Source organism: Candidatus Brocadiaceae bacterium (assembly GCA_012728835.1).
Lineage (GTDB): Bacteria > Planctomycetota > Brocadiia > SM23-32 > SM23-32 > JAAYEJ01.
This window is the reverse complement of the sequence record JAAYEJ010000012.1, coordinates 114597-171470: the sequence shown is the minus strand read 5'-3', so window position 1 is coordinate 171470 and position 56874 is coordinate 114597. Positions and strand designations below refer to the sequence as shown.

General features: G+C 70.5%; 50 protein-coding genes, 3 tRNA genes and 2 pseudogenes (2 of these 55 running past the window's edge). 28 read left to right on the top strand and 27 right to left on the bottom strand.

Annotation, left to right across the window (positions count from 1 at the left end; translation table 11 throughout):
* Nucleotides 1-924, bottom strand: partial view of a GAF domain-containing protein gene (locus GXY85_02420; GenBank protein ID NLW49682.1) — the 5' portion only. Its footprint begins 114 nt before the window's first position; only the first 924 of its 1038 coding nucleotides appear in the window; the start codon lies at nucleotides 922-924; its stop codon lies beyond the left edge, outside the window.
* 300 nt (nucleotides 925-1224) lie between these two features.
* Here GXY85_02420 and GXY85_02415 point away from each other — a divergent pair, with 300 nt between their 5' ends.
* On the top strand, nucleotides 1225-1962 hold the full coding sequence (locus GXY85_02415) for an ABC transporter ATP-binding protein (protein ID NLW49681.1): 738 nt from the start codon (nucleotides 1225-1227) through the stop codon (nucleotides 1960-1962).
* Between the two features lie 20 nt (nucleotides 1963-1982).
* Nucleotides 1983-2948: a SufBD protein gene (locus GXY85_02410; GenBank protein NLW49680.1), complete on the top strand. Its 966-nt coding sequence runs from the start codon at nucleotides 1983-1985 to the stop codon at nucleotides 2946-2948.
* Here the strand turns inward: GXY85_02410 and GXY85_02405 are convergent.
* Together GXY85_02405 and GXY85_02400 are read right to left on the bottom strand one after the other, a co-directional pair.
* The gene (locus GXY85_02405; protein NLW49679.1) at nucleotides 2912-3343 is read right to left on the bottom strand and encodes a SoxR reducing system RseC family protein; all 432 of its coding nucleotides are present in this window, start codon (nucleotides 3341-3343) and stop codon (nucleotides 2912-2914) included. The genes GXY85_02410 and GXY85_02405 overlap by 37 nt on opposite strands.
* 48 nt (nucleotides 3344-3391) lie before the next feature.
* Nucleotides 3392-6001, bottom strand: a complete 2610-nt coding sequence (locus GXY85_02400; GenBank protein NLW49678.1) for a serine/threonine protein kinase — start codon at nucleotides 5999-6001, stop codon at nucleotides 3392-3394.
* Between the two features lie 356 nt (nucleotides 6002-6357).
* Here GXY85_02400 and GXY85_02395 point away from each other — a divergent pair, with 356 nt between their 5' ends.
* The 4 genes from GXY85_02395 to GXY85_02380 all read left to right on the top strand — a co-directional run bounded on the left by GXY85_02395 (nucleotide 6358) and on the right by GXY85_02380 (nucleotide 11910).
* Nucleotides 6358-8721 carry a PAS domain-containing protein gene (locus tag GXY85_02395; protein ID NLW49677.1) on the top strand — a complete coding sequence of 788 codons (2364 nt, stop codon included), beginning with the start codon at nucleotides 6358-6360 and terminating at the stop codon, nucleotides 8719-8721.
* A gap of 120 nt (nucleotides 8722-8841) precedes the next feature.
* Complete coding sequence (locus GXY85_02390; protein ID NLW49676.1) at nucleotides 8842-9990, top strand: hypothetical protein; 1149 nt, start codon at nucleotides 8842-8844, stop codon at nucleotides 9988-9990.
* 115 nt (nucleotides 9991-10105) lie between these two features.
* Nucleotides 10106-10426, top strand: a complete 321-nt coding sequence (locus tag GXY85_02385; protein ID NLW49675.1) for a Rubrerythrin — start codon at nucleotides 10106-10108, stop codon at nucleotides 10424-10426.
* A 245-nt stretch (nucleotides 10427-10671) separates the two neighbouring features.
* On the top strand, nucleotides 10672-11910 hold the full coding sequence (locus GXY85_02380) for a phenylacetate--CoA ligase family protein (GenBank protein ID NLW49674.1): 1239 nt from the start codon (nucleotides 10672-10674) through the stop codon (nucleotides 11908-11910).
* 9 nt (nucleotides 11911-11919) lie between these two features.
* Here the strand turns inward: GXY85_02380 and typA are convergent, their stop codons facing one another.
* The 5 genes from typA to ilvN form a co-directional block, all read right to left on the bottom strand.
* Nucleotides 11920-13800, bottom strand: coding sequence for a translational GTPase TypA (gene typA, locus GXY85_02375; GenBank protein ID NLW49673.1), 1881 nt, complete (start codon nucleotides 13798-13800; stop codon nucleotides 11920-11922).
* A 190-nt stretch (nucleotides 13801-13990) separates the two neighbouring features.
* Nucleotides 13991-14078: transfer RNA gene (locus tag GXY85_02370), tRNA-Ser, on the bottom strand.
* A gap of 97 nt (nucleotides 14079-14175) precedes the next feature.
* Nucleotides 14176-15219 (bottom strand): butyrate kinase, encoded by a 1044-nt coding sequence (gene buk / locus GXY85_02365; protein ID NLW49672.1) that lies wholly within the window; start codon nucleotides 15217-15219, stop codon nucleotides 14176-14178.
* A complete protein-coding gene (locus tag GXY85_02360) occupies nucleotides 15216-16151 on the bottom strand; it encodes a phosphate butyryltransferase (protein ID NLW49671.1) in 936 nt (311 codons plus the stop codon). The genes buk and GXY85_02360 overlap by 4 nt, the downstream gene beginning before the upstream one ends.
* Nucleotides 16148-16630: an acetolactate synthase small subunit gene (ilvN, locus tag GXY85_02355; GenBank protein NLW49670.1), complete on the bottom strand. Its 483-nt coding sequence runs from the start codon at nucleotides 16628-16630 to the stop codon at nucleotides 16148-16150. The genes GXY85_02360 and ilvN overlap by 4 nt, the downstream gene beginning before the upstream one ends.
* Before the next feature lie 309 nt (nucleotides 16631-16939).
* Here ilvN and GXY85_02350 point away from each other — a divergent pair, with 309 nt between their 5' ends.
* Together GXY85_02350 and GXY85_02345 are read left to right on the top strand one after the other, a co-directional pair.
* Nucleotides 16940-17608 (top strand): MBL fold metallo-hydrolase, encoded by a 669-nt coding sequence (locus GXY85_02350; protein ID NLW49669.1) that lies wholly within the window; start codon nucleotides 16940-16942, stop codon nucleotides 17606-17608.
* Nucleotides 17609-17683: 75 nt separating this feature from the next.
* A tRNA-Thr gene (locus tag GXY85_02345) sits at nucleotides 17684-17758 on the top strand.
* Here the strand turns inward: GXY85_02345 and GXY85_02340 are convergent.
* Nucleotides 17737-20190: a hypothetical protein gene (locus tag GXY85_02340; protein NLW49668.1), complete on the bottom strand. Its 2454-nt coding sequence runs from the start codon at nucleotides 20188-20190 to the stop codon at nucleotides 17737-17739. The genes GXY85_02345 and GXY85_02340 overlap by 22 nt on opposite strands.
* A 287-nt stretch (nucleotides 20191-20477) precedes the next feature.
* On the opposite strand from GXY85_02340, the gene GXY85_02335 reads away from it, so the two are divergent.
* Complete coding sequence (locus GXY85_02335) at nucleotides 20478-21890, top strand: sigma-54-dependent Fis family transcriptional regulator (GenBank protein NLW49667.1); 1413 nt, start codon at nucleotides 20478-20480, stop codon at nucleotides 21888-21890.
* Nucleotides 21887-23017: an alanine--glyoxylate aminotransferase family protein gene (locus GXY85_02330; protein NLW49666.1), complete on the top strand. Its 1131-nt coding sequence runs from the start codon at nucleotides 21887-21889 to the stop codon at nucleotides 23015-23017. The genes GXY85_02335 and GXY85_02330 overlap by 4 nt, the downstream gene beginning before the upstream one ends.
* Nucleotides 23018-23032: 15 nt before the next feature.
* Here GXY85_02330 and nadC read toward each other — a convergent pair whose 3' ends face one another.
* Together nadC and GXY85_02320 are read right to left on the bottom strand one after the other, a co-directional pair.
* Complete coding sequence (nadC, locus tag GXY85_02325) at nucleotides 23033-23887, bottom strand: carboxylating nicotinate-nucleotide diphosphorylase (GenBank protein ID NLW49665.1); 855 nt, start codon at nucleotides 23885-23887, stop codon at nucleotides 23033-23035.
* A complete protein-coding gene (locus GXY85_02320; GenBank protein NLW49664.1) occupies nucleotides 23868-24830 on the bottom strand; it encodes a hypothetical protein in 963 nt (320 codons plus the stop codon). The genes nadC and GXY85_02320 overlap by 20 nt, the downstream gene beginning before the upstream one ends.
* A 159-nt stretch (nucleotides 24831-24989) precedes the next feature.
* Between GXY85_02320 and GXY85_02315 the strand changes: the two genes are divergently transcribed.
* From GXY85_02315 to GXY85_02275, 9 genes are all read left to right on the top strand, one after another.
* Nucleotides 24990-25066, top strand: a tRNA-Val gene (locus tag GXY85_02315).
* Nucleotides 25067-25182: 116 nt separating this feature from the next.
* On the top strand, nucleotides 25183-27420 hold the full coding sequence (locus tag GXY85_02310; GenBank protein NLW49663.1) for a hypothetical protein: 2238 nt from the start codon (nucleotides 25183-25185) through the stop codon (nucleotides 27418-27420).
* 63 nt (nucleotides 27421-27483) lie between these two features.
* Entirely contained in the window at nucleotides 27484-28086 is a 603-nt protein-coding gene (locus tag GXY85_02305) for a hypothetical protein (protein NLW49662.1), read from the top strand.
* Between the two features lie 96 nt (nucleotides 28087-28182).
* Complete coding sequence (locus tag GXY85_02300) at nucleotides 28183-29460, top strand: DUF1570 domain-containing protein (protein NLW49661.1); 1278 nt, start codon at nucleotides 28183-28185, stop codon at nucleotides 29458-29460.
* Nucleotides 29461-29463: 3 nt separating this feature from the next.
* The gene (locus tag GXY85_02295; protein ID NLW49660.1) at nucleotides 29464-29874 is read left to right on the top strand and encodes a helix-hairpin-helix domain-containing protein; all 411 of its coding nucleotides are present in this window, start codon (nucleotides 29464-29466) and stop codon (nucleotides 29872-29874) included.
* 1 nt (nucleotide 29875) lies between these two features.
* Complete coding sequence (gene uvrB / locus GXY85_02290; GenBank protein ID NLW49659.1) at nucleotides 29876-31849, top strand: excinuclease ABC subunit UvrB; 1974 nt, start codon at nucleotides 29876-29878, stop codon at nucleotides 31847-31849.
* Between the two features lie 126 nt (nucleotides 31850-31975).
* Nucleotides 31976-32521: a DUF4416 family protein gene (locus tag GXY85_02285; protein NLW49658.1), complete on the top strand. Its 546-nt coding sequence runs from the start codon at nucleotides 31976-31978 to the stop codon at nucleotides 32519-32521.
* Nucleotides 32522-32545: 24 nt separating this feature from the next.
* Nucleotides 32546-33016 carry a nucleoside-diphosphate kinase gene (gene ndk / locus GXY85_02280; protein NLW49657.1) on the top strand — a complete coding sequence of 157 codons (471 nt, stop codon included), beginning with the start codon at nucleotides 32546-32548 and terminating at the stop codon, nucleotides 33014-33016.
* A 26-nt stretch (nucleotides 33017-33042) separates the two neighbouring features.
* Nucleotides 33043-33897 (top strand): hypothetical protein, encoded by an 855-nt coding sequence (locus GXY85_02275; protein NLW49656.1) that lies wholly within the window; start codon nucleotides 33043-33045, stop codon nucleotides 33895-33897.
* Between the two features lie 9 nt (nucleotides 33898-33906).
* On the opposite strand, the gene GXY85_02270 is transcribed toward GXY85_02275, so the two are convergent.
* The 3 genes from GXY85_02270 to hslV are packed head-to-tail and all read right to left on the bottom strand — an operon-like array spanning nucleotide 33907 to nucleotide 36109.
* Complete coding sequence (locus GXY85_02270) at nucleotides 33907-34194, bottom strand: hypothetical protein (GenBank protein NLW49655.1); 288 nt, start codon at nucleotides 34192-34194, stop codon at nucleotides 33907-33909.
* 47 nt (nucleotides 34195-34241) lie between these two features.
* The gene (gene hslU, locus GXY85_02265; GenBank protein NLW49654.1) at nucleotides 34242-35573 is read right to left on the bottom strand and encodes an ATP-dependent protease ATPase subunit HslU; all 1332 of its coding nucleotides are present in this window, start codon (nucleotides 35571-35573) and stop codon (nucleotides 34242-34244) included.
* Entirely contained in the window at nucleotides 35570-36109 is a 540-nt protein-coding gene (hslV, locus tag GXY85_02260; protein ID NLW49653.1) for an ATP-dependent protease subunit HslV, read from the bottom strand. Before hslV ends, hslU begins: the two co-directional genes overlap by 4 nt.
* A 174-nt stretch (nucleotides 36110-36283) precedes the next feature.
* On the opposite strand from hslV, the gene GXY85_02255 reads away from it, so the two are divergent.
* The 5 genes from GXY85_02255 to GXY85_02235 all read left to right on the top strand — a co-directional run bounded on the left by GXY85_02255 (nucleotide 36284) and on the right by GXY85_02235 (nucleotide 41563).
* Nucleotides 36284-37282: a hypothetical protein gene (locus tag GXY85_02255; GenBank protein NLW49652.1), complete on the top strand. Its 999-nt coding sequence runs from the start codon at nucleotides 36284-36286 to the stop codon at nucleotides 37280-37282.
* Nucleotides 37272-38396: a hypothetical protein gene (locus GXY85_02250; protein ID NLW49651.1), complete on the top strand. Its 1125-nt coding sequence runs from the start codon at nucleotides 37272-37274 to the stop codon at nucleotides 38394-38396. Before GXY85_02255 ends, GXY85_02250 begins: the two co-directional genes overlap by 11 nt.
* A gap of 108 nt (nucleotides 38397-38504) precedes the next feature.
* A complete protein-coding gene (locus GXY85_02245; protein NLW49650.1) occupies nucleotides 38505-39542 on the top strand; it encodes a hypothetical protein in 1038 nt (345 codons plus the stop codon).
* A 33-nt stretch (nucleotides 39543-39575) separates the two neighbouring features.
* The gene (locus tag GXY85_02240) at nucleotides 39576-40547 is read left to right on the top strand and encodes a glycosidase (protein ID NLW49649.1); all 972 of its coding nucleotides are present in this window, start codon (nucleotides 39576-39578) and stop codon (nucleotides 40545-40547) included.
* Between the two features lie 32 nt (nucleotides 40548-40579).
* Nucleotides 40580-41563, top strand: a complete 984-nt coding sequence (locus GXY85_02235) for a Gfo/Idh/MocA family oxidoreductase (protein ID NLW49648.1) — start codon at nucleotides 40580-40582, stop codon at nucleotides 41561-41563.
* Nucleotides 41564-41586: 23 nt separating this feature from the next.
* Here GXY85_02235 and GXY85_02230 read toward each other — a convergent pair.
* The 9 genes and pseudogenes from GXY85_02230 to GXY85_02190 form a co-directional block, all read right to left on the bottom strand.
* Nucleotides 41587-41754, bottom strand: a pseudogene (locus tag GXY85_02230) (arsenate reductase ArsC).
* Nucleotides 41735-43498, bottom strand: coding sequence for a hypothetical protein (locus GXY85_02225; GenBank protein NLW49647.1), 1764 nt, complete (start codon nucleotides 43496-43498; stop codon nucleotides 41735-41737). Before GXY85_02225 ends, GXY85_02230 begins: the two are co-directional and overlap by 20 nt.
* Nucleotides 43499-43506: 8 nt before the next feature.
* A pseudogene (locus GXY85_02220) lies at nucleotides 43507-44056 on the bottom strand (cytochrome C biogenesis protein).
* A 26-nt stretch (nucleotides 44057-44082) separates the two neighbouring features.
* Nucleotides 44083-44316, bottom strand: coding sequence for a thioredoxin family protein (locus GXY85_02215; GenBank protein NLW49646.1), 234 nt, complete (start codon nucleotides 44314-44316; stop codon nucleotides 44083-44085).
* A 52-nt stretch (nucleotides 44317-44368) separates the two neighbouring features.
* Nucleotides 44369-44788, bottom strand: coding sequence for a zinc-binding protein (locus GXY85_02210; protein ID NLW49645.1), 420 nt, complete (start codon nucleotides 44786-44788; stop codon nucleotides 44369-44371).
* Nucleotides 44789-44895: 107 nt separating this feature from the next.
* Nucleotides 44896-46191, bottom strand: coding sequence for a hypothetical protein (locus GXY85_02205; GenBank protein ID NLW49644.1), 1296 nt, complete (start codon nucleotides 46189-46191; stop codon nucleotides 44896-44898).
* Nucleotides 46192-46251: 60 nt separating this feature from the next.
* Entirely contained in the window at nucleotides 46252-46569 is a 318-nt protein-coding gene (locus tag GXY85_02200; GenBank protein ID NLW49643.1) for a winged helix-turn-helix transcriptional regulator, read from the bottom strand.
* Between the two features lie 79 nt (nucleotides 46570-46648).
* Nucleotides 46649-47197: a hypothetical protein gene (locus GXY85_02195; protein NLW49642.1), complete on the bottom strand. Its 549-nt coding sequence runs from the start codon at nucleotides 47195-47197 to the stop codon at nucleotides 46649-46651.
* A gap of 164 nt (nucleotides 47198-47361) precedes the next feature.
* Nucleotides 47362-48735, bottom strand: a complete 1374-nt coding sequence (locus tag GXY85_02190; GenBank protein ID NLW49641.1) for an aspartate aminotransferase family protein — start codon at nucleotides 48733-48735, stop codon at nucleotides 47362-47364.
* Between the two features lie 160 nt (nucleotides 48736-48895).
* Here GXY85_02190 and GXY85_02185 point away from each other — a divergent pair, with 160 nt between their 5' ends.
* Both GXY85_02185 and GXY85_02180 read left to right on the top strand, forming a co-directional pair.
* Nucleotides 48896-49696 carry a creatininase family protein gene (locus GXY85_02185; protein NLW49640.1) on the top strand — a complete coding sequence of 267 codons (801 nt, stop codon included), beginning with the start codon at nucleotides 48896-48898 and terminating at the stop codon, nucleotides 49694-49696.
* A 31-nt stretch (nucleotides 49697-49727) separates the two neighbouring features.
* Complete coding sequence (locus tag GXY85_02180; protein NLW49639.1) at nucleotides 49728-51221, top strand: D-aminoacylase; 1494 nt, start codon at nucleotides 49728-49730, stop codon at nucleotides 51219-51221.
* Here the strand turns inward: GXY85_02180 and GXY85_02175 are convergent.
* Complete coding sequence (locus GXY85_02175; protein NLW49638.1) at nucleotides 51208-52614, bottom strand: sigma-54-dependent Fis family transcriptional regulator; 1407 nt, start codon at nucleotides 52612-52614, stop codon at nucleotides 51208-51210. The genes GXY85_02180 and GXY85_02175 overlap by 14 nt on opposite strands.
* A 151-nt stretch (nucleotides 52615-52765) precedes the next feature.
* On the opposite strand from GXY85_02175, the gene GXY85_02170 reads away from it, so the two are divergent.
* Both GXY85_02170 and GXY85_02165 read left to right on the top strand, forming a co-directional pair.
* On the top strand, nucleotides 52766-53215 hold the full coding sequence (locus GXY85_02170) for a D-tyrosyl-tRNA(Tyr) deacylase (GenBank protein NLW49637.1): 450 nt from the start codon (nucleotides 52766-52768) through the stop codon (nucleotides 53213-53215).
* Between the two features lie 20 nt (nucleotides 53216-53235).
* Entirely contained in the window at nucleotides 53236-53940 is a 705-nt protein-coding gene (locus GXY85_02165; protein NLW49636.1) for an N-acetylmuramoyl-L-alanine amidase, read from the top strand.
* 2 nt (nucleotides 53941-53942) lie between these two features.
* On the opposite strand, the gene ligA is transcribed toward GXY85_02165, so the two are convergent.
* The 3 genes in view from ligA to GXY85_02150 are tightly spaced (at most 30 nt apart) and all read right to left on the bottom strand, a layout consistent with a single transcriptional unit that may run on beyond the window.
* The gene (gene ligA / locus GXY85_02160; protein ID NLW49635.1) at nucleotides 53943-55976 is read right to left on the bottom strand and encodes an NAD-dependent DNA ligase LigA; all 2034 of its coding nucleotides are present in this window, start codon (nucleotides 55974-55976) and stop codon (nucleotides 53943-53945) included.
* 30 nt (nucleotides 55977-56006) lie between these two features.
* Nucleotides 56007-56729, bottom strand: a complete 723-nt coding sequence (locus tag GXY85_02155; protein NLW49634.1) for a hypothetical protein — start codon at nucleotides 56727-56729, stop codon at nucleotides 56007-56009.
* Nucleotides 56726-56874, bottom strand: partial view of a nitroreductase gene (locus GXY85_02150; protein ID NLW49633.1) — the end only. Its footprint extends 355 nt past the window's final position; the window shows 149 of its 504 coding nt (coding positions 356-504); the start codon falls outside the window, past its right edge; it ends in the stop codon at nucleotides 56726-56728. Before GXY85_02150 ends, GXY85_02155 begins: the two co-directional genes overlap by 4 nt.

Sequence of the window (56874 nt, the reverse complement as noted above, 5' to 3'; positions counted from 1 at the left end):
GCCCTGCACCTCCAGGTCGCACCGGACCGCCTCGCGCTGCGAGAGCACGCGGCTGACGCCCGCGCGCGCGTCGCCGCGACGGAAGGCCGCCAGGTCGCGCAGCGCACGCGGCCGCTCCTCCCCCTCGGCGCCCAGCAGCCCGCGCACACAGCCGTTCAGGGCGGTGATGTTGCCCTGGGCGTCGGTCACGATCAGGCCGATCGGCGCGTAGTCGAAGGCCGCTCGGGCCGGCGCGCACTCACGCCGCATGGCGGCCAGGTCCTGCTCCAGCCGGATGGAGGCCAGGGCATAGGCAAGGTGATCGGCCACCTCCTGGAGGACGCCCACCTCCTCGATGCCGAAGGCCTCGGGCTGTTCGGCATAGACGCTGAGCGCGCCGAGGACGTCGCCCTTGAACCGCAACGGGATGGCGGCACAGGAACGGTAGCCGCGCTTGAGCGCCTCCTCGCGCCAGGGTCGGAACTCCGGGGCCGTCTCGATGTCGCGCATGACCGTCGGCCCCCCCGTCTTGATGGCGCGCCCCACGGGGCCCTCGCCCGTGGGCGAGTCGTCCCAGGTGATGACGATCCGGTCCAGGTAGCCGTTCTCGAACCCGGCCTGGGCGACGGGGTGGACGCGCAGGTCCCCCGCGCGGACCAGCCCGATCCACGCCATGCGGTACCCGCGGGAGGCCGTGAGCAGATGGCACGCCTTCTGGGCCAGGGACTCGCCCTCGCGCTCCGCAACGATCAGGCTGTTCATGGCCCGGATGGACCGCAGCAGGCGGGTGAGGTGCCGAAGGTGCTGCCCGGGAGACCCCCGCATGCCATCCGGAGCATCCCAGGCCGACTCCTCCGGCTCGCGGTTCAACAGGAGCAGCACGCAGGCCATCAGCAGCACGCCGAACGCCAGGATCGCGATCGCCCAGACGAGCGTCGCCGACATCCCCTCCACCACCGACGGCAGAGACCCCGACGCCGCCGCCCCAACGGATGCCGCCGGAATCGAGCTGGGCCACAGGAGCATTCCAGTCATAGCGGGGGCTCGCCCATTCCGGTCGATCACAAGAGGACCTGCGCTCACAGTCCCATGCACGGACTCCATTGTAGTTTCGCTGTCACGCCCCGCCCGGTCAAGTGAAACGCCCGACCGGCCGGCACCGGCTTCCCGTTGTCGGACCCGAGGCGTTCTGCTATCCTCAGCTGGAAGACGTCATCGCGTCGCACATGCGCCGGAGGACTCGTCTTGACCGAAACGCTGCTGGAGGTGCGGGACCTCCGCCTGGCCCTGGACGGGCAGACGATCCTGCAGGGCCTGAATCTGACCGTCCTGCGCGGGGAGGTCCATGCGCTGGTCGGGCCGAACGGCGCGGGCAAATCCTCGCTGGCCTACGCCCTGATGGGGCTGTCCGGCTATGAGCCCGAAGGCGGCACGATCCGCTTCGCGGGGCAGTCGCTGGCCGGCCTCTCCGTGCACGAGCGGGCGCGTCTGGGCCTGAGCCTGGCCTGGCAGGAGCCGGCGCGCTTCGAGGGGCTGTCCGTCCGCGACTTCCTGAGCGCGGGCGCCGCCGAACCGGGCGAGGACATCCTGCGCGGCGCTCTGGCCGAGGTGGCCCTGGACCCGGACCTCTACCTGGGCCGACTGGTCGACAAGGGGCTCAGCGGCGGCGAGCGCAAGCGCATCGAACTGGCCTCCATCCTGGTGATGAAACCCCGGATGATCGTGGCTGACGAGCCGGATTCGGGGATCGACGTCGATGCCCTGAGCCGGATGTTCGACATGTTCGCCGCCTTGCGGGCCCAGCGGACGACCGTCCTGCTGGTCACCCACAGCGCGGAGGTGATGAAACACGCCGACCGGGCCACCCTGGTCTGCTGCGGGCAGACGGTGGAGGAGGGACCCGCCGGGCGCATCCGCCGCTACTTCACCGATCGGTGCGTCCCCTGCCCACACCACGACCCCCGCAGACGGGAGGATGCCTGATGGTCGGCGATTTCGAGCAGATGCTGGCCGTCTACGGCCACGTGGGGGAGGATCCGTCGGTCTTCGCAGACTCCCAGGCCGCACACCTGGTGATCCACGAGAACAGGGTCATCGGCGCCCACCTGGTGCCCGGGCTCGTCGTCGAGCCGGACGAGATGGCCGACGGCGTGCGCGTGCGCGTGTGCGTGCGCGAAGGAGCGCAGTTGCGCAACCCCGTCCATCTCTGCTTCGGCGTGCTGCCCGAGGCCGGCCTGCAGCGGATCCTGCTGGACGTGACGGCCGAACCGCGCAGCCGGGTGACCCTGCAGGCCCACTGCGTCTTCCCGAACGCCCTGGACGTCACCCACGAGATGGAGGCCGACATCCGCATCGCGGAGGACGCGCGCTACACCTACTTCGAGCGGCACGTCCACGGACCGGCCGGCGGCGTCGTCGTCGTACCCCGCGCCCGCGTCACTCTCGCACCCCGCGCGTCGTTCGAGACGGAGTTCGAACTGCTGGAAGGGCGCGTCGGCCGCATGGACATCGACTACGAGGCGCGTTGCCGGGAGCACAGCTCGCTGCGGATGGTCGCCCGCATGTCCGGGAGCGACGATGACGAGATCCGCATCCGCGAGGTCGCCCACCTGCAAGGACCCGGCGCGGCCGGCGTGCTCCTGAGCCGCATTGCCGTCAAGGACGATGCCCGGGCGGACGTCTACAACGAGCTGACCGCCTCGGCCCCGCACGCCGTGGGCCACGTCGACTGCAAGGAGATCGTCATGGATCGGGCCATCGCCCGCGCCACCCCGATCGTCGACGTGCGCCATCCGCTCGCGCGCGTGACGCACGAGGCATCGATCGGCAGCGTGGATTCCCGGCAGATGGAGACCCTCATGGCCCGGGGCCTGACCGAAGAGGACGCCGTGGACATGATCGTCCGCGCCATGCTGAGCCCGGCGCGCCGGGCTCAGGAGCCGGCGTCCGAGACGCGCCGCACCTCGTAGGACCCGGCCCCGATGTGCTTCTCCGCCAGCAGCGACAGCCCCACGCCGGCGGCCAGCCCGCAGAAGCTGCCGACGATGATCGGCATGCCGTGCGCCTCCTGGTTCCCCTCCACAGCCAGCCCGATCAGCGCACCGGCAAGAAAGCCGATCGCTGGCAGGCCGAAAGCGGCCAGCGTGGCCAGGTAGGTGACGTAGACGGGGATGGAGACGGTCACCGCGTCCCCTTGCACCAGATCGGCGCGCGGCACCCGGATCCGACGCGGCTCCTGCTGCCCGGACCCGCAGCACGCACACCCGAACTTGCCCGGCTGACAGGCCTCCGAGGCCACCAGCTGCACAACCGCACGCTCCCCCTCCAGGGCCACGACCGACCCGCTGTGAACGATTCGCCTCATGTCCGAAGCCTCCGCCGTCGATCCGTCCGGAACGCCCTTGTCCGACCCTCATCGCCGCTTCGGCGGCTCGTCCTCCACGGAGACCTCGCGCATCCGCACCGCCCGCCGCCCACCATCCCCGTTCAGGGCCGCCGTGTGAGCCGTCCGGGACGGACTTGGTCGGTCCGCCGCCGTTCCACGCCCCGCCCTGAACGTCCAGCGCACGAACAGCCCGCCGGCAAGGGCGGCAACCGCCAGAAGCGGGATCATGAGCAGCGGAAGCTGCAGAGCCAGCCGCGAAAGCACCCGCTGACCCAGCAGGCCGTCCGCCAGGCAGAGGCCCAGCATCGTGCTGCATACAAAGGACGTGGTGGCGACCAGGATCCGCCACCCCAGCAGCCCGGCCGAGGGCGCGTCCCCCCGGAACTGATGGCCCGCCATCGTGCCCGCCACCGCCGCCAGCACGCCGACGGTCAACAGGAAGTCCAGGTAGTGGGGCACCGTCGTCAAAACCATGAACAGGAACACGCACAGCGCGGTCGCGCCCGCCATGCCGCCCACAATGGCCTGCGACCGCACGCCTGCCAGGTCGGCCATGGACACCACCGGGGGCTTGCGTCGCGTGGAGACCAGCAGGCGGGAATAGGCATGCCGCACCAGCGCCATCACCTCCCGGGCCGGATGCCCTTCGCCCTCGGCCGCCGCCAGACGGCGGATCCGCCGCGCGGCCGACGGCCCACGGGACAGCAGCCCGAGGGCGGACGTCCACACGTCCGCGCCGGTGAGCGGACCATCGCCCGGCTCCAGCAGGCCGCGCAGGATGCGCTCGCGCTCCTCCCCCGAGAGCGCCCCCGCCGACGCGGCCGCGGCCGCGGCCGCGCCCAGACCATCGCGCAGCAGCCGGCCGCGCTCCGGGCCGGCAAGGCCGCCGAGCAGGATCACCGACTGCACGGGCTCCGGGTCCTCGACCACACGCGCGGCGAAGTCGTCGGCCGCCTGCACGCTCTCTCGCTCGAACGCCGCCGTCAGCATCAGCACGCCGAGGAACAGCAGCCCCAGGAACCCGGCCGCCGGGGACAGCACGAGCAACGCCAGCGGAACGACGGCGGCCAGCAGCAGGCCGGCAGCCGCCCTGGCCGTCTCCTTGCGTCGCCCCGGGAGACACCGGGCGACCACTCGCGAGACGCGTTCGATCAGCCCCAGCACCGAGACCGGCACCGCCAGGGCCGTGCGCAGGTCGGCCGCGCCGCTGTAGACGCCGGCCAGGCCCTGCGCGAGCAGCGCGTCGGTCTCGGCGGCGCCCGGGGCGGCGTTTCGCAGCCAGGCACCCGGCAGGCAGATCACGGCACGCCCGCCGAAGCGGCCATAGACGAGGCACAGGGCGTCCGACCGCCGCGTCATGCGCACGCGGGGCACCGCCAGGCTCAACCGGTCGCACAACCGGCCCAGCGCCAGCGCGATCAAGTCCTCGACCGCATCGCGCTCTCCGGCCCGGTCTCGCTCTCGAATGCCGCCCGCCATCCGCACGGCCCATCCCACGGAGACCGCCAGGAAGGCCAGCATCACGGCGAGCCCGGCCACCGAACCCAACGGGATGCGGACGGCCAGGTAGAGGCAGACGCCGAAGACGGCGTACAGGATCGCCGACAGCGCCGCGAACGCCCGGGCATGCGCGCAATGGACGGTTGCAGGCAGGCACTCCGGCTCGATCCGCTCGGCCTGCGCCTCCTCCTGCAGGGGCACGGTGGCCGCGTACGCGGCCGGCACGGGCACCCGCGCGTCCGGCGGCGGGACGACGGGTGCGCCCGCGCGCCCGAACGGCCCCGCGCCCGCGTCGGCCTCGCCGAACCCCAGCGCGTCCAGATCGCGGATCAGGTCACCGTAGCTCTGATAGCGGCTCTGGGGCTCCTTCGCCATCATCCGCATGATGACGTCGCACAGGGCGGGGCTCAGGTCCGCCCGGCGCGTCTGCGGATGCGGCACGGGCTCGTTCAGATGCATGGTCATGATCTCGAACGGCGTGGGCGCCTCAAAGGGCACCACCCCGGTGACCATGTGGTAGAACGTCGCGCCGAGCGAGTAGATGTCGCTGCGGAAATCCACGTCCGCCGGCTGGCGGACCTGCTCGGGACTCATGTAGTAGGGCGTGCCGAGGACGTCCCCGTCGGCCGTGGCCGACGCCCTCGGCGTGGCGACCTCCTTGGCCAGGCCCAGGTCGGCGATGCGCACCGCGCCGTCGCGGTCGATCATTATGTTCTCGGGCTTCAGGTCCCGATGGATGATGCCCTTGGTGCTGGCGTACCGGAGGCCGTCGGCCACGGAGCGGATGATCCCCACGGCCGTCTCCGCGTCGAAGGCGCCCCTCCGGCGCATCCGGTCCTTGCAGCTCTCGCCGTCGATGAACTCGAGCACCAGGTAGTAGTCGTCGCCCCGTTCCCCGCAGTCGTAGACGCGCACGATGCTCGTGTGCGTCAGTTGGGCGGCGATGCGCGCCTCGCGCATGAAGCGCTCGGAGAACAGCCCGTCGTCCTCGGCCCGGCTGCTCTGCAGCACCTTGACGGCGACGGGGATCTGGAGCCCCTCATGCCGGGCCAGATACACGATGGACCGGGCACCTCGACCGATCTCTCGTTCGATGAGGCACTTGCCGAACCTCTGCGGCCCTGTAGCCTTGCCCATGGCGTTGAGACCCCGGCGTCCGCGCTCCCAAGGCCCGTTCCATCGCGGTGGACTCCGCCCCAGACCGAGCCGCAGCCATTGTAGCGCGGGACCGCCCCCGGCGACCAGAGGATTCCAGGCATCGCCGCCTGCGGCGCGCCCGAAAACGCCCCCGCTGCGTCCTTCGGGGCTCGGTTGCGCCCCGGCGAGCCCCGGAAAACGGCCGACGGCTTGACTTCGAGTGCCTTATTTGCGTACAACTGCCCACCGGATCGCGGGCCTGTGAAGGGCCGCGACCCGTGGACCGGCCGGGCGCCCGGGACCGCATGGGCCTCGGCAACGGGTGTCGTGCCTCAAGTCTTCGGGGAGCGAAGTCCATGGCCAAGGCAACCTACCTGCTGAAGAAGGCGGGTGAACTCGTCAAGGACCGCAGATACCAGGAAGCCGTTGAGGTCTACTTGCAGGCCACGGAGACCGACTCCAGCGACGCGCGCGCCTGGTTCGGGCTGGGAGTCTGCCTCTACAAGGTGGACAACCTGGACGTCTCGCGCATTGCCCTGGAGCGCGCACTCAAGATGGGATACCCCCGCGCCCAGGAAGCGCTCCTGCGGGTCGACGAGGCCGAACGACGCCGCTCCGCCGAGGGCAAGGGCGCCAAGCCGACCGTCGCCCCGGCCGACGTGCGCCAGCGGGTCACGGCCCGGTCGCCGGCCAAGGAACCCCCGCCCCGCCCCGCCAGCCGCCCCGACGAAGACAAGATCGCGCTCGACCGGTTCCTGCGCATCATGCTCATCGAGAACATCGAGTCGGACCGCGCCGCCATCATCCAGGCCATCGAGGGGAGCCTGCGCGACGTGGAGGTCAAGGCCGTCGACTACGGAGTCTCCACCTCCGACACGATGAGCGGCACCGTGCATTACGACGTCGCCGTGCTGGACTGGGACGCCGGGCCCGATGCCGCCGCGGGACTGATCCAGATCCTTAAGATCAAACGCCCGACCCTGCTGGTCATCTGCCTGACCGAACGGTGGGACCCCGAAAGCGCCGTGGAGATCCTGGAGGCGGGCGCCGACTACCACCTGGTGAAGGAACCGCACTTCGCCAGCGCAATCCCGCTGGTGCTCACGCAGTGGACGCGCAGGGAGCGCGCCGTCATCCTGGCCGCCGAGGCGCGCGCAGCCACCGGCGGATCGGCCGGGCCGGAGGTCCTCAACGCCTTCGGAGAGGCCGTGATGCTCGTCGACGCCGACCTGTCCGTCCTCCAGGCCAACCCGGCCGCCATGAAGCAGTTCCGCAGGGGCGACGACGAAACGGTCGGCCGCCCCTACTGCCGGCTGCTGTACAACGAAGACGAACCGCCGTACTCCTGCCCCATCGCCGACGCCCTCGAACGGGGACGTCCGGCCGACTCCGAGGTCGTGCACAAGGCCACCAACACGCCCCTGCGCGTGAAGGCCTGGCCCGTCCGCAACGCCGTGGGCAAGGTCACCAGCGCCATCGTCCTGCTCCGCCCCGCCCAGGCATCCGAGGCCGCCTCGGAGAACCTGCGCGCCCGTGAATGGCTCTACCGCACCCTGACCGAACGGGCCAACGCCGGCGTGGTCATGGTGGGGCCGGACGGCACCATCCAGTACGCCAACCCGAAGCTCTGCGCCTTGAGCGACCAGACCGAGGAGGAACTGCAGGCCCGGCCCGTCGAAAGCCTGGTTCCCGCCGAACACCAGGAGGGCCTGCGCCGCTGCCTTGCGGCGGCCGTCGACCGCGGCGAAGCCGCCGAACGCATCGCCGTGCAGAAGTCGAACGGCGACTCCGTGCCCGCCGACCTGCGCGTCGCCCGCTTCGCCGGCCAGGACGGCAACTGCCTCGTCCTGACCATCCTCGGCGCCACCGAACAGGAGCAGGCCGAACGGGAACTCTGGGCCGAAGCCCGCAAGGTGGCCGCCCTCCTGGACGAAGGCATCGACCGCCTGGAGGGCGCCGTGGCCGTGCTGGACGGCCAGGGCCGGATCACGTGGGCCAACGCAACCGCCGCACACCTCCTCGGCTGCAGCAAGGAAGACCTGCTCGGCAGCAACTACCTCGAGGTGGCCCGGAAGGGACTGGCCGATGCCGTGGAGGATCCGGAGGAGTTCATCGACACGCTCGCCTCCGTCTTCGAGACCGGCGTCCCCCTCGAAAACCGTCGCCTGGCCCTGCGCGACGGCAACGGCGCGCTCGCCTACTGGAGCACGCTCGTCGAGAGCCGGTCTCCGGCCGTCTGCCGTGTCGAACAGGCATACCCCGCCCCGCCGGCCCCCGCCGGCGCTCCGGCGGCCGCCGATGCCTCGGCGGCCGCATCCGACCGGCTGAGCCAGCTGGCCGCCATCCTGCCCGAGATGGTCTTCTGCACCGACCGCAACGGCACCATCCGCTGGTGCAACCCGGCCGCCCCACAGGTCTGCGGCTACGCGCCCGAACGCCTGATGGGCATGGCCCTGAGCGACCTGGCGGCGGATTCCGCCAGGAAAGCGCTCTCCAAGCTGCTGCAGAAGGCCTGCCGAACGCCGGCGGCGGTCCAGACCGCCGACCTGGAGATGGCCCGCGAAGACGGCGGACGCTACTGGGGAGAGGTGACGCTCATCGCCGTCGACGGCGGCGGCGAGGCGGACGACGCGGTCGTCCAGGGCTTCCTGCGCGACACAACCGGACAGCGCATCGCCGACGCGGTCCGCCGAATCGTCCAGGGAGAACCGGCCGGCTGAGCCGGCCCGTCCGGACCATCGCACGCGCGTTCCCGCCTTCCCGTTGCAGCCGGGCGGCCCATCCCGTATGTACATCGGGTCCGAGCCCTTCCGCACCCGTCATGGGAAGAGGAAGACGCCATGCTGCCGAAGGAACGAGTCCGCAACGCGTTCGACACGCGGGAGGTCGACCGGGTCCCCGTCTGTCACGTCGGCTTCAGCTCCGCCGTCGCCTCCATGATCCTGGGCCGCGATGCCTGGGTGGGGGGAGGCATCCAGCAGTTCCGCGAGGCCCGTGCGCTGTGGGAAGGCGAGGAGGCCCACGCCGAGTTCCTGGCCCGCTCCCGCCGCGACGCCTTCGACCTGGCCGTCGCGACCGGACAGGACATCGTCCGGATGGAATACTGGCGCATGCCCGTCCGGCCCGACAGGCGCATCGATGAACGCACGTTCCTCTACGGCGACCCCGACGGCGACTACAAGGTCTACCGCTTCGACGCCGACACGGAGCTGTTCAGCATCATCGACCAGCGTCCGGAGACACGCGGCATCGCCGACTACGAGGCCCTGGAGGCCTTCATCGCCCGGGAGGAGGCGGCGCTCGCCGGCTTCCGTCCGACCGACGCCGATTTCCAGGAGACGCGCCGCCTGATCGCCCGCTACGGCGGCGAGCGCACCGTGCGCACCGACGCCGGCTACATCGGCCTGCCCTACGAGGCCATCTGGCTGGAAGCGACCATGCTGCGTCCGGACCTCGTGCGCCGACATCTGGAGACGCAGGCGGAGCGCCTCGTCCTCAGCGCGCCGTTCCTGGCCGCCGCCGGAGCGCAATACCTGTTCGGCGGAGGCGATTTCGCCTCCACGACGGGGACCTTCTTCTCTCCGCACGTCTTCCACGAACTGCTGCTGCCCCCGCTCAAGCGCATGACGGACGCCTGCCACAAGCACGGCCTGCTCTACCTGTTCGCCAGCGACGGCCGCCTCTGGGCCGTGGCCGACGACCTGTTCGGTGCGGCCGGCGTGGACGGCTACTACGAGATCGACCGCCGCGCGGGCATGGACCTGGAGACGCTGCGGGACCGCTTCCCCCGCCTCATACTCCTGGGCAACCTGAGTTCGCAGGCCCTGCACACGGGCACGCGGCAGGAAGTCGCCGACGAAGTGGCCTCGTGCATGGACGTCGCCCGGCGGCGCAGGGGCGTCATGGTCGGCCTCTCCAACTACGCCCTGCCCGGCACCCCCGAAGCGAACCTGCAGACGATGCTGGACGAGATCGAGCGCCTGCGTTGACATCCTGCGCGGCGACGGTTGACATGCCGCCGCACCTCGACTACAAGGAGGAGACCGGCAGAGCCCGGCGGAATCGGCGGGCGCCCAGCCCGTCCACACAGGAGGAGGCATAGCCATGCCGGAGTTCATGAACCCGTTCAGCGGCGTCGTTCCCGAACGCAAGATGAACAAGGCGGAGTTGGTCCGTGCCCTGAGGCTGGGCCTGGCCGCCGAGCAGGAGGCCGTCCATCTCTACGAGTCCCACGCGGACGCAACGGACGACGAACTGGCCAGGGCCGTGCTGCTCGACATCGCCAATGAGGAGCGCGTGCACGCCGGGGAATTCCAGCGCCTGATCAGCATCCTGGTCGAGGACGAGGCCGACCTCCTCAACGAAGGCGCCGAAGAGGTGGACGAGATCGCCGAGGAGATCCGCAGAGGCGGGTCCAAGACGTAGCCCCGGCATCCACGGCGCGGGAGGCATGCGCGGCCTCCCGGGTCGGCAGGCAAGCCGCGTCGCAGACGGGCCGACGGAGCCCCCCCCCGCCCGGGGCGGCTCGGCGCAACCGTGCGTGGAGGATCGTGAGGGCGGCCATCTCCTGAAGTCCGTCCCTTCGCCGGAGACGTCGGTTGACCGGTCGGCCTGATCGCCTGTGTGCGCTGCGTGCCGCAGTGGGCGCCCCGCTGCCGTCGCCGGGAGCCATGGCCGCGTTTCGCGACCGCGCTCTGCGCAACCTCGTGGCGCACGCATACGGCCGCGTGCCCTACTACCGCCGCCTGTTCGACTGCCACGGGCTGCGCCCGCGCGACATCCGCACGGTCGCCGACCTGCCCGCCATCCCGATCAGCGACAAGAACGACCTGCGTGCCGTCCGCGCGCGGGACCTGGTCGCCGGCGGTCTCGATCCGGAACGCCTCCTGCGGGTGACAACAAGCGGCGTCTCCGGCGAACCGTTCACCGTCCGCCGCACACGCCTGGAGAAGCGCCTGATGGCGGGCTTCTGGATGCGTGCGCATCGGCACCTGGGCGCGCGCACGTCCGACCGCGTCGCCGTCGTCCGGTTCCTGCGCACCGGCGTCGGGCACGACCCGACACCGGACCGGCGCCTGGCGAACGCCTTCGGGCGGTTCCGCCACCGCATGGTCGACTGCACGCGCGAGGCGTCCGACATCCTGAGGGTTCTTCGGGACTACCGGCCGGACACGCTCATGGCCTACGCCGGCGTTCTCATGCGCCTGGCCGAGGAGATGACGGACGCCGACCGCCGCGTTCTGCGCCCCCGCCTCGTGATGGCGGGCGGGGAGGTGCTCACCCCGGCCATGCGCCGGCACATCCGGCAGGCATTCGGGGCGCCTGTCTACGGCCTCTACGGCGCCCACGAGCTGAACCTTATCGCCTGGGACTGCCCGCCCACCGGGGAGATGCACACCTGCGACGACGGCGTGATCCTGGAGGTGATCAGAGACGGCCGCCCCGCCGCCCCGGGCGAACAGGGCGAGCCCGTCGTCACAAACCTGCATTCCTACGCGATGCCCTTCATCCGCTACCGGCTCGGCGACATCGTGACCCAGGGCCTGCCCGCATGTGCCTGCGGCGCGCCGTTCGCGACGATCCGCGCCGTCCTCGGGCGCACCATCGACTACTTCCCCCTGCCCGACGGCCGCCGCATGCACCCCAATCAGATCACGCGTGCGCTGTACCGCGACGCCCCGTGGCTGTACCACTACCAGGTCGTACAGAAGAGGAAGGACCTGGTCGTCCTGCGCGCTGTGGCGCGGCCCGCGCCGGCGCCCGAGCAGCTTCGGCTTCTCGAGGACCGGGTGCGCAGCGTGCTGGGACCGACCGTCACGTTCCACACGGAGATCGTGTCGGCCCTGCCGGCCAGCTCCGGCGGCAAGACCCGGGCGCTCGTCTCCGAGGTCCCGCGCGACGAGGCGTGAGCGGCCGCGTCACGTGTTCAGGGCCGGCTCACGGCGCCGGTCGCGCTTGCGCTGCTGGGCGCACAGCACGGCCTTGCGCAGGCGGATGGACTTCGGCGTCACCTCCACCAGCTCGTCGGCCGCAATCCACTCCAGCGCCTGGTCCAGCGTCATCTTGCGCGGCACGTCCAGGACGACGGCCTGCTCCTTGGACGCGGAGCGGTGGTTCGTCTGCGCCTTGCGCTTGGTGGGGTTGCAGGTCATGTCGTCCGGCCGGGAGTTCTCCCCGACGATCTGGCCGGCGTAGACGCGTTCGCCCGGGTCGACGAACATCACGGCGCGCTCCTGGAGCCCCTCCATCTGGTAGGCGGTGGCCGGGCCGGTCGCCAGGCTGACCAGCGAGCCGCGCACGCGCGACGGGATATCGCCCCGCCACGGCCCGTAGGCCGCGAAGCGGTTGGTCATGATGCCCAGGCCGCGCGTGTCCATGAGGAACTCGCTCCGATAGCCGATCAACCCGCGCGTGGGCACCTCGAACTCCATGCGGAGCACGCCCGTGCCCGGGTTCTCCAGGTGCTTCATGACGCCCTTGCGGCGGGCCACCTTCTCGATGACTACGCCCTGGAACTCGGCCGGCACGTCGACCACCAGGCGCTCGATCGGCTCCAGCCGGCGGCCCGCGTCGTCCACGTGCACGATCACCTCCGGGCGGGACACGCAGAACTCCAGCCCCTCGCGGCGCATCTCCTCGATCAGGATCCCCAGATGCAGCTCGCCCCGGCCGCTCACCTTCAGCCCGTCCGCCCGGCCCACGTCCTCCACCCGCAGGGCCACGTTCGTGCGCAATTCGCGCTCCAGACGGGCGCGGATCTGGCGCATCATCATCACCGTGCCCTCCTCGCCGGCGAACGGACCGTCACTGACCACGAAAAACATGGAGACGGTCGGCTCCTCGATCTCCAGCGGCATGCAGGCGGGCAACTCCACCTCCGAAGCCGACAGCGTGTCGCCGATGCCGATCTGCTCCGGCCCGGCCACCCAGACGATGTCGCCCGCGCTCGCCTCGTCGACCGGCACCCGCTCCAGCCCGCGCGTCACCCAGACGTGCAGCAGCCGGTCGGGCGTGGACGACACCACGTCCCAGCCCTCCTCCGGGCGGCCCGCCTGGCGCCAGCGGGTCACCGTGCGCACGATGGGGTCGCCCTTGCGCAGCGTGCCCGACAGAACGCGTCCGCAGCCGATCTGCCCCAGGTAGTCGCTCCAGGCCAGCGTGCTGACCTGCATGCGGAAAGGGGCGTCCACGTCCGCCCGGGGGGCCGGCGCGGACGCGATGATGGTCTCGAACAGGGCGTCCATGCCCGAGCGCGCGTCGGCATCCAGGTCCCGCACGGCCCAGCCGTCCAGCGCGGAGGCGTAGAGCACCGGGAAGTCGGCCTGTGCGTCGTCGGCGCCGAGTTCCAGGAACAGGTCGAACGTCTTTCCCAGGGCCGTTTCGGGGTCGGCATTCGCCCTGTCGACCTTGTTGATGACGACGATCGGGCGGAGGCCCAGGCGCAGGGCGCGCATCAGCACGTAGCGGGTCTGCGGCATCGGCCCCTCGCCGGCGTCCACGACCAGCAGGCAGGAATCCACCATGGACATCACGCGCTCGACCTCGCCCGAAAAATCGGCATGGCCGGGCGTGTCCACGATGTTGATGAGGTGGTCGCGCCAGGTGACCGTGCAGTGCTTGGCGCGGATGGTGATGCCGCGCTCGCGCTCGAGTTCGTAGTTGTCCATCACGCGCTCGGCCACCTGCTGGTTCTCGCGGAACACGTGCGCCGCGCGAAAGATCGCATCGATGAGGGTCGTCTTGCCGTGATCGACGTGCGCGATGATGGCGAGGTTGCGGATTCTGTCTACACGCGTCATGTGCGGATCCTGCTCGTATGGCAACGCCCCGCCCCGCCGGCACAGCATGACCGCCTGCGCCGACACGAACCCCGGGGGCCGAAGGAGAGGTAAGCAATGATGATAGACGAAGTTCCGACCGTTTACAACGCCCGGCCGCGACCCCCGTGGTCGCCAACCGGGCAGACGACGGCCGGCAACGCCACGGAACTGGCGGAGGGGGAGGGATTCGAACCCCCGGTCCCCGAAGGGACAGCGGTTTTCAAGACCGCCGCTTTCGTCCGCTCAGCCACCCCTCCGGCCGGTACACCATCATAGCGGGGCGCCCACCCCGCACGCGAGCGGCCCGTCTGCGAAACCGGGCGCCTCTGCCCATACTGCACGGCCGGCCAGGCGTCAGTAGGCCCGGGCGCGGCGCTCGCCGGTCAGCACCGAGAGCGCGGCCGCCGCCAGGGCGGGGATCTCGCGCGTGCCGGGGTAGGCGTGCACGGGCGCCAGCCAGGCGAGTCGCTCGCGCAGCCGATCTACCAGGCCCTGCCAGCGCGCCAGGCCGCCCGTCAGGCCGATGCCGTCCACGCGGCCCTCCAGCGGCACGGCCAGGGCGGCCACGGCCTTCGCGATGTTGTAGGCGAACGCCTCGAAGACGGCCGTCGCCCGCGCGTCGCCCCCCTGCACGCGCCGCTCGATCTCCCGCCCGTCCTGCGTGCCCAGGTGTGCCAGCAGCCCGCCCGTCTTGCAGACGGCCCGCGTGACCTCGTCCGCCGGCTTTCCCTGCGCCCACCGCACGAACGCCAGCGCGGGCAGGCCCCCGCTGCGGTTCAGGGCAAACGGGCCGTCGCCTTCCAGCGCGTCGTTGACGTCCACCACGCGCCCGCGAAGGTGCGCGCCGACGCTCAGCCCGCCGCCCATGTGGACCACGACGAGGTGCGCGGCGGCGCAGGTCGTGCCCAGGTCGGCGGCCAGCGCAGCGGCCACCGCCTTGTGATTGAGGGCGTGGAAGATGCTGCGCCGGCCGATCTCGGGCAGGCCGGTCAGGCGAGCCTCGTCGCACAACTCGTCGGTCGTGGGCGGGTCGGCGATGAAGGCGCGCGCGCACGCTTGCTCGGCGAGCATGCGGGCAGCCGGCGGCCCCAGATTGGCCGCATGGCGGCCGTATCGGTGCTCCAGGCAGTCGCGCACGAGCGCGTCGTTGATCTCGTAGACCCCGCCGGCGACGGCGCGCAGCAGCCCGCCGCGCGCGATGACGGCGGCCAGGTCGGCGGTGCGGTGCCCGAGATCCGCCACGACGCGCCGCCCTCCGGCCACCACGGCCTCGACGCTGCCCTCCGTGGGCCGGTCCGACTCGCCCAGGCAGACCGCGCCCCGGAACAGGCCGTACTGGCTCGTCGTCGAACCGGGATTGACGGCGAGGATCAGCGGCGCGTCCGAAGGTCCGGTCATTCGGGCTCCTTGCTCAACAGCGCCCCCAGCGCGATGCTGTAGAGCTTCGTGCGGACGGTATCGGCACGGCTGGGCACGACGATCGGGCGCACGGCGCCGACCACGGCCGAGGCGAGGTCCTGGCCCGCGATGCAGGAGATGGACTTGTAGAGCACGTTGCCCGTCTCGATGCTCGGGGCCACCAGCACGTCGGCGGCGCCCGCCACGGCATTGGGTGTGCCCTTCAGGTCGGAGCGTTCGCGCGAGAGTGCGGCGTCCAGCGCGATGGGACCGGCCACGGCGCAGCGGCCGAAGAACCCCGACTCGCCGAGGCGGCGCAACATCTCCGCGTCCAGTGTCGCCGGCATTGCCGGCAGTTCGAGCGTCTCGACGGCGGCCAGAACAGCCACCTTCGGTTCGGCCACGCCGAGCCGGCGGGCCACGCCGACGGCGTTGGCAATGATCTCCATCTTGCGGTGGAAACGCGGGTTGACGTTCACACCCGCGTCGGTCAGCAGCACGAGCCGCCCGCCGCCCGGCGCCTCGAAGGCCGCCACCTGCGAGAGCAGCCCGCGCGACCGCAGCCCGAACTCGCGGTTGAGCACCGCCCGCATCAGCACCTTGGTCGGCAGCGACCCCTTCATCAGAAGGTCCGCCCTGCCGTCGTGCACCATGCGCACGGCCCGGGCCGCACAGTCCGCCGCGGCGCCGGACTCCACGATCTCCAGGTCCCCGACGTCCACCCCGCCCTGCTGGGCGGCCCGGCCGATGCCGTCGGCGGCGCCAATCAGAACGGGCGTCGCGACACCCAGGCGCGCCGCCTCGACGGCCGCCTGCAGGCAGTGGGGCTCGTCGGCCGCCGCGATGGCCATGCGAACGCCGCCCCGGCGCCGGACGACCTCCAGCAGGGCCTCCAGGCTGCGCGGGTGATCGGGCCGGGGGGCGGCTGTCATCCCCTGTCTCCCGCCGCAACGGCGATGCGGCCGCTGCGGGCCACGCTGATGATCTCCATGGGCTCCAGCAGGCGGAGCATGGCGTTGATCCGCTGTTCGTCCGCCGCCAGTTCGAGCGTCATCGTGCGCGCGCTCACGCCGATCACGCGCGCGTCGAACATCTCCGCCATCTGCATCAGACGGCCGATCGACGCCGGGACGACGGCCACCTTGACCAGCAGCAGCTCGCGCGCGAAAAACTGCTCGCCGGCCAGGTCCTGCACCTCCAGCACGTTCGGCAGGCCCTGGATGATCTGCTCCACGTGGGCCACGGTCGCATCGTCGCCGTCGACGACGATCGTCATCCGGCTGATCGCGTCGTCTTCGGTCGTGCCGGCCGCCAGGGAGTAGATGTTGATGTGTTCGTCACCGAAACGGCGCGCAACATGCGCCAGGACGCCCGGCTCGTTGCGTACAAGGCATGAGATCGTGTGCTTCATTGCGGCACGCTCCTGTCACTACGGGCCACCCCGCCAGAAGCATACCGCCCTGCCGCCGGCCGGTCAAGGACCCTCCGCGCCGCCGGGCGAGAACGCCGTGGGACGCGCACAGCCGGGGCGTCCGTGCGGTCCTCGCTTGCGGCGGAGGATGCCTCGGGCTATCGTGACCTCGAAGCGCGTTCGAAGGAGGAAGCCGTGAGACTCGCCTGGACAACACTGGCCATCGTGCTGGCGGCGTGCGCAGGGTGCTCGGGCGGCGGACGTCGCGCCCGGGGGACACCGCCGGCGACAGAGGAGAGGAGGACGGTCATGTTCGAGGAAGACGTCATCCGGACATCCGCCGGGGAACTGAAGATCACGTTCATCGGGCACGGGACCCTGATGCTCACCTGCGGGGGCAAGGTCATCCACGTCGACCCCGTCTCTGGGGAAGCCGACTACTCCGAACTGCCCCCTGCAGACATCATCCTGATCACCCACGAGCACGGCGACCATCTGGACGCAGAGGCCGTGGAGGCCATCCGCAGGGCGGACACGACCGTCGTCCTGACCGAGCGGGCCGCCGCGACGCTCCCGGGCGGCCTCGTGATGAAGAACGGCGACTCGCAGACGGTGGGCGGGCTGCCGATCCGGGCCGTGCCCGCCTACAACATCGTGCACATGCGGTCGCCCGGCACGCCCTTCCATCCGAAGGGGCACGGCAACGGCTACGTCATCGCGTTCGGCGACACCCTCGTCTACGTGGCGGGCGACACGGAGAACATCCCGGAGATGGCGGATCTGCGCGACATCGACGTGGCCTTCCTGCCGATGAACCTGCCCTACACGATGACGCCCGAGATGGCCGCCGACGCCGCCCGGGCCATCCGCCCCTCCATCCTCTACCCGTACCACTACGGCGACACGGACGCGACCAGACTGGCCGTGCTGCTGGCGGACGAAGAGGACATCGAGGTGCGGATCCGGCAGATGCAGTAGCGCCGAGGGCCGCGGGAACTGGACACGACGGCCGCCCCGTGATACGATGGACCGGTCCCTGAGGGGGGACGCCGGGCCAGCGTAGCTCAATGGCAGAGCACGGCTTTCGTAAAGCCGGGGTTGAGGGTTCAAGTCCCTCCGCTGGCTCCATCCGTTTCGCCGTGCGTCGCCGGATGCGTTCTGAGCCCGCGCACCTTCTCCTCCAGCGCCCACTGCCAGAGCCGCGGCCCCACGACCCGGTACAGCCGCTCCGACCGGGCCGGTTCATGCAGGGCCGGCCAGTCGCGCAGCAGCGGCCGGCCGCCGTCCAACCCGTCCGCCAGCGCCGCGACCGTCTCCGCCTCGTCGGCCGCCGGCCCCACGGCCCCGGCGTGCACGGCGATCGCGCGCGCCAGTTCCGTCACGGAGCCCGGGCGCGCCGTCGGACCGGCCCAGAAGCGCACCAGCTCGTCGCCATCCCCCGGGACGCGGTTGCGCGGATGATACTGGCGGGGCAGCAGCGCGAGCATCCGCTCGTAGGCGGCCGCCGCGTCGTCCGCCCGGCCCGCCTGCTCGTATGCGCGCGCAACGGGGTACCACGCCGCCGGCAGCGAGGGCTGAAGTTGGGCCGAGCGAACGATGGCGTCCAGGGCGCCCTCGGCGTCCCCCGCCGCCCTTCGGGCCTGCGCCAGCACGGTCCAGTTGGCGGCCGCCAGGGGGTTCCGTTCGACCGCCCGCCCGGCGGCATCCAGGGCCTCGCGGCCCGTCTGCCCGCCGGGAACGCCGCCGGCCAGCCAGAGCAGGGCCGAGGCCCGCTCGCGCCAGGGGCCGTCGTCCCACGGGACCGCCCGACATGCGCGTTCGTGCTCGTCGAGCAGGCGCCGGACGGCCGCCGGCCCGTCGCCGCCACCGGGCCGCCCGCTCAACAGCTCCAGACGGAGGTCTTCGGCGGCGGCCAGGGCCCGCGACTGCTCAAGCGCCGGCCGCGCGACGGCCAGCGCCCAGACCGCCGTCAGGAGGGTGCCGGCCGCCAGGGCCGCCCTCGCCCCGCGCCGCCCGAGCTGCAGTTCGGCCCACGGCCGGCCCGCCGCCGCCGACAGCCCGGCCAGAACGGCCGCCGCGAGCCCGATGGCGGGCACGCGCACGGTGAAATCGCCCGCGCTGTGGACCAGGAAGACGACCAGCGCGGCGGCCACACCGACCCGCGGCCCGCGCGCCCGGGCCTCGCCCCCGGCCGTCAGCCCGGCGGCGAACACGGCCGTCCAGACGCACCAGACGAGGGCGTACGGCAGCCAGGGCGCATCCGCCAGCCAGGGCGGCACGTGGCGCGGCGGATGCAGCGTGCCGAGCAACGCGGCGTCCACGCCCAGGGCGACGGCCGCCAGGGCCGCCATCGCGACGGCCGTCCCACGCCCGCCCGCGCCGGACGGCGAGGCATCGTCCGGCGGCGGCCCACCCATCCACGACACCAGAAGCGCCGCCCACGTCGCACACCAGAGCAGCAGGCCGACGACGCCCGTCTCGGCCAGGACCTGCAGGTGCGCGCTGTGCGCAGCCCGGGCATCCTCGTGCTCGGGTTCCTTCCGCATGGCGTACCGGTCCGCCCAGCCGTCCGGCCCGACGCCCGTCAGGGGCCGCTCGGCGGCCATCCGGAGGCTGACCTGCCAGTAGCCGAGGCGCACGCCCACGGACGCCCGCAGGCGATCGCGCGCACCGGCCAGGCCGATGCCGGCCGCCAGGACCGCCACGGCGGCCGCCGCGACCAGGACCGCCCGCGTCCGGCGACTCCCCCCCGACCGGACGCCGGCGCCGACCGCACAGGCGGCCGCTCCGCAGGCGAAGGCGACCATTCCACCCTTCGAACGGCTCGCCAGCAGCGCGCCGACGCACAGCGCCACGGCGCCGGCCAGCACGCTGGCGGCGGCCAGAACGCTGGCCGCACGCCGTCCGCACGCGCGCCGACGGGCCGCCGCCAGCAGCCCGGCCAGCGGGAAGCAGCCCATCGCCGCGAAGCAGGCCATCTGGTTCGGCGTGATGAAGCTCCCGTAGGCCCGGTCGGCGCGGACCCGGTCGGCCAGGTCGCCGGCCAGCGCGCCGGCCGCACCGGTGGCGGCCTGCACCAGATCCGGCTCGATCGCCAGCCAGCGGCGGATGGCGGGCACGTAGATCGCGTAGTGCCACAGCGCGTAGGCGGCCAGAGCGGCGCCGGTGGCCGCCAGGCACGCCGTCAGGAAGAGCCGCCGGGCGGGCTCTCGGGCCAGTTGCAGCGTCAGCAGCGCGGCCAGCCCGTAGACGGCCATCAGCAGGCACCAGCGGAGGCCGGCGAAGCGGTTCGCCGCGCACAGTGACGAGATGACGCCGAACGCAAGGAACGAAAGGTAGAAGCCGACCGACCGGCAGAGCCGCACCCGCAGCCCGTCCGCCCGCACGCCGGCGGCCAGCCAGAGCAGCGTGCCGACCGCGAGCAGGAGGCCGAGCACCGCCGTCTGGGCCAGGGAGTGAAGCAGGCCGCCCGCCACCGCGACGGCGATCAGCGCAGCGCCCAGCACACACGCCGCCGCCCCGCGCAGCGCGTCGGCATGCGTCGGATCCGCAGCATCCACAGGGCGTGCACGCGGTGTGTTCAGGACGACCCCCGCAGTCTGAAGGAACGGCCCGCATTATAGAGAACAGCGCGCCCGGCCGCCAGACACATGGCCCCCTGGAGTGGCTTTGCTTCCGCGCACGAGACGGTTATAATCGGGCGACCGCCGGGCCGGCCGACGCGGGGCGCCCGGGGACGTTCATCGTCATACGGAAGAACCTCATCGACATCGCCATCCACCCCTCAACGGGGCGGCCTCTGCCCCCGGCAGCCGGCTGAGGCCCGGGGACGCCGCGGACCGCGAATATGGCTCGGATACTGGTTGTCGACGACGAACAAGCCGCCCGGCTGGGCATGCGCAAGGTGCTGGAACGCGCCGGGTTCGACGTTCTGGAGGCGACCGACGGCCCCGGCGCCCTGGAATCCGTTCGTCGCGACGCGCCGGAGATCGTCCTGCTGGACGTCAACATCCCCGGCCCCGACGGTCTGGAGGTCCTGCGCCGCATATCCGGGGGGCCGGACGCCCCGCTGGTCATCATGATCACGGCCTACGGGTCCGAACGCATGGCGGCCGAGGCGATCAAGCAGGGCGCCTACGACTACATCCCGAAGCCGTACGAGCTGGAGGAACTGCGCGCGGCCGTGCGCCGCGCGGCCGAGACCATCGAGTTGCGCCGCGAGACGCTGCGACTGAGGGCCGAACTGGAGCGCCTCGGCTCCTACGGCGAGATCCTGGGCGTCAGCGCCCCGATGAGGCGCGTCTTCGCACAGATCGACAAGGTCAGTCAGGCCGACGTCACCGTGCTGATCCGCGGCGAGAGCGGCACGGGCAAGGAGATGGCGGCCCGGGAGATCCACCGCCGCAGCGCGCGGCGCGACGGGCCGTTCATCGTGATGAACTGCGCGGCCATGCCGGAGACGCTGGTCGAGAGCGAGCTGTTCGGCCATGCGAAGGGCGCGTTCACAGGCGCGGACACGAACCGGATCGGCAAGTTCCAGGCCGCCGACGGCGGCACGCTGATGCTCGACGAGGTGGGCGACATGAGCCCCGGCACGCAGGCGAAGGTGCTGCGCGTGCTGCAGGAGAGCGCCTTCGAGCCGCTGGGCAGCGTGGAGCCGGTGCGCGTGAACGTGCGCATCATCAGCGCCACCAACCAGGACCTCGAACGCGGAATCGAAAACGAGGAGTTCCGACGCGACCTCTACCACCGCCTGAAGGTCGTGGAGATCGTGCTGCCGCCCCTGCGCGACCGCGGGGAGGACATCGCCCTGCTGGCCGAGCACTTCCTGGAGCTGTTCCGTGCCCGGTATCCCGACGGCCCGCGCCGCTTCGCCCCCTCCACGGTGCGCCTGCTGCATCGCTACCACTGGCCGGGCAACGTGCGGGAACTCAAGCACGTGGTCGAGAGCGCGCTGGTCCTGGCCGCCGGGCCGGAGATACTGCCCGAACACCTGTCGCTCGAGCAGGAGCCGGCTGCGGCCGTCGCGCCGGAGGCCATCCGCACGGACCTGTCTCTCCCCTACAAGGAGGCACGGCAGGCGCTGCTGGAGGAGTTCGACCGCCGCGCGATCGAGCGCGCGCTGGATGCGTGCGACGGCAACGTCTCGCATGCGGCGGAACGACTGGACATGTATCGTCAGAGCCTTCAGAGCAAGATGCGGAGGCTCGGCATCCGCCGCGACGCCTCCGCCCCCCCCACCCGGAGAGAGGACGAATGAAGAAGAACTGCATGCTGACGCCGGGCCCGACCATGGTCCCGCACGAAGTGCTGCTGGCTGAGGCCGCTCCCATGGTGCACCACCGCACCAAGGAGTTCTCCGCCTTCATGGCCGAGACCGCCGAAGGCCTCAAGAAGCTCTTCGGCACCCAGCAGGACGTCTACATACTGGCCGGCAGCGGCACGGCCGGCATGGAGGCCGCTGTGGCCAACGTCTGCTCGCCGGGCGACAAGATGATCTGCGCCGTCGGCGGCAAGTTCGGCGAACGCTGGGCGGAACTGGGGCGCGCCTTCGGCTGCGAGGTCGTCGAGATACCCATCGAATGGGGCCGGTCCTTCGAGCCCGAACAGGCCCGGGACGCCCTGCGCGCCCATCCGGACGCCCGCGCGCTCTACGTGACGCACAGCGAGACGTCCACCGGCGCCCTCTCCGACGTGAAGGCCATCGCGCAGTTGACCCGGGAGACGCCCACACTCCTGGCCGTGGACTCCATCACGGGCGTCGGCGTGCATCCGGTCAAGATGGACGAGTGGGGCCTCGACATCGTCGTCAGCGGCTCCCAGAAGGGCTGCATGATGGCCCCCGGGCTGGCGTTCATCGCCGTCTCCCCGCGCACCTGGGACGCCGTCAAGGCCTGCCAGTCGCCCCGCTACTACCTGGACCTGACGGCCGCGCGCCGCAACTGGGAGAAGCTCGGCACCGCCTTCACCGCCCCGGTCTCCCTGGTCCACGCCCTCCGCAGGGCCCTGGAGATGATCTTCGACGAAGGGCTGGACCAGGTGTTCGAGCGGCACGCGCGCCTGGCGCGCGCCGCCCGCGCCGCCGTGCAGGCCCTGGGGCTGCGATTGCTGGCCGAGCGGCCGGCCAACGGCGTCACCGCCGCCTATGTGCCCGACGGCATGAGTTCGTCCAGGCTGATCGCCCTGATGCGCGACAAGCACGGCGTGACCATGGCCGACGGCCAGGGCGACCTGAAGGGCCGGATCATCCGCATCGGTCACATGGGATACGTCAGCGAAGGTGACCTGCTCGTGGGTCTGGCCGCCCTGGAGGCCGGCCTGCGGGAGATGGGCCACGCGATCGAACTCGGGGGCGGCCTCCGTGCCGCCCAGGAGGCCCTGGCCTGACGGCCGGCCGCCGGCTCAGCCGAGAGCGTCCAGGGCCAGGTCGGCCGCCGGAGCGCTGTGGGTCAGTGCGCCGACCGATATGCGGTCGGCGCCGGCCTCGGCGTAGCGGCGCACGTTCTCCAGCGTGATGCCGCCGCTCGCCTCCAACAGCGGCCGCCCGTCGCCGCCCCGTGCGCGCGCCAGGCCGGCCGCCTCGCGCACCTGGTCGGGCGACATGTTGTCCAGCAGCACGACGTCCGGACGCACCGGCAGCACGGCCGCAAGCTGTTCGAGATCGTCGACTTCGACCATCACGACCCGGTCGGGAAACCGCTCGCGCACGGCCCGCACGGCCGCCGCCGCGCCGCCCTGCCGCCCGAGCAGGGCCAGGTGGTTGTCCTTGATGAGCGCCTGGTCGGCCAGGCTCATGCGATGGTTGCGGCCCCCGCCGCAACGGACGGCATACTTCTCCAGCACCCGCCAGCCGGGGGTCGTCTTGCGCGTATCGCAGATGCACGCGCCGGTGCCCTCGACCTCGCGCACGAACCGCGCGGTCAACGTGGCCACGCCGCTGAGCCGCTGAAGGAAGTTGAGCATCGTGCGCTCGACGGCCAGCACGGAGGCGGCCGGGCCCTCGATCTCGGCCGCCACACCGCCGGGCGCCAGGCGGGCACCGTCCTCCGCCCGATGCTCCAGGACCATGCACGCATCGAAGCGCTCGACGGTCCGGCCGGCCAGCGGCAGACCGCAGAGAACGAGGTCCTGCCGGGCGCGCACCTGGCCGCGCAGCCGGCATTCGGGCGCCACCAGCGCCAACGTCGTCACGTCGGAACGGGCGTCGTCCTCCGCCAGCGCGGCGTCGATCAACGCGTCATAGGCTGTCCACTGCATTCTGCTCGGCTCCCTGCTGATCCCGGGGGCACCCCCCGGGGTGGCGCATCCGGCAGCCGGCCGGGACGAGGAACCGGACGGCGCCGGCCATCACCTCGACCTCGACGGGCAGAAGGCCGGCCGCCTCGCCGTCGAGCTGGTACGGAACGTCGTCCCGCGGCGAGGACAGCACCGCATGCCGGGCGCGGCGGTAGGTCACGTGCGGGCACTCGGCCGACCTGCGCAGCAGCCCGTATGAGACCACGGCGGGCATCTCGATGATGTCCGGCCAGGCCAGGCACATGGCGTCGAGCTGACCGTCCAGGGCCGACGCCCGGGGGGTCAGCTCCACGGGCCCGCCGTAGCTGTGCGTGTTGCCCAGGACGACCTGGTCCATGCCGCGCACCACGGGCCGCCCGTCCAGCTCCACGGCGATATCCCAGCGGGCATGCCCCATCAGGGCGCCGATCAGGTGCGGCATGTAGTGGAACTGGGTGAGCCGGCGCCGCCGATGCTCGTGCACGGCCCGCACCACGTCGCCGTCCACCCCGGCCCCCACCATGCAGGCGAACCGCCGACCGTTGCAGACGCCCACGTCCATGCGAACCAGGGCCCCCTGCAGCAACTGCCGCACCGCGCGCGGCGGCCATCCGTGCATGCCGACTTCCTTGGCGAGCACGTTGCCGGTGCCGGCGGGCAGGACGGCCAGGGCGCAGCGTTCCAGGTCGGCGCCGTTGAGGACTTCATTCAGCGTGCCGTCGCCGCCGAACGCGATGATCAGCGCCCGTCGCCCGGCACATCGCTCGGCGGCCTCGCGGGCGTCGCCCGCCCGGCGCGTGCGCACGACCTTGAGCCGCACCCCCGCGGCGCGCAGTGCGGCCGCCACCGGGCGCACCCAGCGACCCGCCCGCCCCCCCCCGCCGGCGGGATTGGCGACGAGAAGCACGCGATCGAACTCACTCATGTCCATTGTCCGGCACCTCGCGGGCGTCCCGCTGCTGGCGGCAGCGCGAATATACCACAGGCCGGCGGGAGAACGAAGGGCGAAGTGCCCCGCAACAGCTCTGCAGAGGCCGGCCGGAGCTTGACGCCCGCGCCGCCCTGCAGTTAGTGTAGACGGCCGGGGCGGATAGCTCAAACGGCCAGAGCGCTTGCCTTACAAGCAAGAGGCTCCGGGTTCGAATCCCGGTCTGCCCACCATCGGCCCCTTGCCCCAGGTCCAGCGCACCGCTTGATTGCGCCGGCTGCCAGGCGTAGAATCGGTTGGGCTCGCCGTCTACGGCGGAGCTGCACATCTCAACAGGAAGGGGGCGATCATGGCTGCCGGCTTGGAGGCGCGCGCGCGAGGGGGGCATCAGTGGCAGTTCTCGCGGTTTGGGGGCTTCGATCAGGTCCGCCTGGAGAGCGGCGACGACCTGCTCCACCTGGACGAACTCGACCAGAAGCTCTGGGGCGCCCTGGCCTGCCCGACCGACGGGATCCTGTTCGACCGCAAGACCCTGGATCTGCTCGACACGGACAAGGACGGCCGGATCCGCGTGCCCGAGGTGCTCGCCGCGGTGCGCTGGGCGTGCGCTTGCCTCAAGGACCCCGGCGACCTCCTGAAGGAATCGGACACGCTGCCGCTGGATGCCATCGACGATTCGCACCCGGAGGGCGCGCTGCTGCTGTCCACGGCCCGGCGGATCCTGTCCGACATGGGCAAGGAGGGTGCGACTGAGATCACCGTGGCCGACATGGCCGACGCCGCCCACAGGTTCGCGCAGGGCCGGTTCAACGGCGACGGGATCGTCCCGCCCGACTCGGCCGCCGAGCCCGACCTGCAGCAGGCGATCGCCGACGTCATCGCCTGCGTCGAGGCGGAGACCGACCGCAGCGGCAAGCCGGGCGTCAGCCTGAAGACGGCCGACCAGTTCTTCGCCGCCGCCCGGGCCTGCATCGAGTGGTGGCAGGCCGGCGACGCCGACGCCGCCGTGCTGCCGCTCGGGGAGGCGACGTTCGCCGCCGCGCAGGCCGTGCAAGCCGTCGCAGCCAAGGTGGACGACTACTTCGCCCGCTGCCGTCTGGCCGCCTTCGACCCCCGGGCCGGAGCCGCACTGAACCGCGAGGAGGAGGACTTCCTCGCCATCGCCGCCCAGGACCTCACCATCAGCAGCGCCGAGGTGGCCGGACTGCCCCTGGCCCGCGTGGAAGGCGCCCGGCCGCTCCCGCTCAAGGAGGGCGTCAACCCCGCCTGGGCCGACGCCCTGGCCCGGCTGGCGGAGGACGCCGTCGTGCCGCTGCTGGGCCCGAAGAGCGCCCTGACCGAGGCCGACTGGCACGAGCTGCGCGGCAGGCTGGCCGCCTTCGAGCAATGGCACTCCGCCAGGGCCGGCGCCCTGGTCGAACCACTCGGACGCGCGCGCGTGCAGGAACTGCTGGCAAGCGGCATCGAGGACCGGATCCGGGCACTCGCAGCCGAGGACGAGAAGCTGGCACGGCAGGCGGACGCCGTCGGGACCGTGGAGCGCCTGATCCTCTACCACCGCCACCTGCACCGGCTTCTGACGAACTTCGTGAACTTCCGGGACTTCTACAGCCGCACACGGCCCGCCGTCTTCCAGGTCGGCACGTTGTACCTCGACCAGCGGAGCTGCGACCTCTGCCTCTCGGTCGCGGACGCCGCCAAGCACGCCGCACTGGCGGGCATGGCCGGCACGTACCTGGCCTACTGCGATTGCGTGCGCAAGGGCACCGGCGAGGCGATGCAGATCGTCGCCGCCTTCACCAACGGGGATTCCGAGAACCTGCTGGTGGGGCGCAACGGCGTCTTCTACGACCTCGAGGGGCGGGACTGGGATGCGACGATCACCCGGGTTGTGGAAAACCCCATCAGCATCCGCCAGGCGTTCTGGGCGCCCTACAAGAAGTTCGTCCGGATGGTCGAGGAGCAGGCCGCCCGGCGGGCCGCGGCGGCCGACGCCGCCTCCACGGCCAGGCTCGAAAGCGCGGCGGCAACCGTGACCGCGCCGGACAAGTCGGCGCCGCCCGCGCCCAAGAAGTTCGACGTCGGGGTCATCGCCGCCATGGGCGTCGCCCTCGGCGCCATCGGCACCTTCCTGGCGTCCATCTTCGCCCAGATCACCGACATGGCACACTGGCAGATCGCCATCGTCCTGGTCGCCATCGTGCTCCTCATCTCCACCCCGTCCATGGTGATCGCCTGGCTCAAGCTCCGCAAGCGCAACCTCGGGCCCATCCTCGACGCCAACGGCTGGGCGGTGAACGCCCAGGCGAAGATCAGCATCCCCTTCGGAACGGCGCTCACCGGCATCCCCAGGCTGCCGGCCGGATCGCGTCGGGACCTGAAGGACCCCTATGCCCCGAAGAAGAGCATCTGGCCCCGCCTGATCATCGCCGTCATCGTCCTGGCAGTCGCCTACAGCATGCTGAACTCCCGCGGTCTGATCCACCGCTGGACGAACGGCTGGCTGGGCACGCCCGCGACCCAGGAGGGACCCGGGCAGGAGGCCGCAGCGCCGGCATCGGAAGCGCAACCGCCGGCGCCCGAGTAGGCGCCCGGGAGCGTGCGTTGTCGGACGGACCGGAGGGACACGCCCACAGAGGAGGCATGGCGGATGGAGACGGACCCGGGGAGTCCGGCGGCCCTGCGCGGGAGTCTCACGCTCATCATGTGGGGCTTCCTGTTCTTCCTGCCCTGCCCGAGTCCCATCCCGATCGAGGTCCTGGGATGGGCGCTGCTGCTGATCGGGGTCGGCCGGATGGCCTCCCGGGTGGACGGCCTGCGGCCCCTGTTCCTGGCGGCTGCGGCGGGCGTGGCGGTCTGGGCTGTGCGTGTCGTGCGCGGCCTGCCGCCCGCAACGGAGGCCGGAGGGGTCGATCTGGCCCACGTGGCCCTCTACGCCGCCACGTGGGCGCTCCTGACGACCTTCACCGTCCGGCTGGCGGCCGTCATCGGGCGCATCGCGCGGCAGATAGGCGCCGACGACCTGGCCCGCAGCGTGGCCTGGCGGGCCTGGCTGCCCCTGCTGCCGCTGGTCTTGTTCGCGGCGCTGCCCTTCCTGCCGCCGGGGATCGCCCTGCCGGCGGGCTGTGCCTCCCTGGGGGTCTCGGTCATCGTCATCTCGCTGGTGATGGGCATCGCGGCCGGCGCCGTTCGCATGTTCGCCCTGGCGGCCGGAGAGGCCCCCGAGCGCGAACCGGACGAACCGGCCGTCTGAAGGCCCCGCATCCCCGTCCGGCCTGCGTTGCGCGGCCGCGGCATCGGGCGTAGAATGGGGGCCGAGGCCATCCTTGGGACCCCGGAAGGGCGCCACATGCCGCGACAAGCCGACACGCGCGTGCGCACGGCCGTGCACCTGGCGGTCCTGCTGGCGGCGGCCTGCTCGGCGACCGCCTCTGCCGCGAACCTGCCCTTCACGGTCCAGACGCCCCGCTACGAGGTGCAGACGGACGTCAGCCCGGGGTTCACGCAGCTCGTGGCCGCCCACATGGAGCAGATCAACGCGGAGTACGCCCGGCGCTTCCCGGGCTTCGCGCAGGGCAGCCAACGCTTTCGGGTCCTGGTGTTCGCCGGCGAACGGGGCTATCGGCGGGCTGTTCCCCGGGCGGTCTGGGGCTCCACGGGCGTCTTTGCGGCGCCGGAGGGCTTCCTGGCGGCTCACCTGGAGGGCCGCACGGTCGAGGAGGTGCTCCGGACGCTCTACCACGAGGGCTTTCACCAGTTCGTGCGCACGGCGGTGTCGCGCACGTTCCCGACGTGGCTCAACGAGGGCCTGGCCGAGTACTTCTCGGAGGCGACCTGGGACGGCCGGGGCTTCACCGCCGGCCTGGTGCCCACCATGCGCCTCCACACCGTGCAGGAGGCGATCCGGCACCAGGAGTATGTGCCGTTCGACCGGCTGTTCTCGCTGACGGCCGATTCCTGGCTCCAGAACGTTCAGACGGGCGGCCGTCGTGCGGACATTTACTACTGCGAGGCGTGGTCGGTCGTGCAGTTCCTGATGCACGGCGAGGAGGGCCGGCACGTGCGCGCGCTGGACGCCCTCCTGAAGGCCGTCGCGGAGGGGCGGCCGGCCGAAGACGCGCGGCGGGAGGTCTTCGGACCGGACCTGCGGGCCGTCGAGGACGCCTGGGCGCGCTACATGATGTCCCTGACGCCCAGCCCGAAGTTCCAGTGCAGGGACAACATGGAGATCATCATGGTGCTGGCCCGAATGCTGTACACGGACCCCCGCGCATTCCGGGACCCGGCGGCGCTGCGCCACGAACTGCTGAACGAACGGCGTGCGCGCTGGCAGGTTCAGATGCCCACGGGCCGGACGCTGCATTCGGAGGACCTGCCGGAGGTCAACGCCCTCTTCCGCTGCCCGTTCGGCAGGAACCGAAACGAGGTCGCCTACGTACTGGTGCCGAATCGCCATACGGGCCTGCCGACGCTCGTCTACGACGACCTGCCGGGCATCGTCATCACGGCCTACTACCGGCAGGAGGGGCACGACCTGGAGGTCGTGGTGGAGGAGCTGGTGCGCGACACGGTGCCCGAGGCCGACCTTCGCGCGCTGCACGCGGCGCGCAACGCGCAGTTCAGATGAGCCATGTCCGACAGACACTCCTTCAGCCGAACACGGTGGTTCGCACTGCCCGGCCGCGAACTGGCCGTGCTGGTGCTCGGCGTGGGGCTGGTGCTGGCGTTCGTGGCGGCCGCGCGCGCCGTGGATCACGTGTGGGGGCGCGGCGACCTGACGGTGTCCGGAACGGGCGACGCAACGCCGCTTCCCGCACGAATGAACGTGAACACGTCACCCGCGCACGAGCTGGCCCTGCTGCCGGGCATCGGCGCGCAGACGGCGGACCGCATCGTGCGGTACCGGAAGGAACACGGCCCGTTCCGCTCCTTCGAGGACCTCCTGGGCGTCAAGGGCATCGGCCCCAGGACGCTGGAGCGCATCCGCCCCCACGCCATGTGCGCCCCCTTGCCGGGCGACCCGCAGCCGCCGGAGGACTGAGATGGCGCGGTTCTCGCTTCAGGCCGACTTCCAGCCCGCCGGCGACCAGCCGGAGGCCATCCGCCGGCTGGTCGAACGCTTCCGCGCCGGCAGCACGTGCGAGACGCTCCTGGGCGCCACGGGCACGGGCAAGACGTTCACCATGGCCAACCTGATCCAGGCCCTGGAACTCCCCACGCTCATCATCAGCCACAACAAGACGCTCGCCGCACAGCTCTACGGCGAGTTCAAGGAGTTCTTCCCCGACAACGCCGTCGGCTACTTCGTCAGCTACTACGACTACTACCAGCCCGAGGCCTACGTGCCCTCGCGCGATCTGTACATCGCCAAGGACGCCTCGATCAACCAGGACATCGACCGGCTGCGCCTGGCCGCGACCACCCGCCTGATGCAGCGGCGCGACGTGGTCATCGTGGCCAGCGTCTCGTGCATCTACGGGATCGGCCAGCCGGAGGACTACCGCAGCATGTTCGTCAGCGTGGAGGTCGGGCAGGAGATCGCCCGCGACGACCTGCTGGGCCGACTGGTCGAGATCCAGCATACCCGCAGCGACGCCGAGCTGCGTCGCGGCTCCTTCCGCGTCCGGGGCGACGTCGTGGAGGTCTACCCCGCCTACGAGGAGATCGCCTACCGCGTCGACTTCTTCGGGGACTGCATCGACCGGATCGTCGTCGTGGACCCGCTGACGGGCCGGGCACTGGAGGACACCGGCGCCGTCGCCATCTTCCCCGCCAGGCACTTCGTCACGCCCGAGGACCGCATCGAACGGGTGGTCGCCGACATCGAGGCCGAACTGATCGAACGCCTGGACGAGCTGCGCCGGCAGGGCAAGACGGCCGAGATGCAGCGCCTGGAGGCCCGCACGCGCTACGACATGGAACTGCTCTCGGAGGTCGGCTTCTGCCCCGGCATCGAGAACTACGCCCGCCATATCAGCGGCCGGAAACCGGGCGAACGGCCCGCCTGCCTGCTCGACTACTTCCCCGAGGACTTCCTGACCATCGTCGACGAAAGCCACCAGACCGTGCCGCAGATCCGCTCGATGCACCACGGCGACCGCTCCCGGAAGCAGACCCTCGTCGACTACGGCTTCCGCCTGCCGAGCGCGATGGACAACCGGCCGCTGACGTTCGACGAATGGGAGCAGATGGCGCCGCGCGTGCTGTTCGTCTCGGCCACGCCGGAACGCTACGAGGTGCACAGGAGCGGCGGCCGCGTCGTGGATCAGATCATCCGCCCCACCGGCCTCGTCGACCCCGTCGTGGACGTGCGGCCGGCCCGCGGGCAGGTCCAGGACGTCATACGCGAGGTGCGCGCGCGCGCCGAACGCGGCGAGCGCACGCTCGTGACCACCCTGACGAAGCGCCTGGCGGAGGACCTGTCCGACTTCCTGCGCGAGGAGGGCCTCAACGGCTGCTACCTGCACAGCGAGGTGCAGACGATCGAGCGCGTGGAGATACTGAACGATCTGCGCCGCGGCAAGTACGACGTGATCGTCGGCGTCAACCTCCTGCGCGAGGGGCTGGACCTGCCGGAGGTCTCGCTGGTCGCCGTGCTGGACGCCGATCGGGAGGGCTTCCTGCGGTCCGACACGTCCCTGATCCAGACGATGGGCCGGTGCGCGCGCAACGTCAACGCCGTCGTCATCCTCTACGCCGACCGGATCACCGAATCGATGGCACGGGCGATGGAGGAGACGCAGCGCCGCCGCGAGAAACAGATGGCCTTCAATGAGGCGCACGGCATCGTGCCGCAGACGATCCGCAAGTCCATCCAGCCGGGCATCGACTCCGAGGTGCAGGCGTGGAAGCGCCGGATCGAAACGCCGGTCGTTGCCGAGGAGACGGCCGACTACGTCACGGCCCATCGCTTGGACGAACTGGAGAAGGAGATGGATGAAGCGGCCGCGCGGCTGGACTTCGAGCGCGCCGCCCTCCTGCGCGACCGCCTCCGCGCCCTGCGGGGCCAATCCTGAGCGCGGGGCCGGGTTGTGCGCGGATGAGCGGACGACCGGCACCGCAGGACGTTGCACGGGCGGCCGGCAAGCGGGCATAATCTACGTCGCTGTGTGGCCTGAGGGCACAAACCGGGGAACGACGACATGGGAACGCCGTCCATCCCCCGGCCGGTGAGCCTGGTCTGCTCGGTCCTGGCCGGACGGGAGCCGTGGCTGGCCGCGGCGAAGGAGCGCCTGGAAGAAGCGTTCGGCCCTGTGGACGTGGAGAGCGACGTCTGGCCCTTCGGACACACGGACTACTACGAGCCGGAGATGGGGCCCGCGCTGTTGCGGCAGGTGGTCGGCTTCCGCGATCTCGTGATGCCCGACTGCCTGCGCGAAGCGAAGCGGACGACGAATCGGCTGGAACGCCTGTTGGCCGAACAACTGGGCGAAACGCCGGCGAGGCCGGTGAACCTGGACGCGGGCTACGTGAGCATGGACAAACTGGTGCTGGCCACGACGAAGGACCACGCACACCGCATCTACCTGGGCGACGGCATCTACGCCGAGTGCACCCTGCGCTGGCGCGCCGGCGCGTTCGTGCCGTGGGAATGGACCTATCCGGACTACGCCACCGAGACGCTCCGGGATTTCTTCGCTCGAGTGCGGCGGCTGTACCGGGAGAAGATCAGGGCAACGAAGCCGTAGCCGACTGAAGGGAGACGTGCCCGCATGGAGAGGACCCTGGTATTCTTGAAGCCCGATGCCGTGATGCGCGGGCTGCTGGGCGAGGTGATCGGACGGATCGAGCGCAAGGGCTTCCTGATCGTGGGCATGAAGATGCTGCGCCTGAGCGAAGGGTTCGTGCGCCGCCACTACGGCGCGCACGAGGGGAAGGAGTTCTATGAGCCGCTGGTGCGCTACACCATCAGCGGCCCCGTGGTGGCGATGGTGCTGGAAGGCAAGGACGCAGTGAAGGTCGTACGGACGATGATGGGCCGGACGTTCGGGGCGGACTCGCCTCCCGGGACGATTCGCGGCGACCTGGCGCTGAGCAACCGTTTCAACCTGATCCACGGCAGCGACAGCCCGGAGGCCGCCGAGCGGGAGATCGGAGCGTTCTTCGCCCCCGAGGAAGTGGTCAGCTACCCGCCCGAGGCCACGGCCTGGGTCTACGACCAGAGCGGGCCGACGCCGGTCTGACACACACCCGAGTGAGGAGGCGGAACATGGACGGCACAGGGACGAGACGGAAGTGGACGGGATGGACGGTGCCGGCGATGATGGCGCTGCTGTCGGCGGCGGCGTGTCTGGCGGGCTGTCAGGCGCCGCCCGAGCGCGTCGAGGTGCCCCGCCGGCCCCTCGCCGTTCGTCGCAGCGTGAACTTCTGGATCGACGCCCTGCGGGACAACGACCTCGCCTGGGCCACACTCCAGGCGCGATGCGAGGTGAGGATCAGCAACCCGCAGATCAACACGCCGACCAACTCGGTGACGCTGGGCAGCGGCCTCCTCGTGGTGAAGAAGCCCGACCTCGTCTACCTGCGCATACCCCACAAGGGCACCCTGAAGGTGCGCCTGGCGGGCAACGGCGAGCTGTACCGCGCAGAGCTGCCCGCCCTGTCCGACTCCTTCGACGGGCGGTACGGAGACCCGGTCGAGCCGCAGCCCGGCCGCATCCACATCATGCCGGCGGACATCGTCCACGCCTTCTCCCCGGCCAGCCTGCTGGGGCGGGCGCCCGTGCTGCACGATGTCGAGCAGATCAGCAGGGTCTCCCTGGTCGAGTGGGAATCGGATCCCCCCGCGGTCCGCATCCCCGCCGCGATCTCGTTCGACCGCATCTCCGAAGCCATCACGACCATCGAGAAGTACAACGCCGACGGCGCCATCCGCTCCGTCGTCACCTACCCGCGCAGGGAACTTGTGGAGACGGGCGTCGGCCGGTCCGTGCAGGTTCCCACCGCCATCCTGATCGACTACCCGATGGAGAGGACGCGGGTTCTGCTCCGGCTGGAGGCCGTGAAGCTGGACCAGCTCTTGGACGAGGAGAGCCCGTTCAAAGACGCGACCGAAGCGCCCTGACCGGGCCGTTCAGCGTCCACCGAGCAGTCCGGACAGCAGGCCGAGTCTGTGCGCCACGAAACCGAGCACGGCCACGGCGACGAGGAAGGCGATCAGCGTCGTGACCAGGCCGCCGGACTTCTTCACCGGCTGGTCGCCCTGCGCCTTCTGGAAGTCGCGGTAGGCCGTCGCGCAGTTGCGTCCGCAGAAGGCCCCGTGCTCCGTCTTGAACGCACACTCGTCGCACACCGGCTTGTGGCACTGGATGCACCGGAACAACGCCGGGCGCACGTGGCAGACGACACATTGCTTGTCCATGGGCTCCTTCCTCGCACCTGGCAGGCAACGGGGCCGGGCCGGCCCCTCTACAGGATGTAACGGGTCAGGTCCTCGTCCTCGACCAGCGGGCTCAGACGCGCGTCCACGAAGCTGCGGCCGACCCGCACCGTCCCGTCGGGCATGTCCGGCGCGTCGAAGCTCACATCCTCCAGGAGCTTCTCCATCACCGTCTGGAGCCGGCGCGCGCCGATGCTCTGCGTGCGCCGGTTGATCTTCTCGGCGTACTCCGCGATGCGCTCGATGGCGTCATCGGTGAACTGCAGGGTCACGCCCTCGGTGGCCAGCAGTTCGCTGTACTGCGTCGTCAGGGCCGTTCGGGGCTCCCGCAGGATGCGCACCAGGTCGTCGCGTGTCAGGTCGTTCAGCTCCACACGGATGGGGAAGCGGCCCTGAAGCTCGGGGATCAGGTCGCTGGGCTTGGCGACGGTGAACGCGCCGGCGGCGATGAACAGGATGTGGTCGGTGCGCACAACGCCGTAGCGGGTCGGCACCGTGCAGCCCTCCACGATGGGCAGGAGGTCCCGCTGGACGCCTTCGCGGCTGACGTCCGGGCCATGGCCCTCCGCACGGGCGCCGGCGATCTTGTCGATCTCGTCGATGAAGATGATGCCGTGGTTCTGTGCCCGCTCGATGGCCGCGCGATGCACGGCCTGACGGTCCAGGAGGCGCTCGCACTCCTGGTGCAGCAGCACGTCGCGCGCCTCGGCCACCGTCAGGCGCCGCCGTTGCGTGCGGGGAGGCAGCATCTGCTCCAACACGCCCTGCATGTCGATGCCGATCTCGTCACCGCCGGCGGCCACTCCCTGCATGACGACGGGCTTCTCGGTCACGTCGATCTCGACGGTGCGTTCGTCCAGCTTCCCCTCGTGCAGGAGCTTGCGCAGGCGGCCGCGGGCGTTGCGCCGCCGCTCGGCCCGGTCGCAGTCGTTGGTCTCGTCCTCGGGCGGCTCGTAGAGGACGTTCAGCAGGCGCTCCTCGGCGTTCTCCTCCGCCTGCCGGCGCACCTGCTCGGTCATCTCGGCACGCACCATGTTGACGGCCAGCTCCACCAGTTCGCGCACCATGTTGTCCACGTCGCGTCCGTGGTAGCCCACCTCGGTGTAGTGGGAGGCCTCGACCTTGACGAAGGGCGCGTTGGCCAGGCCGGCAAGCCGGCGCGCGATCTCCGTCTTGCCCACGCCCGTGGGGCCGATCATGATGATGTTCTTCGGCAGGATGTCCTCGCGCAACTCCTCGGGCAACTGCTGGCGGCGCCAGCGGTTCCGCAGGGCGATGGCGACGGCCCGCTTGGCGTCGTCCTGCCCGACGATGTACTGATCGAGTTGCGCCACGATGGCACGGGGCGTCAGGCCGTTCATGGCAGCGTCTCCACGCGGATTTGATCGTTCGTATACACGCATATCTCGGCGGCGATCCCCAGGGACCTGCGCACGATGTCCTCGGCGCCCAGGTCCGTGTTGCGCACCAGTGCGCGCGCGGCGGCCGTGGCCAGCGCCCCGCCGGACCCGATGCCCAGGATGCCGTCGTCCGGCTCGATCACCTCTCCGTTGCCGGTGATCAGCAGGCTCCGCTCGGCGTCCATGGCCACCAGCAGGCTCTCCAGGGGGCGCAGCAGCTTGTCCGTGCGCCACTCCTTGGCCAGTTCATGGGCGCTGCGCAGGAGGTTCCCCTGGTAGCTCTCCAGCTTCGTGCTGAAGCGGTCCAGCAGTGCGAAGGCATCGCCGGCCGACCCGGCGAACCCCACGATCACCCGCCCCTGGTGCAGCCGGCGGATCTTCGAGGCGGTGGCCTTCACGACCGTGTCCTTGAGCGTCACCTGCCCGTCGCCGCCCAGGGCCGCCTGCCCGTCCCGGCGCACGGCCAGAATGGTGGTGCTGCGCATGCGCTCGTCCATGGTCTTCCTCCTGCAGGCCATTGTACCGACCGCGCGCGCCCGATCATAGTGAGCGGGACGGCCGCGATCACTTGCCCACGGGGGAACAGACGGTACAATGACACGGCGTGCGGCGCTCCGCCCCGCCGGCGAGCGCCCTGCCCCGGCACAACCGAAGCCATACGGAACGGCACCATGGCCATCTTCGACGATTCCTGCCTGAACGGACACACCGGCAACATCGAGACCGTCCGCCGCGTCGGACGCCGCCGCATCACCCAAGTCATCCACGACATCGACGGGACCCACAGCCTGATCCGCGACTGGCCCCCGGTGATGAGCCTGGCCGTGCACTACGCGATGACCTGCGGGCTGGGTGAGGACTTCGACTCGCCCGAACGGATCGCCGCGCTGGTCGGGCGCGTGGGCGCCGAGCCGCTGCCGGAGACGGACGAGTTCTGCGTGGAGTCGGCGGGCCTCTCGGCCCTGACGCAGATGGAATACGGCATCCGCCGGGCTGTCGAGCGGGACTGCCTGCCGCCCGGCCTGGACCTCGCCCTGACCGAGACGGCACGCCGGCGCAACTCCGAGATCGTCCGGCGCATCTGGAACGGCGAGGAACGCTTCGACGACGTCGAAGAACCGCCCGCCCTGCGCCGGTTCATCGCCGAACGCACGCCGCGGCTCTTCAAGCTCTACGAGGCCGTGCTGAACGGCGCCTGCCGCGACCGCAACACCGCGGCCGCCCGCAAGGACCCCCGGCCCTGGCTCGTGCCCGGCTCGATGGAGTTCATGGACCACCTGCACGCCGCCGGCTGCCTGAACTACTTCGTCACGGGCGCCGTGATCTACGAGGACGGCGGCATGTACGAGGAGGTGTGCGCCCTCGGGTTCGAGATCGGCCCCGGCAAGACGGTCGAGAGCCTGCAGGGCTCCAGTTGGGACCGCAAGATGCCCAAGGACGAGGTCATGCGCGAACTCTGCCGGCGGGAGGGCGTGGACCCCGCCCGCGTGCTCGTGCTGGGCGACGGCCGCACGGAGATCAAGGCCGGCGTCGACATGGGATGCGTGACCATCAGCCGCCTGCCCGTCGACGCGCAGCGCCAGCGGCGCCTGCACGCCGACCTGGGCACACACTACATCCTGCCCGACTACACCAGCCCCCTGCTGAAGGAGCTGATCCGTGCCGAATGACGACCGATCCTACCGGGGATCCTATGGCGTGTTCGACCCCTCGCACATGCGCACCTACCCCCTGAAGGTGCGGCCGAACAAGGTGGAGTTGGACGACTACGTCGATGTCGCCGCGCTGCGCAGGGCGGAGTTCCGGCCGCCGACCACCCCCTGGTTCCGCAGCGGGCTGCGCGGCGGGGGGGCCGACCAGTCGGCCGGCCTGCGCGAACTGGCCGACTACATCGTCGAGTGCCACCGCGCCGGCCGGCCCGTCGTCGCCCTCTCCGGCGCCCATCCGATCAAGAACGGCCAGATCCCCATCGTCATCGACCTGATCGAGCGCGGCATCGTGACCCTCTTCTCCACGAACGGGGCCGGCTCGATCCACTCGTTCGAACTGGCCCTGACCGGCGCCTCCAGCGAATCGGTCCGCGACGCCCTGCCCAACGGCGACTTCGGCATGGCGTTCGAGACCGGCGCCTACCTGAACTGCACGATCGAGATCGGCGCCGAACTCGGCATCGGCATGGGCGAGGCGATGGGACGCCTCTACTGCGACGCCGACTTCCGCCGCCAGGTCATCGACCGCACGTTCGAGCGCTACCAGGACACGGGCGAGTACATCAAGCCCTACGACGGCTTCCCCTACCTGGACTCGTGCGTCTTCGCCGCCGCCTACCGCGCGGGCGTGCCCGCGTGTATCCACGCCTCGCTCGGCACGGACATCATCGACCAGCACGCCGGTTTCAACCCGGCGGCGAAGGGGCAGTCCAGCGGGCACGACTTCCTCGTCTTTGCCCAGGAGATGTGCCGGTTCACAGGCGGCGGCGTGATCCTGAACATCGGCACCGCCATCATGGGGCCGGAGGTGGTGCTGAAAGCCGTCTCGATGGCCGCCAACGTCGGCCGGGCCCCCGACGGGCTCTGGACCGGCGACTTTGACATCCGCCCCTTCGTTTTCGACGACGAGACGCGCGACGAGACGCAGGCCTACTACTACCTGCGCGACCAGAAGTCGATCGCCACGCGCATACCGAAGGTCTTCGGGGGCGTGGGCTTCTACTTCGAGGGCCTGCACGCCGAGACACTGCCCGCCCTCTATCAGTGCATCATGCGCAGGCTGGGCGTGAACTGAGCACGCGGACAGGAGTCCGCCCCATCTCTCCCCGCCCCGGACACGCGGCCGAGACGGCCGCGCTGCCCCGAGGCGGACTCCGGCCCGAGGGCAGGAAGGAGACGCGGCATGTTCCGAGACGTTGTTCTGCAGGACACGCGACCGGAGGAATGGCCGGAGATTCGACGCCGCATCCACACGCGCGTCATGGGTTCCATGGGCACCGCGCCCGACCTGGTGATCGAACCCGAGCACGAGGTGCTGGAGCAGTACGAGCGTTACGGCCTGCGCCACGTCAAGATCCGCTACCGCGTCATGCCGGACGAGTGGGGGCTGGCCGTCCTCGTCCTGCCCGAGGGCGTCGACGATGCCCATCCCGGCCGGGCCGTCGTCGTCTGTCACGGCACCTATGGCGGCAAGCTCGGGAAGACGGGGCCCCTGACGGTGGACGGGCCGGAATGCGCCTACGCCATCGAGCTGGCTCAGCGTGGCTTCGTGACCGCGACGCCCGACAACTACCTGTTCGGCGAGCGGATCACCCACGGCGAGACGATGCCCGAAGACGAGGTCGGCCGGCGCTACACCGAGGCGCTGCGGCGGTTCGTAGACGAGCACCCCGAGTGGTCGCTGGACGGGCGCCGCCTCTGGGAGAACCAGCGGCTTCTGGACGTGCTGGACAGCCTGCCGTACATACGGCCGGGTGCCCACGGTGTCATGGGCAACTCCCTCGGCGGGCGCATGACCGTCTTCCTGGCCGCCTTCGACGAGCGGATCGCCGCCGCCGTGCCCTCGACCGGCATCAGCCCGAATCTGACGAATGTCTACCGGGTGCTGTCCGGTCACCCGGCGCTCCTGTCCAGCCCCCTGTGGATCAGGCATTTCCAGGCCACCGGCGGGCACATGCTCTACGATTACGCGGACATGATCGCACTCTGCGCACCGCGCGCCCTGCTGGTGGTGGAGCCGTACAACGACCTGTACAACCCGTACATCGAGGCCAACTTCCGCTGCTACCTGGCCGGCCGGCGCGCCTACGCGCTGCTGCAGAAGCCGGAGTGCTTCTGCACGTTGAATCACGGCGACGGTCATGCGACGATCGACGATGTAAGGGACTACATGTACCGCTGGTTCAGCCGCTGGCTCCGGCCGGAGACGGTCGGCTCCTGAGTCGCGTCGACTCCCCGAGAGAGGAAGAGCGTCATGGCGAAGTTCACTTGGAAGGGAAGCCCGGCCATCAAGCGCCAGGGCATCGTGCTGGACCCCGAAAAGGACGTGCCCTGGCCATGTCACATGGCCTACAACGCCGGCGTCGTGAAGTTCAACGGCCGCTACAACATGCTGTTCCGCAACATCTTCTGGAACGAGCGCTACGGCAAGTCCACGCGCCGCATCGGCCGCGCCGTCAGCGACGACGGGATCCGCTGGGACGTCGACCCGGACTTCTGGTTTCGGCCGGACGGCATCACGAACCCCGAGGATCCGCGGATGACCGTCTGCGACGGACGCGTCTACGTCACGTTCACCGAGAACTGCCGCGACGGTATCCGCGGCTGCATCGCCGTGACGGACGACTTCGAGAACTACGAAATCCTCAGCATGTCGGCGCCCGACAACCGCAACATGATCGTCTTCCCGGAGAGGCGGAACGGGAAGTTCCTGCGCCTGGAGCGTCCGTTCCGCGCCTACGGCATGCGGGGCGAGGACCGCTACGACATGTGGTTCTCCGATTCGCCCGACGCCCGCTACTGGGGCAACACGCACCTGGTGCTGCGCGCCAACGACCTGCCCTACTGCAACTGGAAGAACGGCCCGTCCGGCCAGCCCATCAGGACCGACAAAGGCTGGCTGGTCATCTTCCACGCCACGCACTACGACCCCGACACCGTCTACCCCACCTGGCGCGATGAGAACTGGCACAAGGTCTACTGCGCCGGCATCATGATGCTCGACCTGGAGGAGCCCTGGAAGATCGTCGGCATCTCGCAGGATCCGCTGATGGTTCCCGAGGAGCCCTACGAGACAGACGGCTTCCGCAGCTACACGATCTTCCCCAGCGCAACGCTGCTGGAAGACGACGGCACCGTGCGCATCTACTACGGGGCGTGCGACACCGTGCTGGCGCTCGCCACGGCAAAGCTGGACGATCTGATCGGCCTCTGCAAACCGCTCTGACGGAGGCCTTTGTAGCCGGAGGGAGACTTGCCATGGACAAGATACGTTGGGGCATCCTGGCCACCGGGAGCATTGCGCACAAGTTCGCCCAGGGTCTCCGGTTTCTGAAGGACGCGGAGATCGTCGCCGTCGGGTCGCGCACGCAGGAGAAGGCCGACGCGTTCGGCGAGGAATGGGGTGTCCCCCATCGCCACGGAAGCTATGAGGAGCTGGCGGCCGATCCGGACGTGGACGTGATCTACGTCGCCACCCCGCACCCGTTCCACTGCGCCAACTCCCTCCTCTGCCTGGAAGAAGGCAAGGCCGTGCTCTGCGAGAAGCCCTTCGCCGTCAATGCGGAACAGGGCCGGCTGGTCGTCGAGGCCGCGCGCAGCCGGGGCCTGTTCGTCATGGAGGCCGTCTGGATGCGCTTCCTGCCGGCCCTCGTGAGGCTCCGTGAACTCCTGGCGGAAGGCGTAATCGGCGAGCCGCGCATGGTGAAGGCGGACTTCTGCTTCCGGATCGGCTGGAATCCCGAAAGCCGGCTGCTCGCACCGGAACTGGCCGGCGGGGCGCTGCTGGACGTCGGCACCTACCCCATCAACCTGGCCTCCATGGTCTATGGCGGGCCGCCGGACGCCACCGCGTCCCTCTCCCATCTGGGCGAGACCGGCGTGGACGAACAGGACGGCATCGTCTTCCGCTACCCGGGCGGCGCCCTGGCCGTGATGGCATGCGCCGTCCGCACGGCCATGATGCACGACGCCCTGGTGGCCGGCACGGAGGGGTGGATCCGGGTCCACAGCCCCTTCTGGCGCGCACAGGCCCTCAGCATCGGCCGCGTCGACGAGGTCAAGGAGACCCTGGAGCTGCCCTTCCGGGGGAACGGCTATGAGTGCGAGGCCGCTCACGTCATGGACTGCCTGCGCGCCGGACGCACGGAAAGCGACGTCATGCCGCTGGACGAGACGCTGTCGATCCTGGAGACGCTGGACGCCCTGCGCGCCGACTGGGGGCTCAAGTACCCCATGGAGTAGCCGGGCCGGGTCACCGCGGCCGGCGGGTCGAGGACGTGGGGCTCCAGACCGGCCGAATAGGGCTCGATCACGCCCCCCCGCAGCGCCCGCGCCCAACCCTCGGCCATCTGGCTGCGGCACGAGTCCCCCGTGCACGGGAACAGAACCCTGAGCCTGTCGGGGCGGCTGCGTTCAGCGTTCCGGCGGTTCACGTTGACCTTCCCGTTGCGGCGCTGATCCCGCCGGCACAGACGCGAGGCCCTGCATCAGCCAACCGCTGCCCAGCAAGAGCATTCGCCGCCCCCCCACCAGACCTTCGATGACCGCCGACTCGCGAAGGCGCTCGCCGCCGCGGATGCGCTTGAGGCGTTTGCCCTCAACAATCACGAAGGTGCCGGGGTGCGTGAGCGCCTCCACAAGCCGGCTCTCGGTCTCGATCACCGGAATCTCCGACCGCCCCGTGAGGAGATTGTACAGGCCGTCGTAGTCCTTCCGATACAGGAAGAGCCGATCGTCCGGCCCCACGCTCTGCGCGACCTTCTCTGCGAACGGCCGGGCGGACCGGTAAGCGTCCATCACGGGCGTCAGGAAGAGGTCGGCGGCAATGCCCAGGAAGAACACCGCCGCGACCATGAGCCACGCTTGGCGCGCACGGCGCTCGATGGGCGTGCGCAGGATGGCGGCGATCACAGCCAGACACCCGGCCACGAACGGCAGGACGAGCGCCAGGGCATAGGGCGAATACGGCTGGTCCGTCACGGGGCAGACATACCGCTGCCCCAGGATCAGGTAGGTGCCGCCGGCCAGGTGGAAGAAGCCGAGCAGAAGGATCCCTCCCATGAAGACCGCCGACAGCACGAGCGCGGACCGGACGAGCCGGCGCTGCGCCGTGCCCACCGGCGCGGGGTCGCCGCACGGCGCCAGCACCCAGGCGCACAGGATGGCCAGCGCGGGGACGGCGGCCGCCGCGTAGTCCGGCGCGCCCTCGCGCCCGCCGAGGACGGCCGGCACGGCCAGCGCGGCCAGCCATACGGCGGCGAACAGGGGCAGATCGCCGTCGTCGCTCCGTCGCGCCCGCACGGCGGCCACGAACGCCCCGGGCACGATGACGATCCACGGCAGAAAGGCGCCGGCGGTCGACAGAACGGCGCGGTGCAGGTCGCCCTCGCGCAGCGAGGCCCGCAGGCCGGCCAGGTCGCGCGTCAGGAGCCGCCAGGCCAGTCCGTCCGCCGCAGGCGCGCCCGCCACGGCCGCATGCCACAGGATGACGGCACCCGCCGGCACGGCCAGGCCCGCCAGAAGCGAAACGGGCGACGGAAGCCGCTTCCGCGCGACCAGGACGTACAGCCCCAGCACAAGTGCCGCCAGCAGAAGCACCGACAGGCCGACGGCGAAGACGCCGAGCGCGGCCGCCGAGCCGCAGGCCGCCCACCAGCCGGCGGAGCCTCCGTCCCTGCTGTCCGCCGCCCGGCGACCGGCCAGAAGGCAGGCGGTCAGGAGCAGCGCCCCGAGCAGTTGCGCGCCCCCCTGGCGCATCGGCCAGAAGACCGCCATCGTCGTGAGCGCCACGGCGCCGGCCAGACGGCCCCGGGCGACTCCGCCGGCGCGGGCCGCCGCCCCGAAGCAGACCAGGACCACGGCCACTCCCGCGAGCACAGAAAGCAGCCGGGCGGAGGCGGCCCCTGCGCCGGCCCTCCACAGCAGCGAAGCCGCCCAGTACGGCAGCGGCGCCTCGGTAACGACCGCCTGGCCGTTGACGCGCGCCAGCCACCCGCCGGGCGCCTGCACAAGCTGCCGGGCGCCCTCGGTCAGCCGCACCTCATCGCTCACCAAGAGGTCCCGCGTCCACAGGGACGGAAGCCCGGCCGCCAGCGCCAGGAGAAGCACCAGCGCCGCCGACAGCCGGGGGTGCCCGCAGCCGCAGGCGTCGTTCTGCATTCTGAGTTCTTCAGACATGAACACCCTCAGGAAGCGGTGTGAAGCAGGTAAAGCCCGCCGAGGATCACGAGAACGCCGCAGACCCTCTTCAGGATCGTAGCGCCCATGGAACGCTCGTTCCAGTTCAGGTAGTGCTGGACGACCTCCGTGAACGCCCCGCCAGCACGATGACCGAACAGTGCCCGACACCGTAGACCGCCAGCAGGGCGATGCCGTAGAGGAGGCGCGTCGACGCCACGCTGAACGTCACGCCCAGCATCGGCGCCATGAAGGCAAACGTGCACGGTCCGAGGGCGATGCCGAAGATCAACCCGAAGATCAGAGCGGCCGCGGTGGCGGCGCCGATGGCGGCGATCGTCACAAGGATCCCGCCGGAGAACAGGGTCGAGATGAGGAACGCGCGCCGGGTCGAGATGCGGCCCTGCCCGTCGATGAAGCCGACGATGAGCGGGATGCTCGCCAGATGGCAGGGGCTGAGCAGGATGCTGAGGATCCCCCATGCGAACGCCGCCGCCAGAGCGACTGCAGGCGCCCCTGCACGGCGCGGGTCAGCGCAGTGAACAGCTGTTCGATCATCAGGAACCCCCGGATGCGGGCTCGCTCTACGCCAGCAGTTTCCTGATCTCGTCGACGGAGGGCACCTTGCCGACGACCTTGACCTCCCCGTCCACCGCCAGCGCCGGCGTCATCATCACGCCGAGCTTCATGATCTCGCTGATGGCGGTGACCTTCTCAATCCGGCAATCCAACCCGAGTTCCCTGACGGCGGCCTCGGCGTTCTCGGCCAGCTTCCTGCACTTGGGGCAGCCCGTGCCCAGTATCTGCAACGTCCTCATCTGCATCCTTCCTTGCTCGCTTTGAGGGGACGATCGGCCTCGCGGCCGGCCCTCAGACCTCTGCACGCAGTTCACGAGCCTTGGCGATGACCCGCTCGACGTCCTCCGGGGAGGCCCGCACGCCCTTCACCTTCTCGATGCCCAGGTCGGTCACACGGAACTGCTTGTAGTTGGTGACGCCCACCTTGTCGAAGATCTTCCTGGCGCAGTCCAGCGGACAGCCGTCGATGACGATGTTGGCGTCGGCGTCCTTCGCCGTCTGGATCATGCCCTGGATCCCGGCGCCCAGCCCGGCCAGGCAGAACATCGTTCCGCAGCCGTCGAACATGAGTTCGCGGGCCGCGCGGTCCGCCATCTCGGCCACGTTGGCCCCGCCGGAGCACGCGTAGAACAGCACGTTCTTGCCCGCGTCCCCGCAGCAGCAGTCCGACCCGCTCGCCGCCTTGTCCGCCCCGTCACAGCAGTTTGACATGGCCATACTCCCTATCGTTCAGATGTGCCCACAAGGCAGTGGTGAACAGTGCGCCCGCCGTCGGACGCCGACCGGCAGACGCGTTCCCGAGCGTCCTTCCGCATCCCTCAGCCCCAGATCGAGCCGTAGAGCACCCCGCTGACGGTGGCCATCACGACCACGAGCGTCACGTAGACGACCGTTCTCTTCGTGCCTATGATGCTGCGGATGACGAGCATGCTGGGCAGGCTCAGCGCCGGCCCGGCCAGAAGCAGCGCCAGCGCAGGCCCCTTGCCCATGCCGGCGCCGATCAGCCCCTGCAGGATCGGCACCTCCGTCAGCGTGGCGAAGTACATGAACGCGCCCGCGACGGACGCGAACAGGTTGGCGCGCAGCGAATTGCCGCCGACGGCGCCGCTCACCCAGCCGGACGGTATGAGCCCCTCGTGACCCGGGCGTCCCAAGAGGGCGCCCGCAATCAGCACGCCGATCAGCAGCAGCGGCAGTATCTGTTTGGCGAATCCCCACATCTGGTCGAGCCAGTCGCGCGGCTCTCCGGGCGTGGAGCCGGTGATCGCCGCCAGGCCGGCCACGCCCACGGCGAAAGGCACCATCGGCGCCTGCGGGAACAGCACTGCCGCCAGCGCCGTCGGGGCGGCCGCCGCGAGGACCTTCCACCACGTCAGACCGAACCATGCCGCCAGGATCGCGCCGAAGGCCAGCGCGAACGCGCCGGTGATGAGCCACTTGCTTGAGTAGACGGCGTGCCAGAGGCCCGTCGCTTCCTGTGGACGCCCCCAGTTGGCGAAGACGAGGATGCCGACCATGGACGCGAAATACAGGACGTTCTGCCAGAGCGGGCGGCCGGCTTCCGGTTCCGGCATCGCCGCCTGGGCATTCATCTTCTCGATCTCTTCCCTGCGGAAGATGGCGTGCATGAGCAGGCCGATGACCACGCTGAACAGGATGGCGCCCACCGCCCGGGCCGCGCCCAGCTCCAGGCCGAGCACGCGCGCCGTCAGGACAATGGCCAGGACGTTGATGGCCGGACCGGAGTAGAGGAACGCCGTCGCCGGCCCGAGCCCCGCCCCCATGCGGTAGATGCCCGCGAACAGCGGCAGTACCGTACAGGAGCAGACGGCGAGGATCGTCCCGGACACGGACGCAACGCCGTATGCGAGGGCCTTGTTCGCCCGTGCGCCGAGGTACTTCATCACCGAGGCCTGGCTGACGAAGACCGCGATGGCCCCGGCGATGAAGAAGGCCGGCACGAGGCAGAGCAGCACGTGCTCGCGCGCATACCATTTCGCCAGGTGCAGGGACTCCAGCACCGCCCCGTCGAACCGCTCGCGCCCCACCGGCAGATAGAAGCATGCCGCGAAAACGGCGACGATCAGCGCGAGTTTCTTCCACTCCGATTTCAAGCCGTTCTCCAGCCTTTGTTTGGCCGTCTCGCCAATAAATGACGCAAAAAAGGGGGCGCCTCAGCTCTCCCTGTTCCGTAACCCGCAGCGTGCGTTCTCCTCGCACACGGCTTCGATGCAGGCGAAGAAGTTGATCACGCAGGGCACCCGCAGGCGGTAGAAGACCTTCACGCCGTCGCGCGAGCAGTCCACGATGCCGGCGTCTTTCAGCAAGGACAGGTGCTTGGACACGGTCGAGATGTCCGCTCCGACCAGGTCGGTCAACTCGCAGACACAGCGCTCGCCGCGAGACAGTTCGTCCACCATCATCAGCCGGCTCGGATGCGCCAGCGCCTTCAGGATGGCGGCCCGTTCTGTGAACTGGTCGCAGGCTTTCATACTTGGCGATTGTCCCAAATATCCGGCTCCCTGTCCAGAGTCTCTCGGGGCGGGCCTCCGTCAGCGCTGGGAGCCGCCGTCAGCTTTGTTCGGCTCCGGCGCGGATGTCGTCATGCATGATGTCCGCCCCGAACCAGCCGGCCACGAAATCGGCCAGATCGTCCAGCTTGACCCGGAGATGCAGGCCGACCCAGCCCAGCACGAACGTGCGGTCACACTCGAAGTAACTCTCCCGCACGGGCCGGTTCTCCGCCCCGAGCGCCAGCCGGAAGAACCCCTGGTCGTAGCGAGCCGGCGCGCCGACGTCGCCGCCCGGGTCGCCCACGGAATGCTGTTCCGCCCCCCATGCCACCACGCCCCAACTGTGCACGTGCCGGAAATCCTGAACGCCCGCCCGGCCGCCGCCGACGCCGATCAGTTTGCCGTCGACGTGGGCGTAGCCCATCGGGAACATGTTCCAGAACGTCATGAACGCCGCAAAATCCGGGCGGACGTGGTCCGAGACCAGCACGCCGACGTCGAAGATGTCCAGGGCATCGCGCCCGCGGCTGCCCATATAGGTGCAGCCTGTCAGACCTCCGACAGCCACGGCCAGCATCGCCGCGGCCAGCACCTTCCGAGTGCGCATCCCGTTCGCCCTCCGACAGCCCCCAGAGTTCACCGGATACCATGCCGAACGGGCCATGGCTTCGAGTTGTGCCGACCCGCACCGGCTTCTTGGCCATTCTACCAAAAGGGACGGGCCTGTCAATGTCAATCGCAACTGCAGTGCGCCATGTTGCGGCTCGCCCCCTACCCTTCGCGGGCGGCGATGGCCTCGGCGAACGCCTCCGCCAGCGTGGCCACGCCCTCGCGCACCTGCTCTTCGGTGACGCAGAGGGGCGGCGCGATCTTCACCGTGGACTTGCCGACGGGGCTGAACATCAGCAGGCCCTTCTCCATGCACTTGCAGACGACGTCGAAGGCCAGATCGTGATCCGGCTTCTTCGGGCCCTTGACGACGTGGACGCCCGCCACCAGGCCCTTGCCCTGCACGTCGGCGATGATCTTCGGATACTTCGCCTTCAGCTGGTTGAGCCCGGCGTGCAGCACGTCGCCCATGCGCGCGGCGTTGCCGACGAGGTCGTCATTCAGGATCACTTCGAGGCTGGCGCGCGCGGCGGCGCAGCAGACGGGATTGCCGCTGTGCGTGCTCGTCATCGAGCCGGGCGGATACTGGTCCATCAGCGCGGGCCGGCCGATCACGGCGCTCAGGGGCAGCCCGCTGCTGATGCCCTTGCCGCAGCAGATGAGGTCCGGCACGATGCCGTAGTGCTCGAAGGAGAACATCCTGCCCGAACGGCCGAAGCCCGCCTGCACCTCGTCCATGGTCAGAACCACGTCGTGCTCCCTGCACCACTCGGCGAGGGCCTGCACGTACCGGACGGGGGCGAAGCTGGCGCCCGCGCCCTGGTAGCTCTCCATGATGACGCCGGCGACCATGTCGGGCGTGACGCCCTGCTCGTCCAGGCTCCGCAGGAACAGGTCGAAGGAGCCGTCCTCTTCCCAGTAGCCGTCCGGGAACGGCACCTGCCACATGGACGGGTCGAGGTTGACGATCCACTCCTTGAGGTCCGGCACTCCGCCGATCATCTGGGCGCCGAGGGTGCGGCCGTGGAAGGCGCCGATGTAGCTGACGATGCCGATCTTCCGGTCGCCGCCGACGGCCCGGCCGTGCGTGCGGCTCAGCTTGACGGCGCACTCGGTGGCGTCCGAACCCGTGGTCAGCAGGAAGACCTTATCGAGTCCGTCGGGGCTGACGTCCGCGAGCCGCCGGGCAAGGTCGGCGCGCACGGCGCTCGGGAAGCAGTAGTTGTGCAGCAGGGGGTGCCGGGTCTGCTCGACGATGGCGTCGCAGATCTCCCGGCGGCCGTGCCCGGCGTTCGCCACCAGCACGCCCGAACTCCAGTCGAGCCACATGTTGTCCCAGCGGTCGTAGACCTGGCAGCCCTCGGCACGATCCCACACGACGGGCGGCTGGCCCGTCATGGATACCGGCTCGTACCTTCGGAGTTCCTCCAGGACCTCCAGGGACTGCGGCACGGGGATCTTCGTCCGGATGCGGCGGTACTTCGTGTTCACTTTCGGCACGTCTCTGGGCGTCAGGTCGTAGGCTCTGCCGGCCATCGGCGACTCTCCGGTCCTGAAGGGAATCCGGCGGGAACGGAGGGCGAGTGTACGCGCGGATCGACGGCGTGTAAAGGCCGAGGGGGCGCGGCTCTGGTCAGACCGAGTGGCCTCCGGTATGATGGCGGCGGCCCGGGGGTTCCATTCCGAGGGGACAGCCATGGCGGACGCCGCCCCGTACTATTACGACAAGCTGACCTGGCCCGAGATGAAGCGGGCCGTCGCGCAGCGGCGCGTGATCGTGCTCCCCGTCGGGTCGACGGAGCAGCACGGCCCCCACCTGCCGCTGGACGTCGACAACTACCTCTGCCAGTGCGTCTGCGAAGGCGCGGCGCGCCTGGCACCCGACGAGACGCTGCTCATGCCGCCCCTGAGCTACGGGTTCAACTGGCACCACATCGACTTCCCGGGCACGATCGGCATTGCGTGGGACAATTACGTGCGCTTCCTGCTGGATATCGTGCGCAGCGTGGCGCATCACGGCTTCCGCAAGGTGCTGATCGTCAACGGCCACGGCTCCAACCGTCCGCTCATCGAAGTGGCCGCGCGCCAGGCGACGATGGACAACGAGGTCATCTGCGCCGCGTTCAGCTACTTCGAACTCACCGCGAAGACGCTGGCCGAGGTGCGCGAGTCGCCCCGCGGCTGGGTGGCGCACGCGGACGAGATCGAGACGTCCATGTACCTCTACCTGCGCCCGGAGGGTGTGCGCCGGCAACTGGCCGCGCCGGAGAACAACATGCTGCCGTCCGAGTTCTGGTGGCAGGACGTCCAGGACGGCGGCCGCATCGGCATGATGGAATGGTGGAGCACGTTCAGCTCCACGGGCGTGCTGGGCGATCCGACGCTGGGCTCGGCCGAGAAGGGCGAGGTGCTCTACCGGGCGGCCGCGGAGGAGCTGGCGAAGCTGATCCGGGAGTTCCGCGAACGTCCGATCCGCCCCCGCGAAGATCACCATTGATCTCCACCCCAGCGGCCCCAGGAGGCATGGAATGCTCGACCTGCTGATTGAAGACGCGGCCATTTATGACGGCACCGGCAGTCCGTGGTACCGGGCATCGGTCGGGATCCGGGGCGATCGCATCGCGTGCATCGGCGGGCCGAAGGCGAAGGCCCGGAAGACGTTGCGCGCGGCCGGCCTGGCGCTCTGCCCCGGCTTCGTGGACGTACACACCCACGCGGACGGCATCGTGGGTCAACCGGCGGCAGCCAACTTCCTGCAGCAAGGCATCACGACGGTCGTCTCGGGCAATTGCGGCGGGTCGGCCCTGCCGGTCGCCGCACGGCTCCGGGAGATCGAGGCCGCCGGGCCGGCCATCAACTACGCCACGCTTGTGGGCCATGGAACCGTCCGTGAAAACGCGATGGGCATGGCGGGCCGCCGGCCGACGCGCAAGGAACTCCTCGCCATGTGCCGGCTCGTCGAGCAGGCGATGGCCGACGGCGCGCTCGGCATGTCCACCGGGTTGTTCTACGTGCCGGGGTCCTACGCGGAGCTGGACGAACTGGTGGAGGTCTCGAAGGTGGTCGCCGCCGCCGGAGGCGTCTACGCCAGCCACAAGCGCAGCGCCGGCGGCCAGGTGTTCGAGGCCGTCGCCGAGGCCGCCGAGATCGGCCGGCGGGCGCGCCTGCCCGTGGAGATATCCCACCTGAAGGTCCTCCACCGCCGCGGCCGCACCCGGCCGGACCGCATGGACCGCGTCATCGAGGCCATCGAGAGCCGCCGGCGCGACGGCGTGGACATCACGTTCGACATCCATCCCTACGGGGCGACGAACACCGGGCTGGCGGCCGTCGCGATCCCGCCGTGGGTCTCGCAGGACGGCAAGCTGAAGGAGCGCCTCCAGGATGCCGCCTTCCGGCGCAGGATCCGCGACGAGGTGGCCGGCAAGATCGCCTGGATCGGCGGCCCCGGCAAGGTCGTCCTCTGCACGTTTGAGCCCGACCGTTCGCTGGAGGGCAAGACGCTGGCCCAGGTCGCGAAGGCCCGCGGGCGGAGCGCTGCCGATACGGCCATGGACCTGGTTGTCGAGGGCGATCCGTCGGCCATGTTCCACGCACTGCGCCCGGCGGACGTCCGGAAGGTCGTTGCGCACGAGCTCTCGATGATCGCCACCGACGGGCACGTCGTCGGGGACGACGAACCGGTGGCGCACCCGCGCAACTTCGGCACGTTTCCTCGGATCCTGCGGGAGTACGTGCGGGAGCGGAAGCTGCTCAGCCTGCCGGAGGCGGTGCGGAAGATGACCTCGCTGCCGGCCCGCAAGTTCGGCATCCGGGATCGGGGCTTGATCGCCGTGGGCGCGAAGGCCGACCTCGTGATGTTCGACCCCGAGACGATCGCCGACCGGACGACCTACGAGGACCCGCATCAACCGGCCGACGGGCTGCGGACGGTCATCGTCAACGGGCACGTGGCCCTGCGGGACGGGCGCATCGCGCGGACGCGCGCGGGCCAGGTGGTGCGGGGCGTCAGTTGCCGCTGAGATCCCGTCGGACGTCGTCGGCCTGGACGCCGCACTTGCGCAGCAGGCGGTGGAAGCTCTCGCGTTCGATGCCCGCGTGTTCGGCGGCCCGCGTCACGTTGCCGCCGGCCCGTTTGAGCACCTCGACCAGGTACTGCCGCTGGAAGCTGGCGCTCGCCCGGTCCATGGCGTCGCGGTACGACAGGGCCGCCACGGTGGGGATTTCCATGGACGAATCGCCCGGCGCCAGGTCCAGGAACGGGAAGAGCGAGCGGGTGATCCGCCGGTCCTCGCACAGCACGACGGCGCGTTGGACGGCGTTCTGCAGTTCCCGCACGTTGCCCGGCCAGCGGTAGTTGGCCAACAGGTCCAGCGCGTCGGGGTCGATCTCGTACTCGGGGGCGTGCTCGGCAGCGAACACGCGCAGGAAGTGGTTCACCAGGGCGGGGATGTCCTCGCGGCGCCGGCGGAGAGGCGGCAGTTCCAGCGGGAAGACGTTGAGGCGGTAGAACAGGTCCTCCCGGAACTCGCCGGCCTCCATCGCCGCCTGCAGGTCCCGGTTCGTACACGCGATCACCCGCACGTCGACGGGCAGGTCGGCGGTGTCGCCGACGCGGCGGATCTCGCGCTCCTGCAGCGCCCGGTTGATCTTGACCTGCAGGTCGGGCACGAGTTCGCTGATCTCGTCGAGCAGGAGCGTGCCGCCGTGGGCCTCCATGAACAGGCCGCGCTTGTCCTTCGTCGCGCCGCTGAAGGCCCCCCGTACGTGGCCGAACAGCTCGCTCTCGATCAGGTCCTTGGGCATGGCTCCGCAGTTGATGGCCACGAACCGCCGGTTGCGACGACTGCTGGCGAGGTGGATGGCGCGCGCGAAGCGCTCCTTGCCCGTGCCGCTCTCGCCCATCAGCAGCACGGTCGTGTCGGAGTCGGCCGCCTTGCGCGCCAGTTCGAACACGTGCCGCATCGCGGGGCTGTCCCCGATGATGCTCCCGAATCCGTACCGGAGTTCGACCTGCTCCTTGAGAATCTCGGTCTCTTCGCGCAGTTGCTTCCGCTCAAGGGCCTTCTCCAACGCGATCTTCAGCTCCTCCGGCTCGAACGGCTTCGTCAGGTAGTTGTACGCCCCCGCCTTGACGGCGTCGACGGCCTGGGAGACGGTCGCGTAGGCCGTCATGAGGATGACCTCCGTGTTCGGCGCCTCGCGCTTGATCGTCTGCAGCAGGCGCATCCCGTCCATGTCGGGCATGCGGATGTCGGTCAGGATCAGGTCCACCGGGTCGCGCCGAGCCCGCTCCAGCGCGACCGAGGCGGAACGGAAGGTCTCAACATCCCATTCATCCCCCAGCATCGTGGACAGCATCTTGAGCATGCTGTCCTTGTCGTCGACGATGAGCACAGTGCCCTTCGCACTCATGGTGTCCTCCGTGTACACGTACCCCCCCCGGGCAGCGGCCGGCGGCGCCGCCTTGCATTGGGGGGAGGCCGATTCCTATAATCCGGGTTCATTGTAAGCGAGGTGCCGGCCGTCGCAAGGGCCGGTCGGCACGCACGGACGGGATCGTGCCATGAGGGCCGTCGTACAACGGGTTTCCGAGGCGAGCGTCCGGGTGGACGGCCGCGCCGTGGCCCGCATCGGGCCGGGACTGGCCGTGCTGCTGGGGGTGGGCGCGGACGACGAAGAGGCCGATGCGCAGTACATGGCCGGCAAGATGGCCGGCCTGCGCGTCTTCTCCGACGCGGAGGGCCAGATGAACCTGTCCGTCCGCGACTGCGGCGGAAGCGTGCTCCTGGTCTCCCAGTTCACCCTCTACGGCGACTGCCGCAAGGGGCGGCGACCATCGTTCACCGGTGCGGCGGAGCCCTCCAGGGCAGAGGCACTCTACGAGCTGACCGCCCGGACGCTGGAGGAGCAGGGCCTGCCGGTGCGCCGGGGAGTCTTCGGCGCACACATGGAGGTGGCGCTTGTGAACGACGGGCCGGTCACGGTGCTGCTGGATTCCGGGAAGGTGTTCTGAACGCGCCAGGGGAGACGGGGATGAGGCATCTGCAGTTGATTGCCGTCTGCACCGTGCTGGCCCTTCTGTGTGGCTGCGTCACGGCCGGATCGAAGGGCAGGCCCGCGCCGGCCTCGCTCGATGACGCCTCCGAATGGGTCCCCGTGGAGGAGCCCGCCCCCGTCGCCGTCCCGGAACCGCCCGCCCGCCGCCTGGCCACGGACGCCGCCGCACTCGCCTACGAACTCGGCAGCGTGCTGCGCCGCCCGCCGCTGCTGCAGGGGCGGCTGGACGTGCCGCTGCGGCGGGACTGGAGGTACATCGTCATCCACCACAGCGCGACGGATTCGGGCAACCGGGCGATCTTCGACCACCACCACAGGACCCAGCGCAAGTGGCAGGGCGTGGGCTACGACTTCGTGATCGGCAACGGCTCGGGCAGCGCCGACGGCAAGGTGGAGGTGACCTTCCGCTGGGAGAGCCAGATCACGGGCGCGCACGCCGCCAGCGCCGGCAACGAGTACAACCAGTACGGCATCGGCATCTGCCTGGTGGGCAACCTCCAGCACGACCACCCGACCGCGCGGCAGATGGAGGCCCTGGTGGGCCTGGTCAACTACCTGCAGACCCGCTGCGGGATCCCCACGTGCAACGTGCTGGGGCACCGTCACGTGCCCGACGCGTCCACCGAGTGCCCGGGCCGCAACTTCCCCTGGTATGAGTTCCTTTCCCGCCTCGATCACTGACCTCACGCCCGCCCCAGCAGATCGTCCAGTTCGCGCTCGGACAGCTCGCGGATGCCCAGGGCGCGCGCCTTGTCCCGCTTGGTCCCCGGATCGGCGCCCACCACCAGGTAGTCGGTCTTCTTGCTGACGCTTCCGGTCACGCGCCCGCCGGCCGCCTCGATCCGCGCGGCAACCTCCTCGCGCGTCCCGTGCTCCAGCGAGCCGGTCAGCACGAAGCTCAGGCCAGCGACCGGCCGGCGTTGCGCCGTTCGCTCCGGCGCCCGGGACCTCATGTTGACGCCGGCCGACCGGAGCCGGGCCAGGAGGTCCCGAGTCGACTCGCGCCCGAAGAACCCGACCACGGCCCCGGCCACCGTCGGTCCCACGCCCGGCACCGCCATGAGCGCCCGCTCATCGACCGCCGCGAGCGCGTCGAGGTCGTGGTAGTGCTCGGCCAGCACGTCGGCAAGGTGGGCGCCCACGTGCGGGATGCCCAGGCCGCGCAGCAGTCGGGAGAGGTCCCGCCGTTTGCCGGCCTCGATGGCCCCGATCAGGTTGCGGGCGGACGTCCGGCCCATCCGATCCATGCCGGCCACCGCGGCCTCATCGAGCACGTAGATGTCCGCGCAGTCGCGCAGAAGCCCGGCGGCGACGAGCTGGCGCACGAGCGCCTCGCCCAGGCCCTCGATGTCCATGGCGTCGCGGCTCGCGAAGTGGATGATGCGCTCCTCGCGCTGGGCCGGGCAGGCGGGGTTGTCGCAGGAGAGCGCGACGCTCGCCGTCACCGGCCCGCCGCAGGACGGACACTCCGTCGGGCGCGGAACGGGCCTCTCGTCGCCGGACCGGCGCTCGGCCAGCGGCCGCACGACCTGCGGGATGATCTCGCCGGCCTTCTCGACCAGGACCAGGTCGCCGATGCGCAGGTCCTTGCGGACCACCTCGTCGAAGTTGTGCAGCGAGGCCCGGCTCACGGTGGAGCCGGAGAGGCGGACGGGCTCCAGCACGGCCACGGGCGTGAGCTGGCCGCTCTTGCCCACCTGCACGCGCACGTCCAGCAGCCGCGTCACCTGTTGTTCGGCCGCGAACTTGTAGGCGATCATCCAGCGCGGCGCCTTGGAGGTGCGCCCGAGCCGCCCTCGCTGCGCCAGGCTGTCTACCTTGACGACCAGGCCGTCGACGGGATACTCCAGTTCGCGGAGGCGGCCCTCCCACGCGGCACACCGGCGCAGCACCTCGTCGACGTCGGCGCAGCGGGCGACGCGCGGGTTGGTGGGACAGCCGTGGTCGGCCAGCCAGCGCAGGCGCTCCCAGTGCGAGTCGGGCACGTCCACGCCCTCGCTGCGCCCGATCTCGTAGAGGACGACGCGCAGGCGGCGCGCGGCCGTCAGGCGGCTGTCCAGGAGCTTCAGGGATCCGGCGGTGGCGTTGCGGGGGTTGGCGAAGGGCGGCTCCCCGCCGGCCGCCCGATCCTCGTTCGCGCGGCGGAAGTCGGCGAAGGCCATGTACGCCTCGCCGCGGACCTCGATCACGCTGCCCTCCAGCAGGGGGTCGATGCGCCCCTCCGGGTCGTGCAGCCGCAGGGGGAGCCCCTGGAGGGTGCGGGCGTTCTGCGTCACGTCGTCGCCGCGGACGCCGTCGCCCCGGGTGATGGCCTGGTCCAGGATGCCGTCGCGGTAGATCAGGTTCATGGCAACGCCGTCGACCTTCGGCTCCACGACGTAGGCCGGGGCCTCGTCCGGGCCGAGGAGTTCGCGCACGCGCCGGTCGAAGTCGCGGACCTCCGCCTCGTTGTAGGTGTTGTCGATGCTGAGCATCGGGGAGAGATGCTCGGCGGCGGCGAACTGCTCGATCGGCTCGCCGCCGACCCGGCGGGTCGGGCTGTCGGGGGTGGCGAACCGGGGGTGTTCGGCCTCGAGGCGCCGCAGTTCGTCCAGGAGGGCGTCGAACTCACGGTCCGAGATCTCGGGCTGTAACTCCACGTAGTAGAGCCGGTTATGACGGCGGATGGCCCGGCGGAGCTCCTCGATGCGCTCGCCGGTTTCCTCGGTGGACGCCATGGCGGTCTCTCCACGACGGACGGACGCCTGTCAGCGGCGCCGCGCGTGCCGCTCCCGGGCAGCCTGGCGGAAGAACCGTCGCAGTCCCTCCGTACACCCTTCGCAGAGCGCGCCGCAGGCCAGGCGGTCCTCGGTCAGCGTCCCCCAATCGTCGGGGGCCACGAAGGCCGGGCGCAGGATGCAGGTGTTCGTGCAGTACGCCGTGTCGGCGACCACGGTCACGTCGTCCCGCGCGGGGTCGGGCACGCCGAACATGAAGCAGAGCTGGCGCATGACCTCCGTCTTCAGGTAGCTGTACGGCATGCCCCAGATGTGCTCGAGCCGGTAGGTGCTGATGACGGCTGCGGTGAGCGGCTGGGCGCGGCCGACGACGTATCCGGCGTCCGGGGCGTCCGGCGGCCGGCGGGAGTCGAACATGTCCTCGTCCATGACGCACAGGTCGTAGTGATCGCCCAGCGCCCGCTCGCGGCGCCAGGGCTCGACGGCGAACGAGTGCAGCACCTGCTGGACGTCCACCTGCATGCGCTCGCGGTTCAGGGCGTCATAGACGTACCAGTCGACGCTCTGGTATGGGACCAGTTCGTTGTCTTCGTTGCGCCATTGAGGATCGCGGAAGCGGCCGAAGTCGCTGATCGGCAGGGGCATCCTGCATTTGCCGATGGTCAGGACTTCCTTGATGGCGTCCACGATGGCCGCCTTCTCGGGCCAGAAGTCCTTGTTGTTGAGCAGGTTGAGGGGCTTGTATCGGCTCATCGGAACTCGACGATCTCCTGCAGCGGCTTGCGGGGCCGCTGTGCCGGCTCCTCGGCGGGGTACCCCAACGGCGTCAGCGCCACCGGCTCCAGGTCGTCCGGCAGTCCCAGCACCTGGCGCAGCCGGTCGGGCTTGAACGCGCCGA

Coding starts and splice junctions, on each gene's coding strand:
- GXY85_02410 (NLW49680.1), top strand. CDS start 1,983: ATGCTGGCCGTCTACGGCCACGTGGGGGAGGATCCGTCGGTCTTCGCA.
- GXY85_02405 (NLW49679.1), bottom strand. CDS start 3,343: ATGAGGCGAATCGTTCACAGCGGGTCGGTCGTGGCCCTGGAGGGGGAG.
- GXY85_02400 (NLW49678.1), bottom strand. CDS start 6,001: ATGGGCAAGGCTACAGGGCCGCAGAGGTTCGGCAAGTGCCTCATCGAA.
- GXY85_02395 (NLW49677.1), top strand. CDS start 6,358: ATGGCCAAGGCAACCTACCTGCTGAAGAAGGCGGGTGAACTCGTCAAG.
- GXY85_02390 (NLW49676.1), top strand. CDS start 8,842: ATGCTGCCGAAGGAACGAGTCCGCAACGCGTTCGACACGCGGGAGGTC.
- GXY85_02385 (NLW49675.1), top strand. CDS start 10,106: ATGCCGGAGTTCATGAACCCGTTCAGCGGCGTCGTTCCCGAACGCAAG.
- GXY85_02380 (NLW49674.1), top strand. CDS start 10,672: ATGGCCGCGTTTCGCGACCGCGCTCTGCGCAACCTCGTGGCGCACGCA.
- typA (NLW49673.1), bottom strand. CDS start 13,800: ATGACGCGTGTAGACAGAATCCGCAACCTCGCCATCATCGCGCACGTC.
- buk (NLW49672.1), bottom strand. CDS start 15,219: ATGACCGGACCTTCGGACGCGCCGCTGATCCTCGCCGTCAATCCCGGT.
- GXY85_02360 (NLW49671.1), bottom strand. CDS start 16,151: ATGACAGCCGCCCCCCGGCCCGATCACCCGCGCAGCCTGGAGGCCCTG.
- ilvN (NLW49670.1), bottom strand. CDS start 16,630: ATGAAGCACACGATCTCATGCCTTGTACGCAACGAGCCGGGCGTCCTG.
- GXY85_02350 (NLW49669.1), top strand. CDS start 16,940: ATGTTCGAGGAAGACGTCATCCGGACATCCGCCGGGGAACTGAAGATC.
- GXY85_02335 (NLW49667.1), top strand. CDS start 20,478: ATGGCTCGGATACTGGTTGTCGACGACGAACAAGCCGCCCGGCTGGGC.
- GXY85_02330 (NLW49666.1), top strand. CDS start 21,887: ATGAAGAAGAACTGCATGCTGACGCCGGGCCCGACCATGGTCCCGCAC.
- nadC (NLW49665.1), bottom strand. CDS start 23,887: ATGCAGTGGACAGCCTATGACGCGTTGATCGACGCCGCGCTGGCGGAG.
- GXY85_02320 (NLW49664.1), bottom strand. CDS start 24,830: ATGAGTGAGTTCGATCGCGTGCTTCTCGTCGCCAATCCCGCCGGCGGG.
- GXY85_02310 (NLW49663.1), top strand. CDS start 25,183: ATGGCTGCCGGCTTGGAGGCGCGCGCGCGAGGGGGGCATCAGTGGCAG.
- GXY85_02305 (NLW49662.1), top strand. CDS start 27,484: ATGGAGACGGACCCGGGGAGTCCGGCGGCCCTGCGCGGGAGTCTCACG.
- GXY85_02300 (NLW49661.1), top strand. CDS start 28,183: ATGCCGCGACAAGCCGACACGCGCGTGCGCACGGCCGTGCACCTGGCG.
- GXY85_02295 (NLW49660.1), top strand. CDS start 29,464: ATGTCCGACAGACACTCCTTCAGCCGAACACGGTGGTTCGCACTGCCC.
- uvrB (NLW49659.1), top strand. CDS start 29,876: ATGGCGCGGTTCTCGCTTCAGGCCGACTTCCAGCCCGCCGGCGACCAG.
- GXY85_02285 (NLW49658.1), top strand. CDS start 31,976: ATGGGAACGCCGTCCATCCCCCGGCCGGTGAGCCTGGTCTGCTCGGTC.
- ndk (NLW49657.1), top strand. CDS start 32,546: ATGGAGAGGACCCTGGTATTCTTGAAGCCCGATGCCGTGATGCGCGGG.
- GXY85_02275 (NLW49656.1), top strand. CDS start 33,043: ATGGACGGCACAGGGACGAGACGGAAGTGGACGGGATGGACGGTGCCG.
- GXY85_02270 (NLW49655.1), bottom strand. CDS start 34,194: ATGGACAAGCAATGTGTCGTCTGCCACGTGCGCCCGGCGTTGTTCCGG.
- hslU (NLW49654.1), bottom strand. CDS start 35,573: ATGAACGGCCTGACGCCCCGTGCCATCGTGGCGCAACTCGATCAGTAC.
- hslV (NLW49653.1), bottom strand. CDS start 36,109: ATGGACGAGCGCATGCGCAGCACCACCATTCTGGCCGTGCGCCGGGAC.
- GXY85_02255 (NLW49652.1), top strand. CDS start 36,284: ATGGCCATCTTCGACGATTCCTGCCTGAACGGACACACCGGCAACATC.
- GXY85_02245 (NLW49650.1), top strand. CDS start 38,505: ATGTTCCGAGACGTTGTTCTGCAGGACACGCGACCGGAGGAATGGCCG.
- GXY85_02240 (NLW49649.1), top strand. CDS start 39,576: ATGGCGAAGTTCACTTGGAAGGGAAGCCCGGCCATCAAGCGCCAGGGC.
- GXY85_02235 (NLW49648.1), top strand. CDS start 40,580: ATGGACAAGATACGTTGGGGCATCCTGGCCACCGGGAGCATTGCGCAC.
- GXY85_02225 (NLW49647.1), bottom strand. CDS start 43,498: ATGTCTGAAGAACTCAGAATGCAGAACGACGCCTGCGGCTGCGGGCAC.
- GXY85_02215 (NLW49646.1), bottom strand. CDS start 44,316: ATGAGGACGTTGCAGATACTGGGCACGGGCTGCCCCAAGTGCAGGAAG.
- GXY85_02210 (NLW49645.1), bottom strand. CDS start 44,788: ATGTCAAACTGCTGTGACGGGGCGGACAAGGCGGCGAGCGGGTCGGAC.
- GXY85_02200 (NLW49643.1), bottom strand. CDS start 46,569: ATGAAAGCCTGCGACCAGTTCACAGAACGGGCCGCCATCCTGAAGGCG.
- GXY85_02195 (NLW49642.1), bottom strand. CDS start 47,197: ATGCGCACTCGGAAGGTGCTGGCCGCGGCGATGCTGGCCGTGGCTGTC.
- GXY85_02190 (NLW49641.1), bottom strand. CDS start 48,735: ATGGCCGGCAGAGCCTACGACCTGACGCCCAGAGACGTGCCGAAAGTG.
- GXY85_02185 (NLW49640.1), top strand. CDS start 48,896: ATGGCGGACGCCGCCCCGTACTATTACGACAAGCTGACCTGGCCCGAG.
- GXY85_02180 (NLW49639.1), top strand. CDS start 49,728: ATGCTCGACCTGCTGATTGAAGACGCGGCCATTTATGACGGCACCGGC.
- GXY85_02175 (NLW49638.1), bottom strand. CDS start 52,614: ATGAGTGCGAAGGGCACTGTGCTCATCGTCGACGACAAGGACAGCATG.
- GXY85_02170 (NLW49637.1), top strand. CDS start 52,766: ATGAGGGCCGTCGTACAACGGGTTTCCGAGGCGAGCGTCCGGGTGGAC.
- GXY85_02165 (NLW49636.1), top strand. CDS start 53,236: ATGAGGCATCTGCAGTTGATTGCCGTCTGCACCGTGCTGGCCCTTCTG.
- ligA (NLW49635.1), bottom strand. CDS start 55,976: ATGGCGTCCACCGAGGAAACCGGCGAGCGCATCGAGGAGCTCCGCCGG.
- GXY85_02155 (NLW49634.1), bottom strand. CDS start 56,729: ATGAGCCGATACAAGCCCCTCAACCTGCTCAACAACAAGGACTTCTGG.